41 protein-coding genes, 2 pseudogenes and 1 riboswitch are annotated in these 44,567 nt (G+C 71.2%); of the genes and pseudogenes, 27 read left to right on the top strand and 16 right to left on the bottom strand.

The window, feature by feature from the left end; genetic code table 11:
• Nucleotides 1–36 precede the first annotated feature (36 nt).
• Nucleotides 37–936, top strand: a complete 900-nt coding sequence (locus ACFU95_RS16890) for an RNA-guided endonuclease InsQ/TnpB family protein (RefSeq protein ID WP_383827874.1) — start codon at nt 37–39, stop codon at nt 934–936.
• Nucleotides 937–1,060: 124 nt separating this feature from the next.
• Here ACFU95_RS16890 and ACFU95_RS16885 read toward each other — a convergent pair whose 3' ends face one another.
• Genes ACFU95_RS16885 through ACFU95_RS16875 form a run of 3 tightly spaced genes read right to left on the bottom strand, consistent with a single transcriptional unit; the run spans nt 1,061 to nt 4,319 of the window.
• Nucleotides 1,061–2,131: a prenyltransferase gene (locus ACFU95_RS16885; RefSeq protein ID WP_383827844.1), complete on the bottom strand. Its 1,071-nt coding sequence runs from the start codon at nt 2,129–2,131 to the stop codon at nt 1,061–1,063.
• Nucleotides 2,128–2,877, bottom strand: coding sequence for a class I SAM-dependent methyltransferase (locus ACFU95_RS16880; RefSeq protein WP_383827842.1), 750 nt, complete (start codon nt 2,875–2,877; stop codon nt 2,128–2,130). The genes ACFU95_RS16885 and ACFU95_RS16880 overlap by 4 nt, the downstream gene beginning before the upstream one ends.
• Nucleotides 2,871–4,319: a glycosyltransferase family 4 protein gene (locus tag ACFU95_RS16875; protein ID WP_383827840.1), complete on the bottom strand. Its 1,449-nt coding sequence runs from the start codon at nt 4,317–4,319 to the stop codon at nt 2,871–2,873. The genes ACFU95_RS16880 and ACFU95_RS16875 overlap by 7 nt, the downstream gene beginning before the upstream one ends.
• 221 nt (nt 4,320–4,540) lie before the next feature.
• Here ACFU95_RS16875 and ACFU95_RS16870 point away from each other — a divergent pair, with 221 nt between their 5' ends.
• Nucleotides 4,541–5,161, top strand: coding sequence for a TetR family transcriptional regulator (locus ACFU95_RS16870; protein WP_383827838.1), 621 nt, complete (start codon nt 4,541–4,543; stop codon nt 5,159–5,161).
• Nucleotides 5,161–5,339: riboswitch (TPP riboswitch) on the bottom strand. (Overlaps the previous gene by 1 nt.)
• Before the next feature lie 66 nt (nt 5,340–5,405).
• Here the strand turns inward: ACFU95_RS16870 and ACFU95_RS16865 are convergent.
• Together ACFU95_RS16865 and ACFU95_RS16860 are read right to left on the bottom strand one after the other, a co-directional pair.
• Nucleotides 5,406–5,639, bottom strand: coding sequence for a ferredoxin (locus ACFU95_RS16865; protein ID WP_383827836.1), 234 nt, complete (start codon nt 5,637–5,639; stop codon nt 5,406–5,408).
• Between the two features lie 3 nt (nt 5,640–5,642).
• The gene (locus ACFU95_RS16860) at nt 5,643–7,100 is read right to left on the bottom strand and encodes an aldehyde dehydrogenase (protein WP_383827834.1); all 1,458 of its coding nucleotides are present in this window, start codon (nt 7,098–7,100) and stop codon (nt 5,643–5,645) included.
• A gap of 199 nt (nt 7,101–7,299) precedes the next feature.
• Between ACFU95_RS16860 and ACFU95_RS16855 the strand changes: the two genes are divergently transcribed.
• The 8 genes from ACFU95_RS16855 to ACFU95_RS16820 all read left to right on the top strand — a co-directional run bounded on the left by ACFU95_RS16855 (nt 7,300) and on the right by ACFU95_RS16820 (nt 15,562).
• Nucleotides 7,300–8,328 carry an MBL fold metallo-hydrolase gene (locus tag ACFU95_RS16855; protein ID WP_383827832.1) on the top strand — a complete coding sequence of 343 codons (1,029 nt, stop codon included), beginning with the start codon at nt 7,300–7,302 and terminating at the stop codon, nt 8,326–8,328.
• Between the two features lie 19 nt (nt 8,329–8,347).
• On the top strand, nt 8,348–8,806 hold the full coding sequence (locus ACFU95_RS16850; protein WP_383827830.1) for a nuclear transport factor 2 family protein: 459 nt from the start codon (nt 8,348–8,350) through the stop codon (nt 8,804–8,806).
• Nucleotides 8,807–9,152: 346 nt separating this feature from the next.
• Nucleotides 9,153–10,379, top strand: coding sequence for a prenyltransferase/squalene oxidase repeat-containing protein (locus ACFU95_RS16845; protein ID WP_383827827.1), 1,227 nt, complete (start codon nt 9,153–9,155; stop codon nt 10,377–10,379).
• Between the two features lie 2 nt (nt 10,380–10,381).
• Nucleotides 10,382–11,035: an SCO2322 family protein gene (locus ACFU95_RS16840; protein WP_383827872.1), complete on the top strand. Its 654-nt coding sequence runs from the start codon at nt 10,382–10,384 to the stop codon at nt 11,033–11,035.
• Complete coding sequence (locus ACFU95_RS16835; protein WP_383827825.1) at nt 11,028–12,245, top strand: energy-coupling factor transporter transmembrane component T; 1,218 nt, start codon at nt 11,028–11,030, stop codon at nt 12,243–12,245. Before ACFU95_RS16840 ends, ACFU95_RS16835 begins: the two co-directional genes overlap by 8 nt.
• Nucleotides 12,242–13,966, top strand: a complete 1,725-nt coding sequence (locus ACFU95_RS16830; protein ID WP_383827823.1) for an ABC transporter ATP-binding protein — start codon at nt 12,242–12,244, stop codon at nt 13,964–13,966. The genes ACFU95_RS16835 and ACFU95_RS16830 overlap by 4 nt, the downstream gene beginning before the upstream one ends.
• Complete coding sequence (locus ACFU95_RS16825) at nt 13,963–14,802, top strand: ECF transporter S component (protein ID WP_383827822.1); 840 nt, start codon at nt 13,963–13,965, stop codon at nt 14,800–14,802. The genes ACFU95_RS16830 and ACFU95_RS16825 overlap by 4 nt, the downstream gene beginning before the upstream one ends.
• Nucleotides 14,803–15,145: 343 nt before the next feature.
• Nucleotides 15,146–15,562: a transglycosylase SLT domain-containing protein gene (locus tag ACFU95_RS16820; protein ID WP_383827870.1), complete on the top strand. Its 417-nt coding sequence runs from the start codon at nt 15,146–15,148 to the stop codon at nt 15,560–15,562.
• A 158-nt stretch (nt 15,563–15,720) separates the two neighbouring features.
• Here the strand turns inward: ACFU95_RS16820 and ACFU95_RS16815 are convergent, their stop codons facing one another.
• Nucleotides 15,721–16,956 (bottom strand): cytochrome P450, encoded by a 1,236-nt coding sequence (locus ACFU95_RS16815; RefSeq protein WP_383827820.1) that lies wholly within the window; start codon nt 16,954–16,956, stop codon nt 15,721–15,723.
• Nucleotides 16,957–17,169: 213 nt separating this feature from the next.
• Here ACFU95_RS16815 and ACFU95_RS16810 point away from each other — a divergent pair, with 213 nt between their 5' ends.
• Nucleotides 17,170–18,339 carry a steroid 3-ketoacyl-CoA thiolase gene (locus ACFU95_RS16810; RefSeq protein ID WP_383827818.1) on the top strand — a complete coding sequence of 390 codons (1,170 nt, stop codon included), beginning with the start codon at nt 17,170–17,172 and terminating at the stop codon, nt 18,337–18,339.
• A gap of 9 nt (nt 18,340–18,348) precedes the next feature.
• Nucleotides 18,349–18,681, top strand: a complete 333-nt coding sequence (locus ACFU95_RS16805; protein ID WP_383827816.1) for a hypothetical protein — start codon at nt 18,349–18,351, stop codon at nt 18,679–18,681.
• Nucleotides 18,682–18,691: 10 nt separating this feature from the next.
• Here ACFU95_RS16805 and ACFU95_RS16800 read toward each other — a convergent pair whose 3' ends face one another.
• Both ACFU95_RS16800 and ACFU95_RS16795 read right to left on the bottom strand, forming a co-directional pair.
• Nucleotides 18,692–18,964: a DUF397 domain-containing protein gene (locus ACFU95_RS16800; protein WP_383827814.1), complete on the bottom strand. Its 273-nt coding sequence runs from the start codon at nt 18,962–18,964 to the stop codon at nt 18,692–18,694.
• On the bottom strand, nt 18,924–19,772 hold the full coding sequence (locus ACFU95_RS16795) for a helix-turn-helix domain-containing protein (RefSeq protein ID WP_383827812.1): 849 nt from the start codon (nt 19,770–19,772) through the stop codon (nt 18,924–18,926). Before ACFU95_RS16795 ends, ACFU95_RS16800 begins: the two co-directional genes overlap by 41 nt.
• Nucleotides 19,773–19,863: 91 nt before the next feature.
• Here ACFU95_RS16795 and ACFU95_RS16790 point away from each other — a divergent pair, with 91 nt between their 5' ends.
• From ACFU95_RS16790 to ACFU95_RS16780, 3 genes and pseudogenes are all read left to right on the top strand, one after another.
• Nucleotides 19,864–20,298 (top strand): ATP-binding protein, encoded by a 435-nt coding sequence (locus ACFU95_RS16790; protein ID WP_383827810.1) that lies wholly within the window; start codon nt 19,864–19,866, stop codon nt 20,296–20,298.
• The gene (locus ACFU95_RS16785; RefSeq protein ID WP_383827808.1) at nt 20,292–22,490 is read left to right on the top strand and encodes a P-loop NTPase fold protein; all 2,199 of its coding nucleotides are present in this window, start codon (nt 20,292–20,294) and stop codon (nt 22,488–22,490) included. Before ACFU95_RS16790 ends, ACFU95_RS16785 begins: the two co-directional genes overlap by 7 nt.
• A 129-nt stretch (nt 22,491–22,619) precedes the next feature.
• Nucleotides 22,620–22,855 (top strand): annotated as a pseudogene (locus ACFU95_RS16780) (hypothetical protein); the annotation flags it as partial.
• A 273-nt stretch (nt 22,856–23,128) separates the two neighbouring features.
• Here the strand turns inward: ACFU95_RS16780 and ACFU95_RS16775 are convergent.
• Nucleotides 23,129–23,722, bottom strand: coding sequence for a TetR/AcrR family transcriptional regulator (locus ACFU95_RS16775; RefSeq protein WP_383827806.1), 594 nt, complete (start codon nt 23,720–23,722; stop codon nt 23,129–23,131).
• Nucleotides 23,723–24,011: 289 nt separating this feature from the next.
• Between ACFU95_RS16775 and ACFU95_RS16770 the strand changes: the two genes are divergently transcribed.
• Nucleotides 24,012–25,046, top strand: a complete 1,035-nt coding sequence (locus ACFU95_RS16770) for a ketopantoate reductase family protein (protein WP_383827804.1) — start codon at nt 24,012–24,014, stop codon at nt 25,044–25,046.
• A 468-nt stretch (nt 25,047–25,514) separates the two neighbouring features.
• A complete protein-coding gene (locus tag ACFU95_RS16765; protein ID WP_383827802.1) occupies nt 25,515–26,078 on the top strand; it encodes a hypothetical protein in 564 nt (187 codons plus the stop codon).
• Here the strand turns inward: ACFU95_RS16765 and ACFU95_RS16760 are convergent.
• Nucleotides 26,038–28,173: a bifunctional glycosyltransferase 87/phosphatase PAP2 family protein gene (locus ACFU95_RS16760; protein ID WP_383827799.1), complete on the bottom strand. Its 2,136-nt coding sequence runs from the start codon at nt 28,171–28,173 to the stop codon at nt 26,038–26,040. The genes ACFU95_RS16765 and ACFU95_RS16760 overlap by 41 nt on opposite strands.
• A gap of 251 nt (nt 28,174–28,424) precedes the next feature.
• On the opposite strand from ACFU95_RS16760, the gene ACFU95_RS16755 reads away from it, so the two are divergent.
• Entirely contained in the window at nt 28,425–29,615 is a 1,191-nt protein-coding gene (locus tag ACFU95_RS16755) for a DUF2330 domain-containing protein (RefSeq protein WP_383827797.1), read from the top strand.
• Between the two features lie 121 nt (nt 29,616–29,736).
• Entirely contained in the window at nt 29,737–30,408 is a 672-nt protein-coding gene (locus ACFU95_RS16750; RefSeq protein ID WP_383827795.1) for an O-methyltransferase, read from the top strand.
• Nucleotides 30,409–30,429: 21 nt separating this feature from the next.
• Here ACFU95_RS16750 and ACFU95_RS16745 read toward each other — a convergent pair whose 3' ends face one another.
• Complete coding sequence (locus tag ACFU95_RS16745; protein ID WP_383827793.1) at nt 30,430–30,822, bottom strand: hypothetical protein; 393 nt, start codon at nt 30,820–30,822, stop codon at nt 30,430–30,432.
• A gap of 98 nt (nt 30,823–30,920) precedes the next feature.
• On the opposite strand from ACFU95_RS16745, the gene ACFU95_RS16740 reads away from it, so the two are divergent.
• Nucleotides 30,921–31,361, top strand: coding sequence for a DUF1992 domain-containing protein (locus ACFU95_RS16740; RefSeq protein ID WP_383827791.1), 441 nt, complete (start codon nt 30,921–30,923; stop codon nt 31,359–31,361).
• Here the strand turns inward: ACFU95_RS16740 and ACFU95_RS16735 are convergent.
• Both ACFU95_RS16735 and ACFU95_RS16730 read right to left on the bottom strand, forming a co-directional pair.
• Nucleotides 31,350–31,652 (bottom strand): hypothetical protein, encoded by a 303-nt coding sequence (locus tag ACFU95_RS16735; protein ID WP_383827789.1) that lies wholly within the window; start codon nt 31,650–31,652, stop codon nt 31,350–31,352. The two genes, ACFU95_RS16740 and ACFU95_RS16735, sit on opposite strands and share 12 nt — an antisense overlap.
• A 5-nt stretch (nt 31,653–31,657) precedes the next feature.
• Nucleotides 31,658–32,385, bottom strand: a pseudogene (locus ACFU95_RS16730) (hypothetical protein).
• 120 nt (nt 32,386–32,505) lie between these two features.
• Between ACFU95_RS16730 and ACFU95_RS16725 the strand changes: the two are divergent.
• Nucleotides 32,506–33,141, top strand: a complete 636-nt coding sequence (locus tag ACFU95_RS16725; RefSeq protein WP_383827788.1) for a dihydrofolate reductase family protein — start codon at nt 32,506–32,508, stop codon at nt 33,139–33,141.
• A gap of 4 nt (nt 33,142–33,145) precedes the next feature.
• Nucleotides 33,146–33,637, top strand: a complete 492-nt coding sequence (locus tag ACFU95_RS16720) for a GNAT family N-acetyltransferase (RefSeq protein ID WP_383827784.1) — start codon at nt 33,146–33,148, stop codon at nt 33,635–33,637.
• A 443-nt stretch (nt 33,638–34,080) separates the two neighbouring features.
• Here ACFU95_RS16720 and ACFU95_RS16715 read toward each other — a convergent pair whose 3' ends face one another.
• Entirely contained in the window at nt 34,081–36,138 is a 2,058-nt protein-coding gene (locus tag ACFU95_RS16715) for an MDR family MFS transporter (protein WP_383827782.1), read from the bottom strand.
• 216 nt (nt 36,139–36,354) lie between these two features.
• Here ACFU95_RS16715 and ACFU95_RS16710 point away from each other — a divergent pair, with 216 nt between their 5' ends.
• Nucleotides 36,355–37,359, top strand: coding sequence for a peptidoglycan-binding domain-containing protein (locus ACFU95_RS16710; protein ID WP_383827780.1), 1,005 nt, complete (start codon nt 36,355–36,357; stop codon nt 37,357–37,359).
• A 162-nt stretch (nt 37,360–37,521) separates the two neighbouring features.
• Here the strand turns inward: ACFU95_RS16710 and ACFU95_RS16705 are convergent, their stop codons facing one another.
• A complete protein-coding gene (locus ACFU95_RS16705) occupies nt 37,522–38,208 on the bottom strand; it encodes an HAD family hydrolase (RefSeq protein ID WP_383827778.1) in 687 nt (228 codons plus the stop codon).
• 212 nt (nt 38,209–38,420) lie between these two features.
• On the bottom strand, nt 38,421–39,008 hold the full coding sequence (locus ACFU95_RS16700) for a TMEM165/GDT1 family protein (RefSeq protein ID WP_383827776.1): 588 nt from the start codon (nt 39,006–39,008) through the stop codon (nt 38,421–38,423).
• A 399-nt stretch (nt 39,009–39,407) separates the two neighbouring features.
• Here ACFU95_RS16700 and ACFU95_RS16695 point away from each other — a divergent pair, with 399 nt between their 5' ends.
• The 4 genes from ACFU95_RS16695 to ACFU95_RS16680 all read left to right on the top strand — a co-directional run bounded on the left by ACFU95_RS16695 (nt 39,408) and on the right by ACFU95_RS16680 (nt 44,455).
• A complete protein-coding gene (locus ACFU95_RS16695) occupies nt 39,408–40,052 on the top strand; it encodes an HNH endonuclease family protein (protein WP_383827774.1) in 645 nt (214 codons plus the stop codon).
• Nucleotides 40,053–40,139: 87 nt separating this feature from the next.
• On the top strand, nt 40,140–41,780 hold the full coding sequence (locus ACFU95_RS16690; protein WP_383827772.1) for an alkaline phosphatase D family protein: 1,641 nt from the start codon (nt 40,140–40,142) through the stop codon (nt 41,778–41,780).
• A 170-nt stretch (nt 41,781–41,950) separates the two neighbouring features.
• Nucleotides 41,951–43,927 (top strand): FAD/NAD(P)-binding protein, encoded by a 1,977-nt coding sequence (locus ACFU95_RS16685; protein ID WP_383827770.1) that lies wholly within the window; start codon nt 41,951–41,953, stop codon nt 43,925–43,927.
• A 90-nt stretch (nt 43,928–44,017) separates the two neighbouring features.
• Nucleotides 44,018–44,455: a DoxX family protein gene (locus ACFU95_RS16680; protein ID WP_383827768.1), complete on the top strand. Its 438-nt coding sequence runs from the start codon at nt 44,018–44,020 to the stop codon at nt 44,453–44,455.
• The last annotated feature ends 112 nt before the right edge of the window (nt 44,456–44,567 follow it).

The following is a 44,567-nucleotide window of genomic DNA, read 5'->3' as shown; positions in this document are numbered from 1 at the left end:
AGCCGGTGGCCGTTCAACTATGCGGGCACCATCCCGATGCCGGAGCAAACCCCCGGATCAGGTCGAACCCGTACACCACTTCTCTGGACGCAACCGGGTACACCGGAGAAGACCGTAAGCTTCGACCGAGGACGTATCGGAGTGGACCGAGGCGTCGTCCAGGCCGTCGCGACTAGCGACGGACGGTTCTTTGACCGGGAGTTTCTCACACCTGGCGAGCGCCAACGGCTCCTCCGCCTTGAGCGGCAGCGCAACCGATGCCAGAAGGGATCCAGACGTCGCCAGATCGTCAACACGAAGATCCGCGCTCTGCGTCAGCGAGAACGCGATCGGCGGGCGGACTTCCAGGCACAGACAGCCGCATGCATCGTTCCAGGTAATGCCCTCGTGGTGCTGGAAAAGCTGGACATCACCGGCATGACAGCCTCTGCCAGAGGCACAGCCGAGAGGCCAGGGACAAACGTCGCCCAGAAAACTGGGCTCAACCGGAAGATTCTTGACAAGGGTTGGCACGCCTTCGAAGTGGCTGTCCGCAATGTCGGCCGACGCATGGGCGTAACTGTCAGGACGGTCAATCCCGCGTACACCAGTCAGACATGCCCGGCCTGCGGGACAGTGGATGCGAACTCGCGCAAGAGCCAAGCCGAGTTCGCCTGCACCTCTTGTGGACAGCGAGGGCACGCCGACACTGTGGGAGCGAAGAACACATTGGCCCGGGGACATTCGGGTCACAGGGCGTGGAGACCTCGGGGATGCCCGGTCCGGGAAGCGCCAACCAGCGTGAAACCGCAAGGTATTAGCGCTCCAGCCACGTCGGCTGGAATCCCCTTTGCCTCTTCGGGGGAGGATCGTCACATCGCAACGGCGCTAATCGGCGACGATGTCGCACCGCCTACGCGAGCTTCAAGCCAACAAGCTATCGACCATACGTTCTAATAGGCAGCACCTTCGAGGGGCCTGGGCTCCAGTTGTAGCCGGAGACGGGCTCGTCACCACCGTGTACCTCGTCGAGGGAGACGCGATCGCCAATCGCGTACACCTGGACTGAGGCCTCGGCCTCTCAGGCGCAGCAGTCCGGGTCCAGTCCCCTGGGGAGCTGCTCCCCGCCGAACACCGCGCACGTCGCCTCGTGCCCGCCCAGCGCGGCCACGGCCAGCAGCAGCGACCCGGCCGTCCAGGTGGTCAGCTCCTGTGGCCAGACGGCGTCGTCGTCGAAGACGTATCCGGTCCAGTACAGCCCGCTGTCGGCGTCCCGCAGGTGCTGGATGGACTGGAGGATGTCCAGTGCCCGGTCGGACTCGCCCATCGCCCACAGGGCCAGGGCGAGTTCGGCCGACTCGCCGCCCGTCACCCAGGGGTTCGGCACGACGCACCGCACCCCGAGCCCGGGGACGACGAAGCGGTCCCAGCCTTCCTCCATCCGGGACTTGGCCTCGGCGCCGGTCAACGCGCCGCCCAGCACGGGGTAGTACCAGTCCATGGAGTAGCGGTCCTTGTCCAGGAACCGTTCGGGATGCCGGCGGATCGCGTGCCGCAGCGCCCCCGCCGCCAACTCCCAGTCCGGCTGCGGTTCTTCCCGCTGGTCGGCGATGGCCAGCGCGCACCGCAGGGCGTGGTGGATCGAGGAGGAGCCGGTCAGCAGGGCGTCCTTCGTCGCCGTACCGTCCTCGTCGCGCCGCCATCCGATCTGTCCGCCCGGCTGCTGGAGCTTCAGGACGAACTCGATCGCCGCGTAGACGGACGGCCACATCCGGTCGAGGAACGTGTCGTCGCCGGTGGAGAGGTAGTGGTGCCAGACGCCTACGGCTATGTAGGCGGCGAAGTTGGTCTCGCGTCCGGTGTCGGTGACGTCGTCGAACGCCCCGTCCTGGTACGCCGCGTACCAGGAGCCGTCCTCGTTCTGGTGGGTCGTCAGCCAGGTGTACGCCCGCTCGGCGGCCTCGTGCTCACCGGCCGTGTCCAGGGCCATCGCCGCCTCGACGTGGTCCCACGGGTCGAGGTGGTGCCCGCGGAACCACGGGATCGCCCCGTCCTCCCGCTGGACCGCGAGAATGCCGGCCACGGTCGCGGCGGCCTGCTCGGCGGTGAGGACCCCGGGCAGGACGAGGTGTTCTGTCCGGGGGGTGGTCACTTGGCGGCCGCCTGGGTTTCGGAGATGCGGGGGAGGTGGGGCTTGGTCGCGTACGCCACGAAGCTCTTGCCGATGAGCGGGTTCAGCGCCTGTTCGGCGACCCGGGTGGCCAGCGGCTTCTTCATGATGTCCCAGACCAGCAGCTTGTGGTACGCGCGCACCGGCAGCGCCTTGTCGTTGTCGACGCCGAACGCGCACTTCAGCCACCAGTACGGGGAGTGCAGGGCGTGGGCGTGGTGGGTGCCGTACGGCTTGAGCCCGGCTTCCCTGATCCTCGCGAGGAGTTCGTCCGCCTTGTAGATGCGGATGTGGCCGCCCTCGACCTCGTGGTAGGCGTCGGACAGCGTCCAGCAGACCTTCTCGGGGCCGTAGCGGGGGACGGTGATGGCGATACGGCCGCCGGGCTTGAGCACCCGGACCATCTCCGCGAGGACGCCCTTGTCGTCCGGGATGTGCTCCATGACCTCGGAGATGATCACGACGTCGAAGGACTCGTCCGGGAAGGGGAGCGCGAGGGCGTCGCCCTCCATGGCCGTGGCGGTCGCGCCCTCGGGGGCCTCGCCCGCCTCCTTCATCGCCGCGAACCACTTCGCGACCTCGCGGATCTCCTCACCGTTCTGGTCCAGCGCCACGACCTGGGCGCCGCGCCGGTAACACTCGAAGGCGTGCCGGCCGGCACCGCAGCCGAGGTCCAGGACGCGGTCCCCCGGGGCGAGCGGGAACCGGGAGAAGTCGACGGTCAGCACGTGGCCCTGCTTTCGGAGTTGACGCCTTCAACAGCGGTGGGGGTCGCGGACGCGACGAGGTGGCTGCCTGTTGCCGCGGCGCGGCCGTTGCTCGCGGTGGCGGGGGCGGCGGCGCGGCCGGTGTCGTGGCCCGCGGAGCGGGCTATGGCCTCGCGGTAGCGGGCCACCGTGCCCTCGGCGGCCTTCGCCCAGGTGAACTTCCGCAGGACGCGGTCGCGTCCGGCCGCTCCGAGGCGGTCCCGGAGCTCGGCGTCGCCCAGCAGCCGGCTCAGCCCCGCGGCCAGGGCGCCGGGGTCTCCCGGCGGCACCGCCAGGCAGGTCTCGCCGTCGCGCCCGGCGACCTCGGGGATCGCCCCGCCGGTCGTGGCGACGAGCGGCGTTCCGGTGGCCATGGCCTCGGCGGCCGGCAGGGAGAAGCCCTCGTAGAGCGACGGTACGCACGCCACCTGCGCCGAGCGGACCAGGTCGACGAGTTCGGCGTCGGAGATGCCCTTGACGAACTCGACGGCGCCTTCGAGGCCGTAGCGCTCCATGGCCTGCGCGACCGGGCCCTCCTCGGGCCGCTTGCCGACGACGACGAGGTGGGCGTCGGGGTGTTCGGTGCGGACCTTGGCGAGTGCCTCGACGAGGAAGACCAGGCCCTTGAGGGGGACGTCCGCGCTGGACGTCGTCACTATGCGGCCCGGGATCCGGCGTACCGAGGGATCCGGCGAGAAGAGGTCGGTGTCCGCGCCGATGTGCACGACGTGGATACGGTCCTGGCGTACGCCGAGGTGGTCGACGATCTCCGCCCGGGAGGTCCCCGACACGGTCAGTACCGACGGCAGGCGGCGGGCCACCCGCTTCTGCATGCGTGTGAAGGCGTACCAGCGGCGCACCGACATCCGCCGCTGCCAGCCCTCGGCGGCGTCCAGCTCCAGTTGCCGGTCGACGGTGATGGGGTGGTGGATGGTGGTGACGAGGGGGGCGCCGACCTCGCCCAGCAGTCCGTACCCGAGCGTCTGGTTGTCGTGCACGATGTCGAACTCGCCGCGGCGGGCGCGCAGATGGCGGCGGGCGCGGAGCGAGAAGGTCAGCGGCTCGGGGAAGCCGCCGGTCCACATGGTCGCCACTTCCAGCGCGTCGACCCAGTCGCGGTACTCGCCGCGGCCCGGGGTGCGGAAGGGGTCGGGCTGGCGGTAGAGGTCGAGGCTGGGGAGTTCGGTGAGGCTCAGGCGGCCGGCGTACTCCGCGCCCTCGTCGAGGACGGGGTAGGGCTGGGAGCCGATGACCTCGACGCGGTGGCCGAGGCGGGCCAGCTCGCGGGAGAGGTGCCGGACGTAGACGCCCTGGCCGCCGCAGAACGGGTTCCCTTTATAGGTGAGAAGCGCGATGTCGAGCGGTCGCTCGCCGTCCGCGGCGGAGTCCTCCGGAGCCCCGGCCTCCCTGGCCTCAGCGGTCACTCCGGACCCCCTTCTCCCTGCGTTCTCCCTGCGATGTCCCGCGAGATTACGCGGGGACGCTAATCTAGAACAAGTTTCAGACTTGATCGTTCAAGAGGCTCTGAATCTACCGGCAGGTAGCGCCGCTGTGAGCGATGGATCGGGTGATTCACGCCACGGCCGACGCACTGGCATGCTCTGTCCGGTCACCCGGCCTCACCGACTGTCACGGAACGGGATCCATGCCTGCGGAAGCAAGTGGCGCAAGCCCCGACTCACCACCCCTCACCGAGCGGCAGGAGGCCCGGCGTCGGCGCATCCTGCACGCCAGCGCGCAGCTCGCCAGCCGGGGTGGCTTCGACGCCGTACAGATGCGGGAGGTCGCGGAGTCCTCCCAGGTGGCACTGGGCACGCTGTACCGCTACTTCCCGTCCAAGGTGCATCTGCTGGTCGCCACGATGCAGGACCAGCTGGAGCACATGCACGGCACGCTGCGCAAGAAGCCGCCGCGGGGGGAGACGGCGGCGGAGCGGGTGGCGGAGACGCTGATGCGCGCCTTCCGCGCGCTGCAGCGCGAGCCGCACCTGGCCGACGCGATGGTCCGCGCCCTGACCTTCGCCGACCGCAGCGTCTCCCCGGAGGTCGACCAGGTCTCCCGGCAGACCACGGTGATCATCCTGGACTCGATGGGGCTGGAGAACCCGACGCCCGAGCAGCTCTCCGCGGTCCGCGTCATCGAGCACACCTGGCATTCGGCCCTGATCACCTGGCTGTCGGGCCGTGCCTCGATCGCCCAGGTGAAGATCGACATCGAGACGGTGTGCCGGCTGATCGATCTGACGGATCCGGCGGGGCACGAGTAGGACCTACGAGACGGGTTCCCTGCGCCGGTATTGTCCGGATCAGGTGATGGGGGTCGCCGTCTGGCCCTGCTGCTGCCTTCCGGCCTCTCAGCCCGGACCGTCGACGTCGGCCCCAGCGGAAACCGTCTGTTTCCTGCCAGAGTCGGCTACTCCGGTTCGGACTCCCTCACTCGTCCCGTAGGCCGATTTCCAGGATAGAACACCTACCGGGAAATGAACCCCTTGAAAAGGGACTTTTCTGGCGTCATTCCTCCGGCGGGAACACCGGCTCCCCGCTCCCCAGCACCGTGATCACGATCGCCTCCACCGGGCAGCTCTCCGCCGCGGCCAGGACCATCTCGTTGGCGTCGGACTCCGGGTCGGCCGGATGGGACTGGCGGGCGGTGTCGAGGCGGAAGCCGGCGGGAGCGTGGTGGACGCACTGGGCCGAGCCGATGCACAGCGACCGGTCGACCTCGACGTGCCAGCGGTCGCCCATCCCCTACGCCTCCCAGCCCGCCGGGAGGTGGATCATCTTGTGCTCCAGGTACTCGCCGAAGCCCTCGGGACCGAACTCCCGCCCCAGGCCCGAGTTCTTGTAGCCGCCGAACGGGCCCAGCATGTCCAGGCTGAAGGTGTTCACCGAGTACGTTCCCGTACGGACCTGCCGCGCGACCTCGACGCCGTGCCCGGTGTCGGCCGTCCAGACGCTGCCGCTCAGGCCGTAGTCGGAGTCGTTCGCGATCTTCACGGCCTCGGACTCGTCGCCGTACGGAAGCAGGCAGATGACGGGGCCGAAGATCTCCTCCCGCGCGATCCGCATGGAGTTGTCCACGTCCCCGAAGAGCGTCGGCTCGACGTACCAGCCCTTCTCCAGCCCGGCCGGCCGGCCGCCGCCCGTCAGGATCTTCGCGCCCTCCTCCTGGCCGATCCGGATGTAGTCGAGGTTCCTGCGCTGCTGCCGCCGCGCCACCAGCGGGCCCACCTGGGTCGCCGGGTCCAGCGGGTCGCCGACCACCAGTGCGCCGGCCGCCGCGGCGAAGGCCTCGGCGAACTCGTCGTAGCGGGAGCGCGGGAGCAGGATCCGGGTCTGGGCCACGCACGCCTGGCCGTTGTTCATCCAGGCCGCCGGGACGACGCCCGCGACCGTCGCCTCGACGTCCGCGTCCGGCAGCACGACGGCCGCCGACTTGCCGCCCAGCTCCAGTGTCACGCGGGTGAGGTTGCGGGCCGCGACCTCCATGACGCGCTTGCCCGCCGCGACCGAGCCGGTGAAGGAGACCTTGTCGACCCCCGGGTGCCCGACCAGGTACTCGCTCACCTCACGGTCCGCCGGGAGGATCGACAGCACACCCTCCGGCAGCCCGGCGTCCTTCGCGATCTCGGCGAGGAGATAGGCGTCGAGCGGTGACTCCGGCGACGGCTTGAGGACCACCGTGCAGCCGGTGAGCAGCGCGGGCGCGAGCTTGGCGGCGGCGACGAACTGCGGGACGTTCCAGGGGGCGACGGCGGCCACGACCCCGACCGGTTCGCGCCGTACGAGGATCTTGCCGAGGACGCCGTCACGCGCCTCCTCGTACGGGAAGTCGCGGGCGACCGTGATCGCCGCGTCCCACACCATCATCGCGCCCAGCGCCTGGGCCAGGACGCTCCAGGAGTACGGGGAGCCGTTCTCGGAGGAGATCACCCGGGCGATCTCCTCGTGCCGTACGGCGATCGCGTCCTTGATGCGGGTGACGACCGCGATCCGCTCCTCAAGGCTCGTCCGCGGCCAGGGCCCCTCGTCGAACGCCCTGCGCGCCACCGCGACCGCCCGGTCGACGTCGGCCGGGGAGGCGTGCGGCACGCGTCCGATGACCTCTTCCGTGTGCGGGGAGACGACCTCGATGACGTCCTTGCCCAGGGGGTCGGTCAACTCCCCGCCGATGAACAGCTGTCCGTGTTCCACGAGCTCGGTCATGGCCGACCGCCTTCCCTGAGCGCGACTCTGACGATCCATCAGATACACCGAACTGATACCAGTTCCACCCGGAGGAGTCCACGGAGAGCCCGGAGGAGATCAGGGAGTACTGCTGGTAGGTGACCCGGGCTCCCATCGGAACCTGTTCTAGTTATAGTGGCCCGGTCGGCCGGAACGTGTCGCGGCGATTGGGGAGCCCATGGCGCAGACTCACGACCACGGCGGCGGCGTCCGGTCCCTCCAGGTCCCCATCCCCGACAACCCGCTGGGCCACACCCTCGTGTACGTCGTCGACACCGACCGCGGCCCGGTCCTCATCGACACCGGCTGGGACGACCCGGCGTCCTGGGACACCCTCGCCGAGGGGCTGGCGGCCTGCGGCACCACGCCCGAGGAGATCCACGGCGTGGTGATCACCCACCACCATCCCGACCACCACGGCCTGTCCGGCAAGGTGCGCGAGGCGTCCGGCGCCTGGATCGCGATGCACGCGGCGGACGCGGCGATCGTACGGCGCACCCGCACGACCCGGCCGGAGCGCTGGTTCTCCTACATGGCGGACAAGCTCACCGCGGCCGGCGCGCCCGACGCCCACGTGGCCCCGCTGCGCGCGGCCCGCCGCCCGAGCGCCCTCCCCGGCTTCTCCCCCGCCGCCCCCGACCGCGAGATCGTCCCCGGCGAGTTCCTCGACCTCGCCGGCCGCCGCCTGCGTGCGATCTGGACGCCGGGACACACCCCCGGGCATGTGTGCCTGCACCTGGAGGAGGAGCACCCGGCCCGACTGCCGGGCCACGGACGCCTGTTCTCCGGTGACCACCTGCTCCCCGGGATCACCCCGCACATCGGCCTGTACGAGGACCCCGACGACACGACAGTCACCGACCCCCTCGGCGACTACCTGGCCTCCCTCGAACGCGTCGCCCGCCTCGCCCCCGCCGAGGTCCTGCCCGCCCACCAGCACACCTTCACCGACGCCCCCGCCCGGGTACGGGAGTTGCTGGCCCACCACGAGTCGCGGCTCACCGACCTCCAGGCCCTCCTCGCCGAGCCCCTCACCCCCTGGCAGCTCGCGGAGCGCATGGAGTGGAACCGGCCCTGGGACCAGATCCCGTACGGCTCACGGAACATCGCGATCGCGGAGGCCGAGGCGCATCTGCGGCGGCTGGTGAAGCTGGGACGGGCGGAGGCGGTGGCGGGGAGTGAGCCGGTGACGTACGTGGCCGTCTGATGGCCTTTTAATACCGCCCATGGAGTACACGCCCATGGAAGAGCTTCTCGCCGAGCGTGCCTGCGCGCGCGTCGTCATCGACTTCGTCCACCGCCTCGACCTCGGCGAACCCGCTTCCGTCGCCGAGCTGTTCACCGAGGACGGCACCTGGGAGTGGCCGGCGGGCGAGCGGCGCGTCACCGGGCGGGACGCGTTGCGCGCGTACTTCGGCTCCCGCCCCGCCGACCGTCTCTCGCGCCGTCTGATGTCCAACATCCTCGTCACGGTGACGTCCCCCGACACCGCGACGGCGACCTCGTACTTCACGACGTACCGCGTCGACGGCGCCCCGGGCGACCTGGTCCCGCCGGGGCCCCCGGTCCAGGTGGGCCATTATGACGACACGTTCCGCAGGTCACCGGACGGCACCTGGCTGCTGTCGGCCCGGGTCCTGCATCTGGCCTTCGGCGGACCGACCCCGCGCCCGCCCAGGCCATGAACGACCGGGGGCCCATGCGGGCGAACCCACCGCCGCTCACAGCCTCCCCTCGGCCGCTTTGCTACGGGCCGGTAGAGTGGCCGCGTCGTCATCACACCCGTACGGGGGGAAGCCGGTGCAAATCCGGCGCTGACCCTCCCCCAGTGCTTCAAGAGCCTGGGTGGTACCCCCATCGTGAACCGGTCGTAGCAGACCCGGTGAGCCGGATCGCCCCGTACGGATTCGTGACCGGCTCACGTGCCCCGGCAGCCGGCCGGAGCGCGGCACCGTCGAGGTATACGGGGCCGAGCCGCCCGGGGGTCCCCCTGTGCTGCCCGGCCCCTTCAGGGAAGGGCATCCGCCGATCATGTACGTCCGCCGCAGCGCCGCGGTCCTGGCCGCCGTCACCGTGATCGGCACGGTCACGCCCGCCTTCGCCGCCGACTCCTCCCCGTCGCCGTCCGGCGCGCTCCCCTCCGGGCTGTACGGCACCGCCGACCCGACCTACGACGGCGTCTGGCGCCAGTCCCTCGCGCTGATCGCGCAGCACCGGGCGGACGTGCGGCCCGCCGCCACGGCGGTCGACTGGCTGGTCGGGCAGCAGTGCGCCAACGGGGCGTTCGCGGCGTTCCGCGCCGAGCCCGCCAAGGCGTGCGACGCGAAGACCATGGTCGACACCAACAGCACCGCCGCGGCGGTGCAGGCCCTGGCCGCGGTCGGCGGGCACCACACCGAGATCGGCAAGGCGAAGACCTGGCTGAGGTCCGCGCAGAACAAGGACGGCGGCTGGGGCTACACGGCCGGCGGGGCCAGCGACGCCAACTCGACGTCCGTCGTGATCGGCGCGCTCAACTCCTCGGACGGCCTGCACGCCCCGAATGTCCAGAAGGACGGCAAGTCGCCCTACGACGCCCTGGTGAAGCTCTCCCTGCCGTGTGCGGACGGCGGCGCGTTCGCCTACCAGCCGGACAAGAAGGGCGAGTTGTCGGCCAACGCCGACGCGACGGCGGCGGCGGTGGTCGCCGCGTCGGGCCAGGGCATGCTGACCGCGCGGGCCGGCGACAAGGGCGCGACCGACTGCGCCGGCGGCTCCCGCCGCACCCCGGAGCAGGCCGCGGCCAACGGCGCCGCCTACCTCGCCAAGGCCCTCGAAAGGGACGGCTACCTCAAGTCCGCCCTGGCCGGCGCCGAGGACCAGCCCGACTACGGCAACACCGCTGACGCGGTCGTCGCGCTCGCCGTACAGGGCGGCGCCCCGGCTGCCCGCAAGCCCCTGGAGTGGCTGGAGAGGAACGCCACGGCCTGGGCGAAGCAGAACGGCCCCGCCGCCTACGCCCAGCTGATCCTCGCCGCGCAGGCGACCGGCACCGACCCGCGTGACTTCGGTGACACGGACCTCGTGAAGCAGCTCAACGCGACGGGCCCGGCGCCCCGGTCGGCGGCGAACGGCTCGGTCACCGCGTCGGCGACGCCCTCCGAGGAGGAGAAGGAGGACGGCGACAGCCCCTTCGGCGTCTGGTGGTACGTCGGCATCTTCCTGGTCGTCGGCATCGGCATCGGCTTCCTGCTCAGCGGCCGCAACAAGGGCAAGTGACCGTGATCCGCCGCGCTCTCGCCCTCGTCCTGGCCGTGCTGGCCGTCCTGACCGGCGCGGCCCAGGCGCAGGCGACCGGCTACCGCTACTGGTCCTTCTGGGACCGCGACGGCGGCCGGTGGACGTACGCGACCCAGGGCCCCTCCCTCGCCCGCCCCTCCGACGGCGACGTCCAGGGCTTCCGCTTCGCGGTGAGCGAGGACTCCGAGGACGCCGCCCGGCCGAGGGGCGCCGCCGAGTTCGCCGTGATCTGCGCGCGGACTCCCGCGCGGGACGGCGCGAAGAGGGTGGCCCTGGTCATCGACTTCGGTACGGCGGCGGACGCCTCGTCGGGCGAGACGCCCCCGGCTCGCCGCGCCGCGTGCGCACGGGTGGCCCCGGACGCGACCACGGCTGAGGCCCTGGCCGCCGTGGCCAAGCCGCTCCGGTACGACACGAACGCGCTGTTGTGCGCGATCTCGGGGTATCCGGCGAAGGGGTGCGGGGAGCAGGTGGCCGGGGGTGGGGAATCGGCGGGCCGGGACTCGGCGGCTCCCGAACCGCCGAAGGAGACCTCGGACGACGGTCCGTCACTGGGACTGGTGGCCGGGATCGCCGTAGTGGCGGTTCTGGGTGCGGCGGCGGTCTGGCAGACACGGCGGCGCGGGAATGCGTAAGCGCTCCGCGGGGGGTGCGGCGAGAGGTCGTTCGGCGGCCGCGGCGCCGTCGTGGCTGGTCGCGCCCCGCGGCGGAGCCGCATGTCGACACAGCCCCGCGCCCCTTGAGGGCGCTGCCGAACCGGCGTTGTCTCGCGGGACAAGCCGCCCCCGCACCCGGCTCCACCCCGGCGCCTGGTGGCTCTGGTCGCTCTCCCTCGGTGTCGCGGCCACCCGCACCACCAACCCGCTCCTGCTCGCCCTGCTCATCGCGACCTCGGCCTACGTGGTGGCGACCTGCCGCTCGAACGCCCCCTGGGCCCGCTCCTACGCGGCCTTCGTGAAGCTCGCCCTCGCCGTGCTGCTGATCCGTCTCTTCTTCGCCGTGGCCCTCGGCTCCCCCATCCCCGGCACGCACGTCGTCGTCGCCCTCCCCGAGGTCCCCCTCCCCGGCTGGGCCCAGGGCATCCGGCTGGGCGGCACGGTCACCGCCGAAGCGCTGGTCTTCGCCCTGTACGACGGCCTGAAACTGGCCACGCTCCTCATCTGCGTGGGCGCGGCGAACGCCCTCGCCAACCCCGCCCGCCTGCTGAAGTCCCTCCCCGGCGCCCTGTACGAGATGGGCGTGGCGGTGGTCGTCGCCCTCACGTTCGCACCCCACCTCATCGCCGACGCCCAGCGCCTGCGCGCCGCCCGCCGGCTGCGCGGCCGCCCCGACCACGGCATCCGCGGCCTGCTGCACGTCGGGCTCCCGGTCCTGGAGGGCGCGCTGGAGCGCTCGGTCGCCCTGGCCGCCGCGATGGACGCCCGCGGCTACGGCCGTACCGCCCAGGTCCCCGCCCCCGTCCGCCGTACCACCACCGCCCTCACTCTCGGCGGCCTCCTGGGTGTCTGCGCCGGAACGTACGGCCTGCTCACCGCCCAGGGTGCCGCCTACGGCCTCCCCGTCCTCCTCGTCGGCCTGACCGCCGCGCTGGCGGGGCTGTGGCTCGGGGGCCGCCGCACCCCGCGTACCCGCTACCGCCCCGACCCCTGGGGCATCCGGGCCTGGCTGGTCACCGCCTCCGGCCTCGCGGTCGCCGCACTGCTCACCGTGGCCGCCTCCCGGGACCCCGAGGCGCTGCACCCCGGTGTGGTCCCCCTGACCGCCCCGACCCTCCCCCTGTGGCCCGCGGCGGCCGTACTCCTGGGTCTCCTCCCCGCGTTCATCATCCCCAAGGAGCCGTCGTGATCCGCTTCGAGGACGTGTCGGTGACCTATGACGGCGCCCCGCGGCCCACCGTCCAGGGCATCGACTTCGAGGTGCCCGAAGGCGAGCTGGTCCTTCTGGTCGGCCCGTCCGGCGTCGGCAAGTCCACCGTCCTCGGCGCTGTCAGCGGCCTCGTCCCGCACTTCACCGGCGGCACCCTGCGCGGCCGTGTCACGGTGGCCGGCCGCGACACCCGCACGCACAAACCCCGCGAACTGGCCGACGTGGTGGGCACGGTGGGCCAGGACCCGCTCTCCCACTTCGTCACGGACACGGTCGAGGACGAACTCGCCTACGGCATGGAGTCGCTGGGCCTGGCCCCCGACGTAATGCGCCGCCGGGTGGAGGAGACCCTGGACCTCCTGGGCCTCACCGACCTCCGCGACCGCCCCATCGCCACCCTCTCCGGCGGGCAGCAGCAGCGCGTCGCGATCGGCTCGGTCCTCACCCCGCACCCCAGGGTCCTCGTCCTGGACGAGCCCACCTCCGCCCTGGACCCGGCAGCCGCGGAAGAGGTCCTCGCGGTCCTCCAACGCCTGGTCCACGACCTCGGCACAACGGTCCTCATGGCCGAACACCGCCTGGAACGCGTCATCCAGTACGCCGACCAGGTCGTCCTGCTCCCGGCCCCCGGCGCGGCCCCGGTCCTGGGCACCCCGGCGGAGGTGATGGCGGTCTCCCCGGTCTACCCCCCGGTGGTGGCCCTGGGCCGCCTGGCGGACTGGACCCCACTGCCCCTGACAATCCGAGACGCCCGCCGCAAGTCGGCAGACCTACGGCAACAGCTGGAGGAACGGGAGATCGACGCCCCCAAGGGGCGCGGGGAACCGCGCGATCAACCACATCGGACCCGCAGTCGCGACGAAACCGCACCCCCCGAGCTACTGGGCGCCACCCCCCACCGCCGGTTCCAACGCAAACGCACCGCAACCACCCCATCCACCCCCCACATCGCCGAAGTACAGGCCCTCTCCGTAACCCGCGCCCACATCCACGCCCTACGCCACGTAGACCTCACCGTCACCCCCGGCGAGACCATCGCCCTCATGGGCCGCAACGGCGCCGGAAAGTCCACGCTCCTCAACACCCTCGTCGGCCTGGTGGAACCAACCGCCGGTTCGGCCCGGGTCGGCGGAGCCACCCCGCACCGAACCGCCCCCAAGGACCTCGTCCGCCGCGTGGGCCTGGTCCCCCAGGAACCCCGCGACCTCCTCTACGCCGACACGGTCGAAGCGGAGTGCACCGCCGCCGACGCCGACGCCGGCGCGGAACCCGGCACCTGCCGCGCCCTCGTCTCCGCCCTCCTCCCGGGACCCGGGATCACCGACGACACCCACCCCCGCGATCTCTCCGAGGGCCAGCGCCTCACCCTCGCCCTGGCCGTGATCCTGACCGCCGACCCGCCTCTCCTGCTCCTCGACGAACCGACCCGCGGCCTGGACTACGCGGCGAAGGCCCGCCTCGTCACGCTCCTGCGCGGCCTGGCCGCCCGCGGGCACGCCATCGTCCTGGCCACGCACGACGTGGAGCTCGCCGCCGAGATCGCGCACCGGGTCGTCCTGCTGGCCGACGGTGAGGTGATCGCCGACGGCCCGACCCCGGAGGTCGTCGTCGCGTCCCCGTCCTTCGCCCCGCAGGTGTCCAAGATCCTGGCCCCGCAGAAGTGGCTCACGGTCGCCGAGGTGAGAGAGGCCCTGGCATGACCGGCCGCTCGGCCCCCGCCACTCCCCAGGCGCGAGCCGTCCGGCTGGGACCCCGCTCCGTCGCCGCGCTCGCCCTGGTCAGCGCGGTCGGCGTCGCGGCCTTCGGCTGGCCGTTCCTCGCGCCGCCCGCCTCCCGGCTCAGCGCGCACGCACAGGACGCCCCCTGGCTCTTCTCGGTCCTGCTCGTCCTCCTTGTCGCGGTCGTCGCCGCCACGATCTCCGAGTCGGGACTCGGCCCGAAGGCGGTCGCCATGCTCGGCGTGCTGGCGGCGACGGGTGCCGCTCTGCGGCCGATCGGCGCGGGGACGGCCGGGATCGAGCCGATGTTCTTCCTGATGGTGCTCAGCGGACGGGTGCTGGGCCCCGGTTTCGGCTTCGTTATCGGCGGGGTGACGATGTTCGCGTCATCCCTGCTGACGGGCGGGGTGGGTCCGTGGATGCCGTTCCAGATGCTGGCGATGGGCTGGTTCACGATGGGTGCGGGCCTGCTGCCGGGCCAGGACCGCCTGCGGGGGCGGGCGGAACTGCTGATCCTCGCCGTCTACGGCTTCCTCGCGGCCTTCGTCTACGGCACGATCATGAACCTCGCGGGCTGGCCCTTCATGAGTGCGCTGGCCTCGAACGTCGCCTTCGAACCCGGGGCGGCCGTCCCCGCGAACCTCGCCCGCTTCGTCGCGTACTGCCTGGCCACCTCCCTCGGCTGGGACCTCGGCCGGGCGCTCGTCACCGTCGTCCTGACCCTCACCCTCGGCCCGGTGATCCTCCGCGCGCTGCGCCGGGCTACCCGCCGCGCGGCGTTCGAGAGCCCGGTCACGTTCGACGCTTCCCCTGGGTGAAGGGCCGCCCGCACACCGTCACGCCCCCGGTGAAGCACCCCACATGACCCACATCACCTACTACCCACCCTAGTCGGACAAATAGGACGCCATGTCCACGCCATAACTGCCCCTGACCTGCACATTGAGAGCCAGGTCACACAAACGACCATCACCCCGCATACGACCACAACTAGCAAATGCACTCATTGCGGACGCCTTCCCGGCCTGGTTCTGTGGATGACGTCGCACGGCGCCGACGTGCCCTCAGGGCCGCGGCGCCGACGTACGCCCCCCGCCTCGCACCGCGTGGCTCCGGCGTGCCCCGCGACCCGATGTCCCCGAAGAAAGGCTCCTCGTGACCGTGTCCGTCGTTTCCTCCTTCCGTCGCGTCTCCGCTCCGAAGAAGGCCCTCACCGGCGTCGCCTTGGCCGCGGCCACCGCCGGCACGCTGTTCGCCGCCGCGCCCGCCCAGGCCGCGACGACCGAGGGCGGCTCGGCGCAGCAGATCGCGCAGAAGATGATCTCGGACTCGGCCCAGTACCAGTGCTTCTCCAAGATCGTGGACCACGAGAGCGACTGGAACGTCAACGCCACCAACTCCTCCAGCGGCGCCTACGGCCTCGTCCAGGCCCTGCCGGGCAACAAGATGGCCTCGGCCGGCTCGGACTGGAAGACCAACCCGGCCACCCAGATCGAGTGGGGCGTGGACTACATGAAGGACCGCTACGGCAGCCCGTGCGGCGCCTGGAACTTCTGGCAGTCGAACGGCTGGTACTGAGCCGACGGCCCAACCTGCCGGATCCCGCTGAGCTGAAGGCGGCGGCCCCTCGATCCCCGGGGCCGCCGCCTTCGCCATGTCCGGCTTCGACCAGGTGTCTCGGGGGAGGCAGGAACGGGGCGTAGGGATAGGGGTGCTCCTGCCTCCCTCGGGACAGGTCAGCCGGAGCTGACCTGCAGTTCCTTCACACCGTTGATCCACGCGGAGCGCAGTCGACGGGGGTCCCCGACCAGCCGCAGGTCGGGCATGGCGTCGGCCACGGCGTTGAAGATGAGGTCGATCTCCAGGACCGCGAGGGACTTGCCCAGGCAGTAGTGGGGGCCGCCGCCGCCGAAGCCGAGGTGGGGGTTGGGGTCGCGGGTGATGTCGAAGGTGCCGGGATTCTCGAAGACCTCGGGGTCGTGATTCGCCGAGGCATAGAAGATGCCTACCCGCTCACCCTTCTTTATGCGCTTTCCGCCCAACTCCGTGTCCTGGGTGGCCGTGCGCTGGAAGGAGACGACGGGGGTCGCCCAGCGGACGATCTCCTCGGCGGCCGTCGCCGGACGCTCCCGCTTGTACAGCTCCCACTGGTCGCGGTGGGTGAGGAAGGCGTGCATGCCGTGGGTGATGGCGTTGCGGGTGGTCTCGTTGCCCGCGACCGCCAGCATCAGCACGAAGAACCCGAACTCGTCCGAGCGCAGGTTGCCCTCGTCCTCGGCCGCCACCAGCGTGCTGACGATGTCCTTCGCCGGGCACGCCTTCCGGTCGGCGGCCATGTTCATCGCGTACGAGATGACCTCGGTGGCCGACTCCTGCCCGACCTCCTCGGTGATGGCGTACTCGGGATCGTCGTACGCGATCATCTTGTTGGACCAGTCGAAGATCTTGGCCCGGTCGTCCTGCGGGATGCCGATGAGCTCGGCGATGGCCTGGAGGGGCAGTTCGCAGGCGACCTCGGCGACGAAGTCGAACGGGCCGGAGCGGTCACGGGCGTTCGCGGCGATCGTCAGCGCGCGCGTGCGCAGGCGCTCCTCCAGGGCCCGGATGGCGCGCGGGGTGAAGACGCGCTGGACGATCTGGCGGACCCGGGTGTGCTCGGGGGGATCCATGTTCAACAGGATCAGCCGTTGGGCGTCGATGGCGTCGCGCTCGATGCGCTCGTTGAACCGGATGATCGCGGTGTTGAGGGCGGACGAGAACAACTCCGGGTGTGTCGACACGTACTTGACGTCCGCGTGCCGGGTCACCGCCCAGTAGCCGTCGTCCTGGAAGCCGGCCACGTTGCCCGACTGCGGGATCCAGCGGACCGGTTCGGCCCGGCGCAGCTCGGCGAACTCCGGGAGGGGTACGCGGTGGTGCAGCAGATCGGGGTCGGTGAAGTCGAACCCGTCGGGCAGCGCTGGACAGGTCATGGACAGCTCCTGACGGTCCATCAGCAAAGTGGGTCGTCGTGACGGTAGTAACGGGTTCTACAACTGGCAATAGCCATGAACGTCCCAGTTGCCTGCACACCCCTTGCAGCCACTGACCTTCCGTCAGCACACTGAAACGCAGAACTAGAACGCGTACCAGTTCTGCCCAGCCCCGCCCTGACTCCGCAGAGCCCTCGGAGAGGACCCGCACCCATGGCTGCCGAACCCGTGATCGTCGAAGCCGTACGCACCCCGATCGGCAAGCGCGGCGGCGCGCTCGCCAACCTCCACCCCGCCTACCTCCTGGGCGAGACCTACCGCGAACTCCTGGGCCGCACCGGTATCCCCGCCGACTGCGTCGAGCAGATCGTCGGCGGCACGGTGACCCACGCCGGCGAACAGTCCATGAACCCCGCGCGCACGGCCTGGCTGACGATGGGCCTGCCGTACGAGACGGCGGCCACGACGGTCGACTGTCAGTGCGGCTCCTCGCAGCAGGCGTCGCACATGACGGCCAACATGATCGCGGCGGGCGTCATCGACGTCGGGATCAGCTGCGGCGTCGAGGCGATGTCCCGGGTGCCGCTGGGGTCGGGGTCCAAGCACGGGCCCGGGAAGCCGTTCCCCGATGAGTGGAATGTGGATCTGCCGAATCAGTTCGAGGCGGCTGAGCGCATCGCCCGCCATCGGGGGCTCACACGCGAGAACGTCGACTCACTGGGGCTGCTCTCGCAGGAACGGGCGGCTGCCGCCTGGGCGGAGGAGCGCTTCAAGCGGGAGACGTTCGCCGTCCAGGTCCCGACCACGGAGGACGAGCAGCGCGCCGGGCAGGGCATGTGGCGCCTGGTCGACAAGGACGAGGGCCTGCGCGACACGTCGATGGAGGCGCTGGCGCGGCTGAAGCCGGTCATGCCGACGGCCGTTCATACGGCGGGCAACTCGTCCCAGATCAGCGACGGCGCGGCGGCCATCATGTGGGCGTCGAAACGGATGGCCCGCGCGCTGAAGCTACGACCGAGGGCACGGATCGTGGCCCAGGCCCTGGTGGGATCCGACCCCCACTTCCACCTCGACGGCCCGATCGACGCGACCAAGGCGGTGCTGGGGAAGGCCGGGATGTCACTGAAGGACATCGACCTCGTGGAGATCAACGAGGCTTTCGCGTCCGTGGTGCTGAGCTGGGCGCAGGTCTTCGAACAGGACCTGGAGAAGGTGAACGTGAACGGCGGCGGGATCGCGCTCGGGCACCCGGTGGGAGCCACCGGGGCCCGGCTGATCACGACCGCGCTGCATGAACTGGAGCGCGCCGACAAGGAGTTCGCGCTGGTCACGATGTGCGCGGGGGGTGGACTGGCCACCGGGACGATCATTCAGCGCCTGTAGCCTCACCGCATGAGAACACGCACCCTGAGGTTTGGCTTATACGCGGACGAGCAAGGGCTCGCCTGGGTCAAGGGACTCGTGGACGAGGTCGTGGGCGCACGCGAGGCCCGGATCGTCGGCGAGACGGTCGAACACTCCGCTGACGCGTACGACCATCTCGCGGAACAGTGGGGGTGGGAAAACCCCGGCCAGAGCAGCGGCGCCCGGGAAGCGGTCGAACTGCGCGTCCGGTTGGCCTGCTCCCTGCGGACGTGGCGAACGATCCGCAAGGCCGTGATCAGGGCACTGTGTCCTGAAGGGACCGGGCCGCACGTCTGCCGGGTCCCCTGGGCCGCCGCGTGAGCGCTCCGCGCTAGTTGTGCGCCGTCCAGTTGACGAAGGTGGTGAACGTGGCGGGGTCGAGGGTGAGGATCGGGCCCGCCGGGGTCTTGGAGTCGCGGACGGCGAGGGTGGTGTGGGGGGTTTCGGCGATCTCGACGCACTGGCCGCCCTGGTCGCTGCTGTGCGAGGACTTGCGCCAGGCCAGGGGACCGAGCGGCGCGCATTCGACGCAGTTGCCGCCCTGGTCGCCGCTGTAGCTGGACTTACGCCACTGGATCCCCGTCAGCATCTCGGTGCTCTCCATAACGCTCCTCCATCAAACGCCGGATCAACTCCGCCGATTCCTTGAGGGAGAGGGCGGCGGCCTGGAGATGATCGTATCGGAGCGAGCAGTCCTTGACCGTGTCCGGGTTCGCGGTCGGATGCCCGCTGCCATAGCCCTCTGTGTAAACGATGGTCGGATCGCTCGCGAAGCGATAGACGTCGAACGAGCCTTGTAGCCCCGCGTGCGCCCCAGCTGAGAACGGCAGCACCTGGATGTTGATCCGGGGATTGTTCTCGAATGACAGCAAGTGGGCGAGTTGGTCCCGCATGGTCTCCCGGCTGCCAATCTCCTGGCCCAGCGCGGCCTCACTGAGAATCACCCAGAAGACCGGGGATACCTCCTTTTCGAGGATGCGCTGACGGGCGAGCCGTACAGCGGTGCGGTCGTCAAGGTCGGTCTTGTCGAGGACACCGAGTACAGAACTGGCGTAGTCCCTCGTCTGGAGCAGGCCGGGCACCATCTGGATCTCGAACGAGCAAATTTCGACGGCTCGCGCTTGCAGCTCCGCCACCTGCTGAAACCAGGCCGGAAGCTGACTGCGCATAACCAACTCATGCAGCCGCGACAGCGCCCCACCCGTCCCCAGCGCGATATCCACCCGCTCACTGAACGGCAACGTAGGCAACTTCCGGGCGGTTTCGATCTGGCCGACCAGCGACCCCGTGCAGTACACGATGTCCCCGAGCTGCTTCTGCGTCAGGCCGGCGGCCTCCCGGTGGCGGCGTAGCTCGAAGCCGTAGTAGTCGAGCGGCGAGGCGCCCGGGTCAAGGGTGTTGATGTGGGTCACGCAGAACCCCTCTCACGCAACTCGGCCCACTTCGGGACCCGTTGTATTCCAGCCGTAGCCCAACGTAGTCGTGCGAGGTCAGGCTCGTATCGTGAATCGATACATTCCCCCCACCTACACGGCTCCCTTCCGCCACCAGTACCGCCTGCGCCTCACCGTCGGCGAACACTCGGCCCGGCACATCCGCGCCATCGCGCGCTCGCTGCTCGACGAGTGGGGCATGCGCGAACTGACCGACGCGGTGGAGCTGGGCGTGACGGAGCTGGTCGCCAACGTCGTACGGCATGTTCCGGACCGGCGCTGTGAGGTGCTGATCCTGCGGCAGACGCGCGGGGTGCGGGTCGAGGTGGCCGACGGCTTCGGTCAACTCCCCGTGTTCTGCGGGGAGTCGATGCCGGAGGACGAGGGAGGCCGGGGCCTGCTGCTGCTCGACGCGGTGTCCGACAAGTGGGGTGTGGACCGTCGACACGATGGCGGAAAGTCGGTGTGGTTCGAGTGCTGGGGTGGAAAAAACCCCGCGTGTTGAAGCGAGATGAGCTGTTCGCGACAGTGCTGTCGCGGGTGCTGGACGATCCCGAGATCACGGCGAGCCTGGACAGGAGCGGCGGCGTCAGTGTGGAGCAGCTGCGCGTCGCCGCACAGGAGCGGCGGGTCGAGATACTGAGGCAGACCAGGAACGAGGAGGCCGCCTACGAACAGGCCGCGTCCAGAACGCGCGTCGAGGGCGGGCTCCTTCTGCTGCTGTTGGCGGCCGGCGCGCTGATCCTGCTGGCGCTGCTCGCGGTGGTCGTGGCGTATGCCTGGAACGAGGCACTGAAGGAAGCTCCGGTCGATGCCGTTTCCGTGCCGCTCACGTCCGCCGCGGGCAAGGGCTTCGAGTTTCTCGTGGGCATGGTCGTCCTCACGGGCGGGGTGGCCATCGTGAGCTGGGGCGCCTACTACGCTCTGTCGCCCGATGCCCGTGCGGGCGTACCAGCGGCGGAGGACCGTCAGCTGGCCGTCTGCACGGCGGTCACGTACTGCTTCATGGCGGTGGCGATCGGGGTCGGCCTGGGCGGGTATCCGGCGGAGGTCGCCTGGCAGCTCCAGCACGACAGGCGACTGGGAAGCGACGGCGGGTACGACTGGGCGATCTGGATCACGCTGGCCGCAGGGGCGCTGTTCGCCCTTCCCGTAGTGGTGGTCGCGAGACTCGCTCCGGACCGGTCCGAGTACCCCCACACCTTCGACCGCTGGCTCGCCGTACTCGAAGTCGGACCAGGGCAGCAGTTGGAGGCCCAACAGGAGGCCGCCGCCGAGTGGGAGGAGGCCGTGCGACAGGCCCTGCTGGGCTTCGCACGGGAGCAGATCAGCGAACGCGCCGAGGGTCTGCTCTCGACCGTGCTCACGATCAGCGAGGCGCCGGGCCTTCGGCAGCTGCGCCCCGGCCTGGAGCACGTACCGACCAGAGCCCATCGTCAACTGACCCTGATTAGTGCGGGGATGGAGAACGGCAGCGTCGCGCTGTCGGGGCCGCGCGGCGTGGGCAAGACACAGCTGCTGAGCGTGTTCTGCGAGGGCGAGGAGGGGGCTCCCTCGACGCAGTTGAGCCTGGTGGAGTCGGTGCCGGTGCTCTTCGACCGGCGGGAGTTCATGCTCCATCTGTTCTACAAGCTGTGCGAGCGCGTCATCAAGGAAGGTCTCGGCACCGCGCCGGAAGCCGAGCGGCACAAGCGCTCGATCCGCTATCTGCAGACCCACTCCGACGAAACGGGCCTCAGCGCCGGGTGGCGGAGCCTGAACCTGGCGGCGAAGCGGGCGACCGCGCACGCCCAGCAACCGCAGACGTACCCCGAGATCGTGGACAGCCTGAAGGGTTTTCTCGGCAAGACCGCGCTGCGGCTCCGCCAGGAGAGCCCGGGCCGACGCCTGGTGATCGGTATCGACGAACTCGACCGGATCGAGCCGGCCGCGACCGCCCGCACCTTCCTGAACGAACTCAAGGCGGTGTTCGACGTACCGAACTGCCTGTTCGTGCTGTCGGTCTCCGACGAGGCCCTGCGGGACGCGGAGTTGGCGCCGATCGGCCGACGGGACGCCTTCGACAGCGCGATCGACGAGGTCGTCCGGGTCGAGCCGCTCGATCAGCGGGAGGCCGAGCGGTTGCTGGGCCGCCGGGTGGTGGGCCTGCCCGTGCCGTTCACCGCACTCTTCTACTGCCTGTCGGGCGGCATGCCGCGCGATCTGCTGCGGACGGCACGCGCGGCGATCGCGTACGTGTCGCCGGAGCAGCCCCGTCCGCTCTCCGACCTCGCCGCCATGCTGGTGGACCGCGAACTGGACCGTGTCGCCCACTCGGCCGGGGGCGCCGAGGGGTCGGCCGAGCTGGCGCAGCTCTTCCGCAAGGACGTGATCGCCGAACACGGCGGACTCGGCGAACTGGGCGGCGTGATCCAACAGCAGGCCGGGGCGACCGGCGACCTCGCCCGCATGGGCGCGACGCTGGCCAACCGCGCCTATCACCTGGACACGGTGCTGAGGATCTTCACCACCGACCTCACCCGCGAGCTGACCCTCACGGCCTCGGATCCCGCCTTCTCCGGCTCCTTCTCCGCCCTCGCCAGGGCCCAGCGCGAGATCGGCACGGCCGACAAGCTGGCCCGGTCCACACTCCAACGGGTCCGGACAGCTTGGTCATTGCCGCGCCTGCCTGCCGTACCTCCCGTCCCTCCTGCCTGAGGTTGCCCGGGCTCTCCGCCCGCCAGTGAACGCTTCACCTCGGTTCCACGTCTTCGATCACGTGGCCCAAGCCGAGCAGCTCACTCGCGCCAGACCCACCGAGCCGATGCCCCCTGCCCGGAACCCGACGCGGTCTGGTGGGCCTTCCTCGCCACCGGCGGCGGCGACCTGGCCGCCCAGTACGCCTGGGCCGGCTTCACGGCACGGCACGGGGACTCGGCCTACAACCTGTTCTGGTACGGCGGCACGCACACCGCCAACTACAGCCTGATCTCCCCGTACCTGATGGCGGGCTCGGCGTGCGGGCGGTCACCGTCGTCTCCGGTGTCGTGGGCTCCTGGCTCGCGGCCCTCCTGATCACCCGTGTGAGAAGTCGGCACGGCGCTGAGCTGCTGTTCCAGGTGCTGACCGAACGAGAGGAGAAGAACAGCGTCGCAATCGCGCCGAAACCAGCTGACACTGGCGGTCGGGCAGACAGACGCTCCTACTCCGGTCCGAGGAGGGACGCGCTCGACTTCCCAGGCCCGGCCCTTCCTCGGCCGGAGCGGCATGGGGCACTGCTCCGCGACTTCGAGCTGCTGACCACGCCGGCGCGCGTTTCGCGGAGGTCGGGGATGTGGGGTGAGGAGTTCTGAGCGTCAGAAGGCCAGAGCGGTGAACGCTTCGTCCACGAGGCCGGGCAGATCCAGCTGGCCGTCGGAGGCGGTCCAGTGGTCAAGGGCCACGTTGAGGCATTCCAGTGCTGCGGAGGCGCGTGCGGCGTGGGCCAGCGTCGTCGGCTCGGACTTGCCGGTGCGCTCGGCGAGGGCCTTCGCGAGAGTCGGCCGCCATCCCTTCTGTTTCTCCAGGTGGCGCGCGCACAGGGCAGGGGTGTCCTGGACCAGCCGCGTGATTTCGAGCGCGCTCTGTGGGTCCTGCCGGTAGCGCTCCATCAGGGTGTCCAGTGCACGCCGCAGCGCGGTCCAGTCGTCCTCGGTGGCCGGGCGGGCGCGCAGCGCCTCGGCGACTTGCTCGCCGTGCGCGTCGAAGGCGCTGAGAACGGCCTCCTCCTTGTTGCCGATGTAGCGCAGGAATGTGCTGCGCGAGACGCCGGCGGCGGTGGCGAGGTCGTTCACGGTGACGTTCTCGTACCCCTCGCGGCGCACCAGGTCGAAGGCCACCTGGGCCAGCTCGGCCCGTACGGCACTGCGGGCGATGTCTCGGGTGCTGGTGCGGGTCACGGCTGGGGTCACGCCTCTGATGCTACTGCAGAAAAGACTCAAGATTGCAGTCCTGAGTGCCTACGTCTACTCTGACACAATGTTTCATCAATGGATCGTCGTGTCCGAGAAGCGCTCATGGGTCACACACGTGCACACCGGCTGGACGCTGCGCGCCAGCAGTGCGACAGCACGGACCGCGCTTCACCCCGGAGATGGCTGACTACTCCGCGCTTGGCATCACCAGCGTCAACACGCCCCGCCCCGCCGGGCACCCCCGCATCACCCAGACCAACCAACTGTTCAAACCGGAGGCATTCGCATGACCACCTCATCCATCCTCATCGTCGGCGCTGGAGCCACGGGGCTGCCCGTCGGCTACCACCTCGGGCTGGCGGGAGCCGACATCACCTTCCTGGTACGGCCGGGCCGCAAGGCGGCGCTCGGCTCCGCGCAGCAGCTGTACTGCTACGACGACACCGAACTGAAGACCTTCGGCAACTACCACGTCGCAGATGACGCGACAGAACTGACGGAAAGGGACTTCGAGTTCGTCATCATCACCCTGGACGGACACACCAGCCGGACGCAGGAGGGCACCGAGTTGCTGCGCAGCCTGGGCAAGGTGGTCCGGGCCAGCGACGCACACGTCATCATGTGCGGCTTCGGCCTCGGAGTCCGCGAGCACCACCTCCAGGCCCTGAGCATCGAGGAGGACCGGCTCACCCACGGATTCCTGGGCATGCTGAGCCACCAGGCCGCGGCCGACCTGCCCGTGCATCCGCCGACGGACCCGGCGACACTCGCGCAGGCCAGCGTTTGCTACCGGCATCCGGCGAGCCGGATCGGCTTCCGCATCGAGACGGGCAATGCGGCGGCCGCCGGGCGGTTCGCCTCGCTGTACGAACGCAGCGGCCAATCGCAGTGTGCGCAGATCCCCCGCGCCGTCGACGACGTCCTCTCCAACGCTGCCTCGCCGGTGTATGTGGCTGGCGAGCTCGCCGGCTGGCCCGACTTCGCGACCCTGACGCGGGACGAGGAGCTGTGGAATCTGGCCTGCAGCGCCCAGTCCGAGATCATGACTCTCCCGCGCCATGGCGCGACGGGGCAGCAGATGGCCAAGGCCATGGGCCCGCGCGAGACCGCCCAGGCACACCAGAGCATCGAACGGGACATGCTGCCGCTGGACTACCAGGCGTTCAATCGCTTCCACCATGGCGGGAAAGTCCGCGCCCAGGACGTCGAAACCCTGCACGACTGCCTGGCCGAAGGCCGCCGCACCGGCCATGCCATGCCAGCAGTTGAGGATCTACTGGAGCGGCTTGAGGCAGACCATGCCGATGAGCAGGCACAGTGACATCAGCCTGACCGTCCGCCTGCCTGAAAGGTGACGGGTGGAATCCGGAATGTTGCCCCCGACCCGGCAACGCCGCCCCTCCTCTCTGCAACCCCTGCCCGCCGGCACCCGCTTCTGCCGCCCTCGCGACCATGGCGAGCCCGGTGGCCGGGCTGTTCCTGGCGGTCGTGGGGGCCGCGTTCCTCCTCACCCGGGACTACCGCGGCGCGCTCGCCCTGCTTCTCCCGCCCGCGATGACCGTCGGCGCGACGACTCTCCTCTTCACCTTCGAGGGCGAGCAGTTGATGTTCGCGGACCGCGTCTGGCCGCCGTTCTTCCTGGGGCCGGCCGTCACCTTCCTCGCCCCGCGCGCGTGGCGGGCGCTTCGCCGAACTGTTCGCTCCCGCGGCGCTGTCGGCCGTCCTGATCGCCCAGCCCCGGCCGGCGAAGGTCCGCCGGAGGCTGCTGGTCACCGCGCTGGTCTTCTCGGTGGCCTGGGTCGGCAAGAAGACGGGCGACGATCTGTACGTCTCCACGAGGGTGCCCGCCTGGGCCGGCGAGACCAGAGGCGTGGTCCGCGCCCTCGGCCGGCTCGGCGCCGACCGCACCCGCGTCGAGGTCGTCCCGGCCCGCAACCACCGCGAGGCCAGCGGGCTCGCCCCGCACGTCAACATGGCCCGCGGCTGGAACCGGCAGCTCGACATGGAGCGGGCCCGCCTCTTCTACGACGGCTCCTTCTCGGCCGCCACCTACCGGGCGTGGCTGGACCGCTGGGCCGTCGGCTACGTCGTCCGCTCGGCAAGCCCGACGGATACGCCAAGGCCGAGGCACGTCTCGTACGCGATCACCGGCCCGAGTGGCTGGAGCCGGTCTGGCAGGACGCGCACTGGCGGGTCTTCCGGGTACGCGACGCGGTACCACTGGTGTCGGACCCCGCGAGCGTCGTGTCGACGTCCAGCGCCGACGTCGTCGTCCACATGCCGAGGGCGGGCACCGCCATCATCCGCGTCGCCTACTCACCATGGCTCCGCGTGGACGGCGGCGGCTGCCTGAGCCCACAGGGCGAGTTCACCCGTCTCACGACCGCCGCCCCCGGCGAGTACCGGCTCAGCTCGGAGTACGGTCCCGCACCGGAGCCGGGGAGCTCCTGCTGACCAGGGGCCTCGGCCGCCGCCCGTGGGCCCTGGAACAGGTACGTCACCCCGAAGCCGGCGGCCACGACGGCCGCGCCGCCGGCCGCGTCCAGGATCCAGTGGTTGCCGGTGACGACGATCGAGGTGAGCGTGAAGAGGGGGTGCAGCAGGCCCAGGGCCTTCAGCCACCATCTGCGGGCGAGGATGAGGATGACCAGGCCGCACCAGAGGGACCAGCCGAAGTGCAGGGACGGCATCGCCGCGTACTGGTTGGTGAGTTCGGTGAGCGTGCCGTAGTCGGGCCGGGAGAAGTCCTGGGTGCCGTGGACCGTGTCGATGAAGCCGAGGCCGGGCATCAGGCGGGGCGGGGCGAGCGGGTAGAGCCAGAAGCCGATCAGGGCGAACACCGTCGCGGAGCCGATCGCGGTGCGGGCCCAGCGGTAGTCGACGGGGCGGCGCCAGTAAAGGACGGCGAGGATCGTGAGCGGGACGCCGAAGTGGAACGACTCGTAGTAGAAGTCGCAGAAGTTCCGGAGCCAGTCGACCCGCACGACGGTGTGGTTGGCCCAGTACTCGATGTCGATGTGCAGGGCGCGTTCGACGGAGTGGACCTGCGCGCCGTGCTCCTCGGCGGTCGCCCGGCCCGCCGAGTTGGAACCGCCGGCCGCGGCGAGGCGGATCTGCGCGTACACGTCGTAGGTGACCCGGATCAGCAGCAGCTCGAAGAGCAGGTTCGGGCGACTGAGCACCCGGCGCAGGAACGGCACCAGCGGGATGTGCCGGAAGCGGGAGGGGACCGGGTCGGCGTACCGGGTCGGCAGCGGTGTCCGCCAGTACGGCGACGTGCGCGACAGGAACGGGACGACGGCGGCCGTGGCGAGCGCGGCCAGGAGGACCAGGTCGGCGCGCAGGGGGCGGAAGACCGCCTGGTCCGGCAGCATCATCCTCGCGGGCAGCGTCATCACCAGGACGACGGCGACCGGCCACACGTACCGGTCGCCCGCCCGCCTGCCGACCTGCCCGACGACCGCGAGCAGCACCCACAGCAGCTGGTGCTGCCAGGCGGTGGGGGACACGACGATGGCGGCGCAGCCGGTGATCGCGACGGCGAGGAGGAGCTGTCCGTCGTGGGCGTAGCGCACGGCGCGGCGCATCGCGAGGACGGCGACGGCGGCGCCGAGGAACAGGAAGAGGGCGATCTCCAGGGGGCCGGTCAGCCCCAGCCGGAGCAGGGCGCCGTGCAGGGACTGGTTGCCGAGGTCGTCGGCGCTGCCGCCGAGGCCGACGCCGGCCATGTGGTGGACCCAGTACGTGTAGGAGTCGTGCGGCATCGCCGCCCAGGCGAGCACCGTGCTCGCGGCGAACGTGATGCCCGCGGTGAGCGCGGCCGGGCGCCGGCCGGTGAACCACAGCAGCGGGGCGAACAGCAGCAGGGTCGGCTGGAGCGCGGCAGCGAGGCCGATCAGCACGCCGCCGGCCCGTTCGCCGCGCACGGCGAAGCAGCCGAGCAGGACGAGCAGCACCGGCATGATGCTGGTCTGGCCGAGGTAGAGGGTGTTGCGCACCGGCAGCGACAGCATCAGCAGGCTGATCGCGACGGGTGCGGCGAGCAGGGCGGTCCGCCGGCTCACCGGCTGCGGCAGGGCGCGGGCGGCGACCAGGCCGAGGGCGACGACGAGCAGCAGCGTGCCGAAGCTCCAGCCCCAGCCGAGGGCCTGTTCGGCTGCGCGGGTGAGGGGTTTGAGGACGAGTCCGCCGAAGGGCGTACCGGTGAACTGCGTCGACTCGTACAGCGAACCCTTCACATGCAGGACGCCTTCCGGCCCGACCCAGGTCTCCAGGTCCGTCAGCCGTTCCCCGCGCGGGGTACTGAGGACGACGGCCAGCTGCCGCACGGCGAGTATCGCGGCGATCAGCCACAGGCCGAGCCGCGTCAGGCGCAGGCGTGCCTGGACCGTGCCGACGGCCGTGGCTCCGAGTGCCTGCGCCGGTCGCCCACCGTGCTCCGCATTCACGCCCCGTCGGCCTCCAGCCCCGGTCGTTTCACGTCCCACGCGTAAGGAATCCCTACGAACCCTAAGCGGCCCACCCCCTCTCAAAGCGCCGCAGACACCCTCATTTCGCCCGCACCTTTCCCCCCTTTTGCCCCGATTGACGATAGTCGCGGGTCGATACCCGCGCCTCCGGTGGGGCCGCCGCAACGGAACCGAGCCGTCCGCCGTACCGTCTGATGCCCTGGCGTCGGCACGGGGAGGGGCTTGCGGGAATGGAGGGGCTGCGCGCGATGGCGGGTCTACTGCGGCGGAGGGTTCCGGAGCGGGTGGGGGCGGCCGGGCCGGCGGGGACTCCGGCCGGGACCGGGGCCCGCTCCCGGGTCCTCGCCGTCCTCCTCGCCCTGCTCACCCTCCAGCTCGGCCAGTTCGCGTACCCCGCGTGGGCCTGTGGCTGCGGGGCCATGGTGCCCGGTGAGGCGGGGCGGGTGACCGTGGGGCGGGAGGAGTCCGTCGTGCGGTGGGACGGGGTGCGGGAGCAGGTCGTGATGCGGCTGACCGTACGCGGGGACGCCGAGCGGGTCGCGTGGATCATGCCGGTGCCCGGGCGGGCGACGGTCCGGCTCGGCGACCCCGGCCTCTTCGACGAGCTGCACGAGGTCACCGCCCCCGTGCACCGCGAGCGCCCCCACTTCTGGCCCCAGGACGGCGACTGGCCCCTGGTGACCGGCGACGGCACCGCGGGCCGGCCACGCCCGCCCGGGTTCGGCGCCGGACCTCCCGTGGACGTGGTCGGCCGGCAGCGGCTCGGCCCCTTCGACGTGGCCCGGCTGACCGCCACCGACCCCGACGCCCTCGACGGCTGGCTGGACCGCAACGGCTTCGCGCTGCCGCCCCGGCTGGACGGGGCCCTGCGGCCGTATGTCCAGAAGCGCTGGGAGTACGTCGCCGTCAAGCTGGCCCCACAGCGCACCGGCGAGCCCCTGACCGGCACCCTGGACCCGCTGCACCTCACCTTCCGGGCCGACGAGCCGGTCTACCCGATGCGCCTGTCCCGCCTCGCCGAGACCCCGCAGTCGCTGGGCCTGTACGTCCTGGCCGCGCACCGCATGGAACCGAGCTCGCGGATCGGCGGCGAACGCCCCCGGGTCACCTACGCGGGCCGGGTGACGGCGAAGAGCGGCCCCCTGGCCGAGCTGGCGGCCGGCACACCGTTCCTCACCGCGATCGGCCAGGAGTTCCCCTACCCCGCGCGGATCTCCGGCGACCATGTGCTGCGCCGGGCACCGGCCGACGACGCCTTCCAGCAGGTGATCCACGAGGACCGGCTGCGCACGGTGGCCGGCCTCCCCGCCTGGCTGCTGACGGTGACCGGCGGGCTGGCCCTGGCCATGACGACACCGGCCGTGCTCGCCGTACGCCGGTCCCGGCGCCCGGAGCCACCGCCGCCTGCGCCGATCGGCTGAATCCAGGATCCTGGAAACCCCGACGGGGAAACGGAAATCCCCGGCGGGGAACGGGGCACGCGACTATATTCGTTAGCACATCTAGTTAGCGCTTCTAACTAGCTATACGAAAGGTAAGGCGATGAGCGAGTCGCAGCTCTGGGACGACGTCGACGATTACTTCTCCGCCCACCTCTCACCGGAGGACGAGACCCTCCAGGCGACCCTGCGCGACAGCGACGCGGCCGAGCTCCCGCCCGTGAGCGTCACCGCGCCCCAGGGCAAGCTCCTCCAGCTCCTCGCCCAGATCCAGGGCGCCCGCAACATCCTGGAGATCGGCACGCTCGGCGGCTACAGCACCATCTGGCTGGCCCGCGCCCTGCCCGCCGACGGCCGCCTGATCTCGCTGGAGTACAGCCCCAAGCACGCCGAGGTCGCCACCCGCAACCTCGCGCGTGCCGGACTCGACAAGGTCGCCGAGGTGCGGGTCGGCCCGGCCCTGGAGTCGCTGCCCAAGCTGGCCGACGAGAACCCGGCCCCCTTCGACCTGGTCTTCATCGACGCCGACAAGGCCAACAACCCCCACTACGTCGAGTGGGCCCTGCGGCTCACGAGCACGGGCAGCCTGATCATCGTGGACAACGTGGTGCGCGGCGGCCGGGTCGCCGACGCCGACAGCACGGCGCCGGACGTCCAGGGCACCCGTACCGCGATCGAACTGATCGGCAGCCACCCGAGGCTGAGCGGCACGGCGATCCAGACGGTGGGCACCAAGGGCTACGACGGCTTCGCCCTGGCCCGCGTCCTGGCGTGAGCCACACACCCCCGGGGCCGCTCAAGCCTCGTGGTAGAAGCCGACGTTGACGCTGCGCGGCGCGGTGCGGTCATGGATGACGATCTCGCCGCTGCCGCCCCCCGGCAGCGGCACGGTCCCGCCGTAGCCGATCGGCTGGGCGAAGTCCCCCACCGTCAGCCGCACCTCGGAGGACGGGTCGGGCTGCGAGCCGCGCAGCCAGGTCACCTGCCAGGTGCCGTCGGGTCCGCACAGGAACTCCAGGTGGACCCGCGACACGAACAGCCAGTCGTCCGGCGTCGAGAGCCGGCACACCGTCTTGTCCCGGCCCACCCGCAGCACGGCGCCCGGCTCGCTGGGCGCGTCGGCCATGAGCATGCCGGCCGTGGCACCCTCGTCCGCCGCGGACACGGCGGCCATGGTGAGTTCGAGCACGTGCGCTCCTCCTGAAACGTCCTTGTGAGGCAGCCGTTTTGGCCACCGACGCCGCATGATAAATCGCCCGGCACCGCCGCGTCCGGCACAATGAACTCATGACCGAGCGAAAGCCCCCCGGTGTCCCGTTCGAGTCCTGGGTCGACCGGCAGATCCACGACGCGCAGTCGCGCGGCGACTTCGACGGACTGCCCGGAGCCGGCAAACCGCTCCCCGACGACCTGGAATCCCCCTACGACGAACTGTGGTGGGTCAGACGCAAGATGGCCCGCGAGGGCCTGTCGGTCCTGCCCCCGGCGCTCGCCCTGCGCAAGGAAGCGGAGGACGCGCTGACGGCGGCGTACGCGGCCCCGTCCGAACGGACGGTGCGGAAGATCATCACGGACGTCAACGCCAGGATCCGCGACATGCTCCTGAAGCCGCCGCCCGGCCCTCCCCTGGGCCGCAAGCCGTACGACGTCGAACAGGTCGTACGGGAGTGGCGGGAGAGGCGCCGGACGGCGGGCGAGTCGGATGTGCCGGGTGGGTCAGAGGCGTAGCAGCCGTTCCGCCAGCTCCCGGTAGTCACGCAGCGCGAGCCGGAGCTGCTCGGTGTCGGCCTGCTCGTCCGCCGACTGCCAGGCCCCGCGCAGAGTACGGCGACGCCGGGTCACCGCCTCGCTGAAGCGGGCGGCGAGCTCCTCCAGGACGCGGTCCGCCTCCTCGACGGCGGCCCGGGGGCCGTCCACGAATCCGGAGACCGCGTGCTGGAGCTGGAGCCCGAACTTGTCGGCCTCCTCATGCGGGAAGAGCGCGCTCACGTCGCTCCCGGTTGTCGTCACGTCCGTCATGCCCCTCAACTCCCCTTCGCGTGACGCCCGGTGAAGCCCCACGGCAGATGGCCACGATGCCCACCGGAGCCCTTCGGCGACTCACGCGGCTCACGGGTCTCCCGCGAGTCCCCACGCCGACGCCCGACCGGCCCGGTCAGCTCCTCGAACAGACCCCGGGCCGCGATCATGGCCTCGCGCATCTCCTCGGTACCCGCCGCCCGGCCTTCGCCTGCCGGCCCTCGCCCGTCACTCACGGGCGTGTGGGCGACGCGGTGCACGTGCCGGTAGCCCTGCACCTGGTGCGCGTGGTGCACGGACAGGGCGGACAGCTGCTCCTCGTACTGCGCGCCGTCCGGGAAGCCGCGTGCCTGCGCGAGGTCCGCGAGCAGCCGGTCCGCCTCGTCGACAGCCTCCTTCGGCGAGTCGACGAAGTGCTCCTGAGCCGCCGTCCAGCGCGCCTCGAACCGCTCGGTCTCCTCCGGCGCCAACGGCCGCTCCCGCAGCCCGCCGTGCGCTCCACCCTCCCCCACTCTCGAATACGCTCGAGCGGGAGGTGCCCCCAGGCGAGTTCACGCTCGGCGGCCTTGGCGTCCCCGTCGTGCCGGGCCACGGCCCGGTCGTATTCGGGCCCGAAGCGCCGCTTCAGACCTCGACCGCTCCGCGTACCCCGGGCACGCGGAGCCAGGACGGCCGCGCCGAGCACGACGACGACCGCCACCATCACGATCAAAATGATCACACCTGTGGACATGTGTGCCGGGTTGCCCCCAGAACGCACCTCAAACGGCCACCCCCGGCGTGTCGATCCGGCCCGCCCCCGATCGGCGTAAGGGTGAAAGGCACCAACTCGGCCAAGCCACGGAGAAGAACCATGAGTGACGTCATCGCACAGATCTCCATGTCGCTGGACGGCTGCGTCGCGGGCCCCGACCGAGGCCGCGAACACCCCCTGGGCATCGGCGGCGAACGCCTGCACCAGTGGGTCTTCGGCCTCCGGAGCTGGCGCAGGGAGCAAGGCGTCAAGGGCGGCGCGGAGGGCCCCGAGGACGATCTGGTCGCCGCGTGGATCAAACGCCTCGGCGCGGTCGTCATGGGCCACACCATGTACCTCACCGGCGAGGTGCCGTGGGGCGACAACCCGCCCTTCCACATGCCGGTGTACGTCGTGACCCACACCCCCCGCGAGTCCCTGACCAAGGAGGGCGGCACCGTCTTCCACTTCGTCACCGAGGGCCCGGAACACGCCCTGGCGCTGGCCCGCGAAGCGGCCGGGGACAAGGACGTCTCCCTGGCCGGCGGGGCCGACCTGGTCCAGCAGTTCATCCGCGCCGGATGGCTGGACGAACTGCTCCTCCACGTCGTACCCGTCCTGACCGGCGAGGGCGGCCACCGCCTCTTCGACAACATCGGCGACCAGCCCGTCGAATGGCGAAAGACGCAGGTACTGGACGCCCCGGAAGCCACACATATCCGGTTGCGCGCCACCCGCCCCCGCTCCGCAGAATGACCCAATGCCCTGGACCATCACCCCGGAACCCCCCGACTCCCCCACCGCAGCCGCGCTCTGGCGGGCGTACTACACGGAGGTCAGCGACCGCTACTACCTCCTGCACGAGGGACGCCGTACGGCTCCGGACGAACTGGAACGCGAGATCGCCGCCCGCACCGGCGACGAACTCCGGCCCCCGAGCGGCCAGTTGCTGGTGGCCCGGCACGACGGCGTCCCGGCAGGCTCAGCAGGCGTAAGACTCCTGACCCCGGAAACCGCGGAACTGACCCGCGTCTTCCTCCACGAGCCGATGCGCGGCAAGGGCGGCGCCCCCCTCCTCGTCCAGGCCGCCGAAGCAGCGGCCCGAACCCTGGGCGCGACCCGCATGATCCTCGACACCCGCCACGACCTGACAGAGGCCCGCGCCCTCTACACAAGACTCGGCTACCAGGAAACGCCCCCGCACAACAACGACACCTACGCAGAACACTGGTTCACCAAGCCCCTGCACTGACACCCACCCCCGGGACGCATCGGAGGATGGCGCGCACCCCCACGGGCCCGCAGTCGCGAACGGCGGCAAGGGGCGTCGTCGGGGGATGGCGCGCACCCCCACGGGCCCGCAGTCGCGAACGGCGGCAAGGGGCGTCGTCGGGGGATGGCGCGCACCCCCACAGGCCCGGCAGCCGCGAACGGCGGCAAGGGGACGCGTCGGGGGGTGTCCGCCCGCAGAGTCCGGTGTCAAGGCTCGGCACCTCCTGGCAAAAGCCCAACGCACCGGACCGAGGACGGACACCCCCCGACGCGTCCCCGACCCACAACCTCACGCCCCCGCGCTCCACGAGCCCCCACCGAACCCGCACAGGCGCCGCAGGCATCCACCCCCGAACCCGCACCCGAACCCGCACTGGCGCCGCCCACATGGCAACCCAGCCCAGACCCCCGCAGAAACCCTGGTCAACCGCCGGAGGCACCCGGCTGTTCGCGTTCCGACCCGCACAACTCCTCGTTCAGCTCCTTCACCAACTGCACCAGATCAGTAGGCCGATCCGGCCCCCACCAGTCCCCCAACAACTCGGCCAACGACGCCTCCCGCACCCGCGCCAACCGCTCGGCCACCTCCCGCCCCTCATCGGTCAGCACCAGGTCGAGCCCCTCCCGCACAGCCAGCCGCCGCACCTCGACCTGCCGAGCGGCATCGAGGATCACCGGCAACGGCACGGAACTCCGCTCGGCGAGCAGCGCCGGCTCCGCCCACCCGTACTTCTTGATCCGCAGCAACAGCCAACTGGCCGCGGGCAACAGGTCGTACCCGGCCCGCTCGGTGATCTCCCGGTAGATCTCACGCCGCCCCTCCCGCGTCCCGAGCACCGACAAAGCCCGGCACACCTCGTCGTACGACGACCGCTCGACGGGATTGCTGGCCAGCGTCTCGGTGACATCGGGCGCGGTCACCGACCCCCGCAGCTTGTCCTCCCGCAGGAACCAGGCCAGCACGAACCCCAGCAGGGCGACCGGCGCGGCGTACAGGAACACATCGGTGATCGAGGACGCGTACGCGTCCAGCGCGGCCGGCCGCAGGTCGCCCGGCAACCGTGCGATGTCCCGCGGATCGGCCTCCAGCGACGCCAACGAGACCCCGGCCGGAAGCCGAACCCCCGAAAACGCCTCCCCGAGCTTGTCGTCGAGCCGACCGGCGAAGATCGTGCCGAAGATGGCGACGCCGAACGAGGCCCCGATGGACCGGAAGAACGTGGCCCCGGAGGTGGCGACGCCGAGGTCCTCGTACGACACGGCGTTCTGCACGATCAGCACCAGCACCTGCATGACCAGGCCGAGCCCCAGCCCGAACACGAAGAAGTAGACGCTCATCGCCCAGGTGGAGCTGTCCACCTCCAGCTGGTGGAGCAACAGCAACCCAAGCGTGGTGACCCCGGTCCCCGCGACCGGAAACACCTTCCAGCGCCCGGTACGGCTGACGATCTGCCCGGACGCGGTCGACGCCAGCAGCATCCCGGCGACCATCGGCAGCATGTGCACACCGGACATGGTCGGACTGACACCCTGCACGACCTGGAGAAACGTCGGCAGGTAGGTCATCGCGCCGAACATGGCGAACCCGACGATGAAGCTGATGACAGCGGACAGCGAGAAGGTCCGCACCCGGAACAGCTTCAGCGGCAGCACAGGCTCCGCGGCCCGCCGCTCGACAGCGACGAACGCGCCGACGAGCACCACGCCCAGCACCGCGAGCCCGACGATCTGCGCCGACCCCCACCCCCACGTGGTCCCCCCGAGGGACGCGACCAGCACCAGACAGGTGGCGACGGAGGCGATGAGAAACGTACCCAGATAGTCGATGACGTGCCGCGTCGACTTCCGCGGAATGCGCAGGGCACCCGCGATGACGATCAGGGCGACGACTCCGACGGGCAGATTGACGTAGAACACCCACCGCCAGCTCAGATGCTCCGTGAACACCCCACCGAGCAACGGCCCGAGCACACTCGTCGCCCCGAACACGCCACCGAACAGCCCTTGGTACCGCCCCCGTTCCCGCGGCGAGACGATGTCCCCCACGATCGCCATGGACAGCACCATCAGCCCGCCACCGCCGAGCCCCTGGACGGCACGGAAGGCGATGAGCTGAGCCATGTTCTGCGACATGCCGCACAGCGCCGAGCCGACGAGAAAGATCACGATCGCGATCTGGAAGAGCCGCTTGCGCCCGTACTGGTCACCGAGTTTGCCCCACAGCGGAGTCGCCGCGGTGGACGCCAGCAGATACGCGGTCACGACCCAGGACAGATGCTCCAGGCCGCCGAGGTCGCTGACGATGGTCGGCAGTGCGGTCGAGACGATGGTCTGGTCGAGCGCGGCGAGCAGCATGCCGAGAAGCAGCGCGCCGATGGAGACGAGGACGTTGCCGGGCACGTTCTCGTGCGCCTCGGCTCCGCGCCTCGGGGGCTGCGCGTCACGCACATGTCCCGTCCTGCCGTGCGCGTCCCCGGCCATGTAGACCTCCCGACGGTCTCGTTACCTCCCCCAGCATGATCGCTATGCCCGGTTATGGCCTGTCGAGTCCCTTTGGAAGCGGTCCTTCCGGGGGTTACGGAGGCGACGTGAAAGACGTCTGCATAATCTGGGGAGTCCGCGAGGGGGAGGGACGAAGGCGTGACAGAGCGGACGGGCGCGAAGGGTCCGGAAGACCGAGGGAGCCGGGAAGGCCGGATGGGCCACCAAGGCCCGACAGGCCGCGACGGCCACGCCTGCCCGGAGTGCGGCACGCCGAGAGGAGCCGACAACACCCCGTCCTGCGGCTGCGGCCGACGCGCGTCCGAGGCCCTGCGAGACGCCCGCACGGCGGAGGCGGCCGCGGCGGAGGACTTCGATCCGCTGCGCATACGGCCATACGTGGAGTTGGAGACCGACGGCGACAGTGCCGACACCGACCCCGGTCCCCGCAGCGACGAAACGATAACCCTGCGGCCGCTACCACCGGCCGCGGCCCCAGCACCGGCACCGGCACCGCCCTCCGCACCGAGCACACGGGACCTGAGCCTGTTCGAGCCGGACACGCCCGAGGACGACACCCGGGACAACGCTCCCGACCGGGCGACCCGCCACCGCCCCACCCGCACCCGCACGGTCCTGCTCGGCACGGGCGGCGCGCTCGTGGCCGTGATCGCGGCGGCGGGTCTGGCGAGCGGCCTGTTCGCGTACGAGACGCCGTCCCGGGACACGGCGCTGCCGGACGACGTACGGGCAGGCGTCCCGGCCCCGTCGACCAGCGAGGCGTCGGAGTCTCCCGTCCCGACGGAGACGGCGACGCGGTCGGCACCGCTCCCGGCATCCCCGCCGCCCACCGGGAGCGCGTCCGCCTCCCCGTCCCCGTCACGGTCCAGCACGCCCCCGACCCCGTCCCCCACGACGGAACCGACGACCACCGCCCCCTCACCCACGGAGGCCGCCGACGCCCAGGAGGAGTCCGTCGCGGCGCGAGAGACCGAGCCCCCCACCCTCCAACGCGGAGACAAGGGCCCCGAGGTCACCGAACTCGAACTGCGCCTGACCCAGCTGGGCCTCTACACGAGGGACGCCAGGGGCAACTACAACGAGGGTGTCGAGGACGCGGTGAACAGGTACCAGTGGGCGCGGGGGGTGCAGCCGGAGGAGTACGGCGTGTACGACCTGGCGACGCGGGAGCGGCTGGAGTCGGAGACGACCGAGCCGTGACACGGTTCGCCCCATAGCTCGGGGGCTGCGGATTCGACGGCGACTGCGGGCCGTCCGTACTGGTCGCGCGGTTCCCCGCACCCCTGCCCAAAGGGGCGCGGGGAACTGCGCGAGCAACCCACCACAACCCGCGGCCGCCGTCGAACCCCGAGCCCCGGGCTCTCAGGCGACGTACAGCCGGACCTCGCCTCCGGCGCCCGGCTCGACCCGAACCTGCCGCAGATCGGCCACGGCGACATCCGGCCCATGGAACCGGGCCCGCGGCCCGACGCCCACCACCCGCATCCCCGCGGCGCGCCCCGCCTGGATCCCGGCCGCCGAGTCCTCGAAGACCACACAGTCCTCCGGCGCGACCCCCAGCCCGGCCGCCCCCTTCAGAAAGCCCTCCGGATCGGGCTTGCTCGCGCCCACCGACTCCGCGGTCACCCGCACATCCGGCAACGGCAGCCCGGCGGCAGCCATCCGCGCCGTGGACAGCGCGACGTCGGCCGACGTCACCAGCGCGTGCGGCAGCCCCTCCAGCGAGGCCAGGAACTCAGGGGCCCCCGGAATCGGCACCACGCCCGCCACATCCGCCGTCTCCTCGGCAAGCATGCGCGCGTTGTCCGCGTGGTTCTGCTCCGTCGGCCGGTCGGGCAGCAGCAGGGCCATCGAGGCGTGCCCCTGTCGCCCGTGCACGACCTTCATCACCTCGTCCCCGTCCAGCCCGTGCCGCTCGGCCCAGCGGCGCCAGATCCGTTCCACGGCGGCGTGCGAGTCGACGAGGGTGCCGTCCATGTCGAGCAGGAGGGCACGGGCGGTGAGGACAGCGGGCGTGGTGGGCGCGGCGGGCACGGGGGTGGCCGACATCGGCAGCTCCAGGGCGAGGGGCGCGGGGGTGTACAGGGGTGGCCCCCGGGAGGACAAGGTGGTCCCGCCCGCCGGTCAGGGAAAACGGGCGGGAGCCACTTTGTTCCTCCACGGTACAAAATCGATCCCGATCGCGCCACCGCCTCCAGAAACCGTTCACCGACAGTTCAGCCGGCACCCGGCTCAGGCACCGAACGCCTCCGCGGCCCGCCTCACCCGGAGACCGCCTCCCACAGGCTCCACACGCCCAGCCCGAGCATCAGCGCCGCCGCCACCTTGGTGATCAGCCGCAGCGGCACCCGACGCATCAGCGCCTTCCCGCCGAGGATCCCGAGCCCCGCCACGGCCCACAGCGCCAGCACCGCACCGATCCCGACCGACAGGGGGTCGTCGTAACGCGCCGCGAGGTTCGCCGTCATGATCTGCGTCAGATCCCCGAACTCGGCGACCAGGATGAGCATGAAGCCGGCCCCGGACACCTTCCAGAAGGACTGGTTCTCCGGCTTGCGGATCTCCTCGTCACCCTCGGCCCCGCCCTTCGCCATGAGCAGCACCGCCGCGCCACCCAGGAAGAGCACGCCCGTCACCGCGTGCACGATCTGCTGCGGCAACAGCGTCAGCACACTGCCGGCCGCCACGGCGAGGGCGACATGCACCGCGAACGCGGCGGCGACGCCCGCGAAGACGTAGGAGGCGCGGTAGCGCGTACCGAGGACGAGTCCGGCGAGCGCGGTCTTGTCGGGCAGTTCGGCGAGAAAGACGACGCCGAAGACGACGGCCGTCACGGTGAAGCTGATCAAGGTCCCTCAATCGGTCGGGGCTGCCCCACCGAGAGCGATGCAACTGCGCTGCGACACCTCGGCACGGCAGCACACGTAGCACCTGTGTCTGACGACACGGGCGTGCACTGCTTGCCGAAGGTCTCGCTGGCCGACCCCGTGAACGAGGTCCGCCTCCGGGCGCCGGCTCAGACGAGCTGAGCAGTATGTCGACGGTCCGGCGAAGAGCTACTCCCCTTCTGCGCGGCCCATCGTACGGGACGCCCTCGACCGATTCACAGGAAGAAAGTCACACCCTCAACCTTGTCGTGTCATGAGCGCGTCATTAACTTCTTACCCGACGCACACCTCCCCGCAATGCGGCGCCGCGAGCATTCCATCGCCCGCACGCCAACACCCCCACCTCCCAAGGGAGTTCGCATGTCGAAGTTCTACGCGCGTCGACGGATCAGCATACTCGCGGCCCTCAGCGGCCTCATAGCCTCCGTCGCCCTTTTCAACGCCCCCACCGCCTCCGCGGCGCTCCCCACCCCCGTCAGCGGCGCCACCGCCCGCGGCTACCTGGCCCAGCTCACCGTGGCCACCGAGGACCGCACCGGCTACGACCGCGACCTCTTCCCGCACTGGATCACCCAGTCCGGCACCTGCAACACCCGCGAGGTCGTCCTCAAGCGCGACGGCACGAACGTCGTCCAGGACTCCGCCTGCGCCGCCACCAGCGGCAGCTGGTTCTCCCCGTACGACGGCGCCACCTGGACCGCCGCCTCCGACCTCGACATCGACCACCTCGTCCCGCTGGCCGAAGCCTGGGACTCCGGTGCCGACAGCTGGACCACCGCCCGGCGCCAGTCGTTCGCCAACGACCTCACCCGCCCGCAGCTGATCGCCGTCACGGACAACGTGAACCAGGCGAAGAGCGACCAGGACCCGGCCGAGTGGATGCCGTCGGTCAGCTCGTACCGCTGCACCTACGTCCGCGCCTGGGTCCAGGTGAAGTACTACTACGGCCTCTCGGTCGACTCGGCGGAGAAGTCCGCCCTCACGAACTACCTCGCGAGCTGCTGACGGAGTTCGGCAAACCGTGACCTGCGGAACCTCCCCGCCCACCTTCGTCGTTCCGTACCGTACGGGGCGACGGAGGAGGGTGATCACGTGGCCGAACTGCGCCTGGGGCCGCTGCTGAGGTACGCCGACGGCTCGTACGCGACCGTCTGGGTCGAGGCGAGCCGTCCGTGCACCGCCGAAGTGCGCGGTGCGGACGGCGCCCGGGGCACCACCCGCACCTTCCAGATCGCCGGGCATCACTACGCCCTCGTGCCGGTGACCGGTCTCACCCCGGGGGCGACGACCGCGTACGAGGTCTTCCTCGACGGCCTGCGCGTGTGGCCGCTGCCCGACACCCCGTTCCCGCCCTCCGTCATCCGCACCCCCGCCGAGGGCGACACCGTCCGCCTGGCCTTCGGCTCCTGCCGCTGGGCCGCGCCGCCCGCCGGTGAGAAGGACCCCGTCGGCCCGGACGCCCTGGACACGCTGGCCGCCCGGATCGCGGCCGACCCGGCGGGCGAACGGCCCGATGTGCTGGTCCTGCTGGGCGACCAGGTCTACGCCGACGAGACCTCCAAGGCGACCCGGCGCTGGCTGGCCGCCCGGCGCGACCTGAGCGAGCCGCCGGGCGACGAGGTCGCGGACTACGAGGAGTACACCCGGCTGTACTACGAGTCCTGGCTCGACCCGGAGGTCCGCTGGCTGCTGTCCACCGTGCCGAGCTGCATGATCTTCGACGACCACGACGTCATCGACGACTGGAACACCTCCGCGGCCTGGCTCGCCGACATGCGGGCCACCCCGTGGTGGCGCGAACGGCTGCTGAGCGGACTGATGTCGTACTGGGTGCACCAGCACCTCGGCAACCTGGCGCCGCACGAGCTGGCCGCCGACCCGCTCTACGCCGCCGTACGCGAAACCCCCGACGGCACCGACCTGTTGCGCTCGTTCGCCTGCGAGGCGGACACCGAACCGTCCTCCGTCCGCTGGAGCTACCGGCGCGACTTCGGCCGCGTACGGCTGCTGATGGTGGACACCCGGGCGGCGCGCGTGCTCGACGAGGGCGCGCGCTCGATGCTCGACCCGGGCGAGGCGCGCTGGCTGCGCGAGCAGGCGCTGGACGCGCGCGGCTCGTACGACCACCTCCTCATCGGTACGTCCCTGCCGTGGCTGCTGCCGCACCTGGTGCACGACGCCGAGGCGTGGAACGCGGCCCTGTGCCGGGGCGACCGCGGGGAGCGCTGGGCGCGGTTCGGCGAGAACCTGCGGCGGCGGGCCGATCTGGAGCACTGGGCGGCGTTCCCGGCGTCCTTCGACGCGCTGGCGGCGCTGATCGCCGAGGCCGGGTCGGGCGCGCAGGCGCCGGCGACGGTGTGCGTGCTGTCCGGGGACGTGCATCACGCGTATGTGGCCGAACCGGCGTGGCCGGCCGGCGAGGGCCCCGACGCCCGCGTCTTCCAGCTGACCTGCTCCCCCGTCCACAACGCCATCCACCTGGCGATCCGGCTCGGCTTCCGCTTCGGCTGGAGCGGGGTGGCCCGGGTACTCGGCCGACGCTTCGCGGGACACGGCGGCTGTCCCGAGCCCTCTGTCGACTGGCGCCGCACGGGTGGCCCGTGGTTCGGCAACCAGCTGATGACCCTGACGCTGAGGGGGCGTTCGGCGCGGCTGCGGCTGGAGCAGGCGAGGGAGGCGCGCGGAGGCGGGGCGCGGCTGAGGACGGTGGTGGAGTCGGAACTCGCGCCGTGAGCGTGAGGTGGTCCGGTGCGACGGCGGCCGCGGGTCACGTGCGGCTGGTCCCGCGGCCCGGCACCACGCGCGGCCGCCGTCCCGCACTCACACACCCCCGGTCTCGGTCAGCCCCGCTCCCGGCGGCATGATGAGCCGGACCGTCCGCTTCCGCTCGACGGTCCGCTCCAATGCGCCCCACACGCCCGGGAGTCACCCCCTTGACCGTACCGCCCTCCGCACCGGCCCCGGAGGCCGCCACGGCCTCCCTCGCCCTGGTCGGCGCCGGCCCCCGCGGCACCAGCGTCCTGGAACGCCTCTGCGCCTCCGCTCCCGAACTCCTCCCGCCCGGGACGCGCCTCACGGTCCACGTGATCGACCCGGCCCCGCCCGGCCCCGGGCACGTGTGGCGGACCGCGCAGTCACCCGAGCTGCTGATGAACACGGTCGCCTCGCAGGTCACGCTGTTCACCGACGACAGCGTGGACTGCTCGGGCCCGATCCGGCCCGGCCCCAGCCTGTACGACTGGGCAGCCGGTGAGCTGGGCCCGGACGAGTACCCGACCCGCGCCCGCTACGGCCGGTACCTGGAGTGGGTGTTCGCGCGGGTCGTGGGTGCGGCGCCGCCCGCCGTGCGCGTCGAGACGTACGCGGCCCGCGCGGTACGGCTCGACGACGCACCCGACGGCAGCCAGGTCCTCACCCTCGACGACGGCCGTGTCCTGCCCGGCCTGACCGCCGTGGTGCTGGCCCAGGGGCATCTGCCGACGGCCGGTGACGCGACACAGCGCCGCCTCGCGTCGTATGCCGGGCGCCACGGGCTGCGCTACGTGGCCCCCGCGAACCCGGCCGACGTCGACCTGTCCGCCCTGGCCCCCGGCGAACCGGTGCTGTTGCGCGGTCTGGGCCTCAACTTCTTCGACCACATGGCCCTGTTGACGACGGGCCGCGGCGGCCGCTTCGCGCGGACCGGGGACGGCCAGGGCCTGCGGTACCTCCCCTCCGGCGACGAGCCCCGCCTGTACGCCGGTTCGCGACGCGGCATCCCGCACCAGGCGCGCGGCGACAACGCGAAGGGCCCGTACGGCCGCCATCTCCCGCTGGTCCTGACGCCCGAAGTGATCGCCGGCTTCCGCAAGCGCGCGGACTCGGGCGAGGCGCCGGACTTCCTGGCGGAGATATGGCCGTTGGTGGCGAAGGAGGTGGAGACGGTGTACTACGCGGCGCTGCTCCCCCTGATACCGCGTGCGGCGGGGGCTCGGCGGCGGCCGGTGGTCCCGGAGTTCGTGGAGCGCTTCCTCGCGATCCCCCACCGCGACCCCCGAGAGGCGGGCCTGCTGGCGGAGTTCGGCGTACCGGAGCGTGAGCGCTGGAGCTGGGACCGGATCTCCCGGCCGTACACGGGATGCGAGTTCGCGGATCCCGGGCAGTGGCGCGACTGGCTGCTGGCGTATCTGCGCGAGGACGCCGCACAGGCCGCCCGGGGCAATCTGCGCGGCCCGCTGAAGTCCGCCCTGGACGTGCTGCGTGACCTGCGCAACGAACTCCGGCTGATCGTCGACCACGGTGGCCTCACCGGCGCCTCCCGCCGGGATCACCTGGACCGCTGGTACACCCCGCTCAACGCCTTCCTGTCCATCGGACCGCCCCGGCGCCGGGTGGAGGAGCTGGTGGCACTGGTGGAGGCGGGTGTGGTGGAGGTGCTCGGACCCCGGCTGGAGGTGCGCGGCGAGGAAGGGGCCTGGGTGGCGCACTCGCCGGACGTGCCGGGCTCGGCGGTGCGGGCGACGGCCCTCGTCGAGGCGCGGCTGCCGGAGCCCGACCTGCGCCGGAGCGCCGACGACCTGCTGGCCCGGCTGCTGAGGACCGGGCAGTGCCGCCCGCACACCGTCGACGGTCACGAGACGGGAGGGGTGGATGTGACACAGCGGCCGTACCACCTGATCGACCGTCAGGGGCAGGCGCACGCACGGCGGTTCGCGTTCGGTGTGCCTACGGAGGGTGTGCACTGGGTGACGGCTGCGGGGGCGCGGCCAGGTGTGGATTCGGTCACTCTTTCGGACGCGGACGCGGTGGCTAGAGCTGCGCTACGTGCGGTTACCGGGGGGACACATGGGGATTCCGAGGCCGAAGCGTGGCCGAATGTTGAACTTGCAAGTGTTGATTAGGGCTACCTAACGTGTGGGCTACCGATCGGTATCCGTCCCCACACCGTTCCCCATAGGGACCGGTGAACCCCAGACCGAGGAGTCCCCCACATGACCGGACGCCTTAACAGCGCCCAGCCGTACGCCATCGGCCTGTTCCGCATCGTCGTCGGCCTGCTCTTCGCCTGCCACGGCGCCAGCTCGCTCTTCGGCTCCTTCGGAGGCCAGACCGTCGCGGCCGGCACCTGGCCCGGCTGGTACGCCGCAGTGATCGAACTCGTCGGCGGCAGCCTGGTCCTGCTCGGCCTCGGCACGCGCGCCGCCGCGTTCATATCCTCCGGCGCCATGGCGTACGCGTACTTCAAGGTCCACCAGCCGCAGGCGCTGTGGCCCATCGAGAACAGCGGCGAAGGTGCCGCCCTGTACTGCTGGGCCATGTTCCTGCTGATCTTCACGGGCTCCGGCGCGTTCGGCCTGGACCGGCTGTTCGCCAAGCGCTCCGAGACGCAGGGCCGGACCGCGGCCGACAAGACGCCGGTGGCCGTCTGACAGTCGCGGCGCTTGAACGACGGCGCCCGCACCCGCGGAGCTCACGCGGGTGCGGGTTCCCCCCCCTCTCCCCCTACAGGCGGCACCGGGTGAAAATTCTGTGCCGAACACA

This window comes from Streptomyces sp. NPDC057623 (assembly GCF_042800355.1).
Lineage (GTDB): Bacteria > Actinomycetota > Actinomycetes > Streptomycetales > Streptomycetaceae > Streptomyces.
The sequence above is the reverse complement of the archived record's forward strand: the minus strand, read 5'-3'. Positions and strand labels throughout refer to the sequence as shown.

Bases quoted from the DNA above. Each gene is read 5' to 3' on its own strand.
- ACFU95_RS16755 (WP_383827797.1), top strand. From the start codon at position 28,425: ATGGAGGGGCTGCGCGCGATGGCGGGTCTACTGCGGCGGAGGGTTCCG.
- ACFU95_RS16705 (WP_383827778.1), bottom strand. From the start codon at position 38,208: ATGTCGGCCACCCCCGTGCCCGCCGCGCCCACCACGCCCGCTGTCCTC.
- ACFU95_RS16865 (WP_383827836.1), bottom strand. From the start codon at position 5,639: ATGGGCGACCGCTGGCACGTCGAGGTCGACCGGTCGCTGTGCATCGGC.
- ACFU95_RS16710 (WP_383827780.1), top strand. From the start codon at position 36,355: ATGGGCCACCAAGGCCCGACAGGCCGCGACGGCCACGCCTGCCCGGAG.
- ACFU95_RS16815 (WP_383827820.1), bottom strand. From the start codon at position 16,956: ATGACCTGTCCAGCGCTGCCCGACGGGTTCGACTTCACCGACCCCGAT.
- ACFU95_RS16740 (WP_383827791.1), top strand. From the start codon at position 30,921: ATGACCGAGCGAAAGCCCCCCGGTGTCCCGTTCGAGTCCTGGGTCGAC.
- ACFU95_RS16860 (WP_383827834.1), bottom strand. From the start codon at position 7,100: ATGACCGAGCTCGTGGAACACGGACAGCTGTTCATCGGCGGGGAGTTG.
- ACFU95_RS16695 (WP_383827774.1), top strand. From the start codon at position 39,408: ATGTCGAAGTTCTACGCGCGTCGACGGATCAGCATACTCGCGGCCCTC.
- ACFU95_RS16810 (WP_383827818.1), top strand. From the start codon at position 17,170: ATGGCTGCCGAACCCGTGATCGTCGAAGCCGTACGCACCCCGATCGGC.
- ACFU95_RS16850 (WP_383827830.1), top strand. From the start codon at position 8,348: ATGGAGTACACGCCCATGGAAGAGCTTCTCGCCGAGCGTGCCTGCGCG.
- ACFU95_RS16845 (WP_383827827.1), top strand. From the start codon at position 9,153: ATGTACGTCCGCCGCAGCGCCGCGGTCCTGGCCGCCGTCACCGTGATC.
- ACFU95_RS16680 (WP_383827768.1), top strand. From the start codon at position 44,018: ATGACCGGACGCCTTAACAGCGCCCAGCCGTACGCCATCGGCCTGTTC.
- ACFU95_RS16735 (WP_383827789.1), bottom strand. From the start codon at position 31,652: ATGACGGACGTGACGACAACCGGGAGCGACGTGAGCGCGCTCTTCCCG.
- ACFU95_RS16750 (WP_383827795.1), top strand. From the start codon at position 29,737: ATGAGCGAGTCGCAGCTCTGGGACGACGTCGACGATTACTTCTCCGCC.
- ACFU95_RS16685 (WP_383827770.1), top strand. From the start codon at position 41,951: ATGCGCCCCACACGCCCGGGAGTCACCCCCTTGACCGTACCGCCCTCC.
- ACFU95_RS16715 (WP_383827782.1), bottom strand. From the start codon at position 36,138: ATGGCCGGGGACGCGCACGGCAGGACGGGACATGTGCGTGACGCGCAG.
- ACFU95_RS16835 (WP_383827825.1), top strand. From the start codon at position 11,028: ATGCGTAAGCGCTCCGCGGGGGGTGCGGCGAGAGGTCGTTCGGCGGCC.
- ACFU95_RS16770 (WP_383827804.1), top strand. From the start codon at position 24,012: ATGACCACCTCATCCATCCTCATCGTCGGCGCTGGAGCCACGGGGCTG.
- ACFU95_RS16825 (WP_383827822.1), top strand. From the start codon at position 13,963: ATGACCGGCCGCTCGGCCCCCGCCACTCCCCAGGCGCGAGCCGTCCGG.
- ACFU95_RS16720 (WP_383827784.1), top strand. From the start codon at position 33,146: ATGCCCTGGACCATCACCCCGGAACCCCCCGACTCCCCCACCGCAGCC.
- ACFU95_RS16805 (WP_383827816.1), top strand. From the start codon at position 18,349: ATGAGAACACGCACCCTGAGGTTTGGCTTATACGCGGACGAGCAAGGG.
- ACFU95_RS16870 (WP_383827838.1), top strand. From the start codon at position 4,541: ATGCCTGCGGAAGCAAGTGGCGCAAGCCCCGACTCACCACCCCTCACC.
- ACFU95_RS16725 (WP_383827788.1), top strand. From the start codon at position 32,506: ATGAGTGACGTCATCGCACAGATCTCCATGTCGCTGGACGGCTGCGTC.
- ACFU95_RS16890 (WP_383827874.1), top strand. From the start codon at position 37: ATGCCGGAGCAAACCCCCGGATCAGGTCGAACCCGTACACCACTTCTC.
- ACFU95_RS16800 (WP_383827814.1), bottom strand. From the start codon at position 18,964: ATGGAGAGCACCGAGATGCTGACGGGGATCCAGTGGCGTAAGTCCAGC.
- ACFU95_RS16855 (WP_383827832.1), top strand. From the start codon at position 7,300: ATGGCGCAGACTCACGACCACGGCGGCGGCGTCCGGTCCCTCCAGGTC.